This is a genomic window from Neobacillus drentensis (assembly GCF_036965645.1).
Lineage (GTDB): Bacteria > Bacillota > Bacilli > Bacillales > Cytobacillaceae > Neobacillus > Neobacillus drentensis_D.
Genome location: NZ_JBALPZ010000034.1, coordinates 42529 through 91724, shown reverse-complemented (window position 1 = coordinate 91724; position 49196 = coordinate 42529). Strand labels below are relative to the sequence as shown.

Genomic DNA, 49196 nt, shown 5'->3' with positions numbered 1-49196 from the left:
ATGAAAGACACTTCCCTTCACTTTTAACCAAATAATGTCCTTCATATCCATGGTGAAGGACATTCCCCCTACTCCCGACTTATTTTTGTCTTTCACAACCATCAAGCAGTCCACAAAAAAAACACAAGCAATACAAATCACTTGTGTAAAACCAAATCCCATATTTACTCTTTATCCTCCGCTGGAGCAGCACCAACCAAATCTCTGAATGATTTCCTCCATACCAAATACCCGTACTCCATTGTCGACAACGCAAGCCCCGTCCAGGCAGATAAATACGAACTCGGATAAAACTCATATGTACCCTGTTGAATAGGCTCGTCCACTCTCTCCCTCTCAGCCCGGTCAGCTGCAATCCTATCAACTGCAGGATTTCCCTCCGTACTCAAGGACGCAGCAACTGCCGCTTCAACATCCTCCTTAACTCCAGCATCAGCTTCCTGAAAAGCAGCCTCTTCTATATCAACCACCTCATCAGCAGGCAAAGTCTCCTCCAGAACCATTTTTTCAGCGGTTTCAGCCGGCTTGAAATCTCCCTGGTCTGCGCCTTCAATCTCCGGAAGAAGTGCCTTAACTTCACCTCCAGACATCGACTTAATAGCCTCCGTTATCACCTTTCCTATCTCTTCTTTAGATAAAACCTTTATGGAGATCCACCCGCGTGGGTCCACCTGAAAACCGTGCTCCTTAATGGTTTCCTCTGTCATATACTTTCCAATCACGTAGCCATTCCCACTTGAATGCAATTGGGTCGCCAAAACTTGGCCCTTTTGAACACTTTCAGGATAAACAAAGCTCACCTTTCCATTACCGTTCTGCTTTTCCTTCAACTTAAATGATTGAAAAATAGCCTTTTTTTCCTCAAAAGATAACACTCCAATGACTCCTTTCCAAAATACCTATGATTTTTTAACAAAAACAGGCAAAACTAGTAAAGAAACAGTCATCAAACCCCAAGCAAAATTTCCCAATACTTTATTTTATTATACCAGATTAATAACTGTGGAACCGTATTAATCATCATTTTTCTACAATAATATAGCCAAAAAACATGTCAGTCTTGTGAAAGTTTATGATTGGTAAAGAATGTTTATGATTGTTTTTGGTTGATTTTTATCTAAGAAATAAGTATGATAAATACATAAGTAAAGTATGAAAGCGTTTTTAGGAGGGCGGATACTATGTTAGAGCCTGAACGCCATCAAATTATTTTAGAAGCATTAAAAAAAACGAATACCGTTAAGCTGCAAGAACTAGTGGAACTCACAAATTCATCCGAGTCAACCATTCGCCGGGATCTTACTCAGCTAGAAGAAGGCAAATTTCTTAAGAGAGTGCATGGTGGGGCAGCCAGACTACAAGGAAAGCTGCAAGAACCCAGCATGTCAGAGAAATCATCCAAAAACCTTCAAGCTAAGCGTGAAATCGCTCGATATGCTAGAAGCTTAGTGGATGAAGGAGATTGTATTTATTTAGATGCAGGATCCACCATTTTTGAAATGATTCCTTTTCTTCCTAGTAATATTGTTGTAGTAACAAACGGATTAATGCACGCAAACGAGCTTCTCGACAGAAATATAAAAACATTTTTACTTGGAGGCTATATCAAGACGACCACCAAAGCCATGATTGGCCGCGGCGCACTTGAAAGTCTTGAACAGTATCGTTTTGATAAATGCTTTATGGGCGTAAATGGAATACACACCCAATTAGGTTATACAACTCCAGACCAAGAAGAGGCCATGATTAAACAGCAAGCTATTAATCTATCTCGTGAAGCTTATGTTTTAGCAGATGAGTCTAAATTCTCAGAAATTGCATTTGCCAAAATAGCTGACCTTCACGAAGCGACGATTCTAACAAATGAACTGGACCTAGATACAAAGGAACAGTATTCCAGTAAGACAAAAATAAAGGTGGTTACTTCATGATTTACACATTAACGCTAAATCCATCACTGGATTATTTTATAGAACTAGATCAGGTGACTTTAGGCGGATTAAACCGGACGAAAAAAGAAACCAAATTGCCTGGCGGTAAAGGGATTAACGTATCCCAAATCTTAAAAAGACTTGAAATGACGAACAAAGCCCTTGGATTTATTGGCGGTTTTACAGGCGATTATCTTGAAAACTACTTAAAGTCACTTGAAATTAACACTGATTTTGTCAAGGTTGATGGAGATACAAGAATCAATGTAAAAGTAAAGTCTGATTCAGAAACGGAATTCAATGCAGCAGGCCCAAACCTTACGAAGGAAAACTTCGAAGCATTGAAGCAAAAAATTTATGATCTAACAAACGAGGATACCCTTGTTTTAGCAGGAAGCATTCCTTCCACAATGCCAACAACAACATATGAACAACTAGCTGAGATTTGTAATGAAAAAGGCATTAGATTTGTCGTCGATGCCGAAGGAGACTTGCTAAAAAAGGTCATTCCTTTACAGCCATTCTTAATTAAACCTAACCATCATGAACTTGGTGACTTATTTAATACGAGCCTTACCACTTGTGAAGAAGTCATTCCTTATGCCAGAGAGCTGATCAAACAAGGTGCACAAAATGTGATTGTCTCACTTGCTGGGGAAGGTGCTGTCCTTATCAACAAGGAACAAGCCATCATCGCCACGGTTCCAAAAGGAGAAGTAAAAAGTTCAGTTGGTGCCGGGGATTCAATGGTAGCAGGTTTTCTAGCAACCTTTGAAAAAACAAAATCAATTGAAGAAGCCTTCCGCTTCAGCGTTGCCTCAGGAAGTGCAACTGCCTTTTCAATCGGCCTTTGTACACCTGAAAAAATTGAAAGTTTACTTCCGCAAGTAAAGCTCGAAACGAAATTATTCTAAAGGAGAATGTCTATGAAGATAACAGAGCTTTTAACCAAAAATACAATTCACCTAAACATAAAAGGCACACAAAAATTAGATGTTGTTGAAGAGCTGGTTACTGTATTAGATAATGCCGGTAAGCTAGCTGACAAAGCTGAATATAAAAAAGCAATTTTAGCAAGAGAAGAGCAAAGCACAACTGGTATCGGTGAGGGAATTGCCATTCCTCATGCAAAAACAAAAGCAGTTAAACAGGCTGCGATTGCTTTTGGCCGGTCAACTGGCGGCGTAAACTATGAATCTCTTGATGGCCAGCCTGCCCACCTTTTCTTTATGATTGCCGCAACTGAAGGCGCGAACAATACTCACTTAGAAGCACTGTCAAGATTATCTACGATTTTATTAAATGAGGATGTTCGCAAGCAGCTGCTTGCAGCAAACTCTGAAGATGAAGTATTAGATATCATCAACAAGCATGATCAAGAAGATGAAGAAGAAACACAGTCAATGACTGGGAAAAGTCAGTTTATTGTCGCAGTTACTGCGTGTCCTACTGGAATTGCCCACACATATATGGCAGCTGATTCTTTAAAAGCGAAAGCAAAGGAAATGGGTGTAGACATTAAAGTCGAAACCAATGGTTCCGGTGGAGCGAAAAATGTGCTGACAGCGGAAGAAATCGAAAACGCTGTGGCAGTTATTGTCGCTGCTGATAAAACAGTAGAAATGGCCCGTTTCAACGGCAAGCACGTGATTGAAACAGCGGTAGCGAACGGAATTCGCAAGCCGAAAGAATTAATTGAACAAGCTTTAAAGCAGGATTCACCGATTTATCATGGTAATGGTTCTGCTGCTGGCAATGATAGCAGTAAACAAGGCAGAGGTGTTGGTGCAACAATTTATAAGCACTTAATGAACGGTGTATCCAACATGCTTCCATTCGTTGTCGGCGGTGGTATCTTAATCGCCATCTGTTTCATGTTTGGCTTTAATGCATTCAAGCCAGATGATCCAACTTATAATCCGATCGCTGAAGCACTTATGACGATCGGCGGCGGCAATGCCTTTGCTCTAATGGTTCCTGTTCTTGCTGGTTTTATCGCCATGAGTATTGCGGACCGTCCTGGATTTGCAGCTGGTATGGTTGGCGGTATGCTTGCTAATGCCGGAGGCGCTGGTTTCCTTGGCGGACTTATCGCAGGTTTCCTTGCTGGTTATTTAGTAGTTGGTTTGAAGAAAGTATTAACTTTTATGCCAGCATCTCTCGAAGGTATTAAAACGATTTTATTATATCCATTATTAGGTATTGCTTTAACTGGTTTTATCATGTTATTTGTTGTCAATAAACCTGTCGGTGCTTTAAACCAAGGAATTTCTCACTGGTTGTCAAATCTTGGAACTGGAAATGCCGTTTTACTTGGAATTATCCTTGGTGCGATGATGTCCTTTGATATGGGAGGACCAATCAATAAGGCCGCATACGTATTCGGTACTGGATTGTTAGCAAATGGTGTATATGAGCCAATGGCTGCGATTATGGCCGCTGGTATGGTTCCGCCATTAGGAATTGCCATTGCAACAACTGTATTTAAAAAGAAATTCAGCCAGCAAGATCGTGAAGCTGGTAAAGTTAACTACATTATGGGACTATCTTTTATCACTGAGGGTGCGATTCCGTTTGCAGCAGCAGACCCGCTTCGCGTAATTCCTTCAGTAATGGCTGGTTCTGCTGTAGCAGGTGCATTATCAATGATGTTCCATATCGGCCTTCGCGCTCCTCACGGCGGAGTATTCGTAATGCCACTTGTTAGCGGCAACTGGTTATTGTATCTGTTATCAGTTGTAATTGGAGCAATTGTTTCAGCTGTCCTGCTTGGTATCTTGAAAAAGCCTGTAACAGAATAATCGATTCAAAGCACGATTTCCATTCGGGGAATCGTGCTTTTTTCATAACCATCAAATTATTGAACTTTTTCAAAACACAATTGACCTTATACTTTTAGCTGCTTTATAATAAAAGTGAGTAATCACTCATTTTTTCCCGAAGGGGGTTTATCAATGTCAGCATCTATCGTGTTGAGAGATGTTAGTAAAAGTTTTGGAAAAAAAGAAGTTTTGCATAATATCAATCTTTCGGTCGAGCCAGGTAAAATCTATGGTCTAATTGGGCCCTCTGGTTCTGGTAAAACAACGCTAGTAAAAATGATTGTCGGGATGGATCGGCCCACTAAAGGTGAAGTACAGGTATTAAATACAAAAGTCCCAAACCTAAGCCTATTGCAAAAAATTGGCTATATGGCTCAAGCCGATGCCCTCTACACTGACTTGACTGGTGAGGAAAATTTAGCTTTCTTTGCTTCTCTTTTTAAATTAAAAAATGGAGTGCAAAAAGAACGCATTGCCTACGCGGCCGATTTAGTCAATCTTACATCAGACTTGAAAAAGAAGGTTCAAGACTACTCAGGCGGTATGAAACGCAGGCTGTCTTTAGCTGTTGCCCTTATCCAAGACCCGCAAGTTCTTGTATTAGATGAACCAACAGTCGGAATCGACCCCGAACTGCGCCTATCAATTTGGGCTGAAATCAACCGTTTAAAGCAGGAAGGCAAAACCATATTAGTCACAACCCATGTAATGGACGAAGCGGAAAAATGTGATTATCTGGCCATGGTCCGGGATGGGGAAATTTTAACGAGCGGCTCGCCGCAGGAACTAAAAACACAATATGGCATAGCAACATTAGAAGAGGTATTTTTAAAGGCGGGGGGCGGAAAAAAATGAGGATTCTTGCTTTAGTTAAACGGATTATCCATCAAATGCTCCGTGATAAACGGGCGCTTGCCTTGATGATGGTGGCCCCCTTATTAATTCTTACCCTGCTCCATTACCTGCTGGGAAGCAATACAGTTGACCCGAAAATTGGTGTTATCGGAGCTGATGCCTCCCTTGTGAACCAATTAAAAAGCAAGGATATTATTGTAAAAAAATATAAGAATCATTCTAACTGGGATAAACTCATTAGTGAAGATGATTTAGATGCGATTCTTCAAGTACAAGATAATGATATCAATTTAAAGCTAGTAAATGACCAGCCTTCTGCAACTAAGGCCCTATTAATCAAGGTCCAACAGGCGGTCGCTGCAGAAAACGCAAAAAAACAATCGGCCAAAATGACACAGTTCATTCAAGAGATTCAGCGTAAGCTTCAAGGAGCACCATTAACGATCGAACAGGCTAAGGCTCCTAAAATCACAACGACCTACATTTATGGTGATAAAGATACCACTTTTTTTGATCAGTTAAGTCCTATCTTAGTCGGATTCTTTGTGTTCTTCTTTGTTTTTCTAATTTCGGGTATTGCTTTACTACGTGAACGGACAACAGGTACACTGGACCGTTTATTAGCCACACCCATTCATAGAAGGGATATTGTTTTTGGTTACCTAACAGGATACGGTCTATTTGCAGTCATCCAAACATTTATTGTTGTCGTTTATGCGGTCAAAGTGTTAGACATTATGCTTGTAGGTTCTTTTTGGAATGTGGTCATTATTAACCTGTGCCTGGCACTCGTTGCATTGTCCCTTGGAATCCTTTTATCGGCTTTTGCCAATTCCGAATTCCAAATGATGCAGTTTATTCCGATTGCCATTGTTCCACAGGTCTTTTTTGCAGGGATTTTCCCGTTCGAAGGTATGGCAGACTGGATGCAATGGATTGCTAAAATTATGCCCCTATATTATGGCGGTGATGCTTTAGTTGCTGTTATGTATAAAGGTTTAGGATTTAGCGATATTATCAAGGATCTCCTTGTCTTATTAGGATTCGCTCTTGTATTTATCATCCTAAATATAGTAGCTTTGAAGAAGTATCGAAAAATTTAAAGGAGTAAACCATGTTTGAACAAGAAGAAATGCTGATTCAGCAGCTGTTTGATGAGGAAAAATTAACCGAAAAGCAAAGGAAAATACTCCTTGCGGCGATTGAATCCTTTTCTGAAAAAGGGTATGCCTCCACTTCTACTAACGAAATTGCTAAAAAGGCCGGCGTAGCGGAAGGAACCATTTTCCGTCATTATAAAACCAAAAAGGATTTATTGATGGCAATCGTAACTCCCATAATGGCCAAGGTCGTCGGCCCCTATATCGTAAATGATTTTGATAAGGTCTTAAACCAGCAGTACGACCGTGTTGAGGATTTTCTCAGGGCAACGATTGAAAACCGCAGGGATGTCTTAAAGAAACTTCTTCCTGTTGTTAAAATTATGCTTCAGGAGATTCCCTTTCAACCTGAATTAAGAGAACAATTTATTGACTTGATTGCCAAGAACTTATTTGATCGTGTTTCACATATCATTGAAGGTTATCAGCAAAAAGGCCAAATTATTGAAATGCCGCCCGTTAGTGTTGCTCGCCTTGTAATTACAAGTGTAATGGGCTACTTATTTTCACGATATATTCTGTTCCCGGATGCCCCGTGGGATGATGAACTGGAAACAGAGCGTACAATACAATTCATCATGAATGGGTTAGGAAAGGGAAAATAAATTTTGATTGATTCCTCCCTAATTTTAAAGATATAGAATCTGATAGGAGCAGAACCAATGAATTATAAAATTGTGGAACGAGAAAGTTTTCAAGTGGTTGGAGTTAAGCGAGAGTTTTCCTGTGTAAATGGCGAAAATCTTCGGGAAATCCCTAAAATGTGGGATGACGTTCATGCCGATGGCACAAATAACTTGTTAATTGAACTGATTAATGGTGAAATCAACGGCGTTGTGGGTGTCTGTGTAGACAAACGTTCCCAGCAGCCCGGATTAATGGATTATTGGATTGCAGCTGAATATGAAGGTCCCCAGCCGGAAGGTTTAGAGATCCTTACTATTCCTGCCGCCAAGTGGGGTGTATTTGAAGTTCACGGGGCAATGCCAGACTCCATGCAAAATGCTTGGAAACAGATATACTCAGAATGGTTTCCGTCTAGCCATTTTGAGCATGCAGCCGGTCCTGAGTTAGAAGTATATTCGGACGGCGACCCATGGAACCCGGATTATTACTCTGAAATATGGATACCGCTAAAATAATACAAACTAGAAAAGCGATGCCGGTTGGGCATCGCTTTTCCTATTATAATTGTTCGTTACGTTCCAATCTGCGCTGCTGCTTATGAAGAAATAGAATGATAAGTAAATATCTTCCACTAAAAAATCTTTAAACTTAGGATGAACAACCACTGCCACAGCTTGAGCAGCTTGAACCAGAACAACTTGAATGCCCGCTGCCCCCATCACTGCAATCGCCCGATTGGTCAGAAGAGGCGGTTCCGCAAAAAACGGCGGTTGTGCAGCCGCTTGTAAAATGGCCGGGATTCGCAAAAGCATACATCTTGGCGTATTTCCAGTACTCATCAAAATAGTAGTAAGAAAAAAAGATCATCACCATCGATAGCGAGGTCATTTCTCCATATGTTTTAAGTCTTGTAAACTTGCCTTTTTTATCGACATAATACATCTTTTCCGCTTCATTTAATTGTTTTTTCATCATAGCTATTAAGTATTCAATTAATTCCTTGTTATCCTCATTCACTCTAAAGTATTTTTCCTTTAAAGTTTCATAAGGACTCTCTTTAAATTCCCTTAGAATTTGAATATCCATAGGGTGGTTGAAAAAACTCCCCCATGATTTCCAGCTATATTTGGTAATTTGAAACAACTGGGAAAAAGTCCAATCAAAAAATGCTCGTTCTTGTGGTGCAGGCTTGGGATTGGTGTTTGGTGTATGATGAAGCATCTGTCCTAGAAACCGTTCAGAAAAGGATTGATATTTTTGTGTAAAAAGAATCATTGTATGCCAGACTTCATCGACCTCTTGGCTGAACATGGGAGTTGTCTTTAAAATATTGGATAATAAGAAGTAGCGTTTTAACTCAAAGAGCCGCCATTCAAATTCGTCCTCCGATCGTTTAGGATTCTCCTGAAGGAAGCGCTGCTTCACTTGTTGGATATAGTCATCCTCGAAGGCATTATTTAATTTATCGAAAAGTGGTTCGATAGGGGCATGGTCAAGGATGCCCAGCCGTGGTGGGATATTTTCCTTTGATAAAGTTGGCCTACTGCTCTTTACGAGTTTGGTAACACCTGCGGTTAGCCCGATTAATATAAGGCCTGTAATGACGATTCCACCTATCACTTAATCATCCTCCCCAGTCATTTTTTCGATTAAGGCCATAATCTCACTTAAACTTTATGATTTTGCACTTTTATAACCTTTTGAATATTAGGGCTCAAACCATAACCAATCCAGACACCAAGCATATTTAGAATGAAATCATCAATATCCATACTGCCACGCTTGGATAGATACTGCATGGTTTCAATTAGAATAATACTAACTGCAGGTATCAAAACTAATTGCCGCCAAGAGAGGCGTCTAGAAATCATAAGAGCTGTTACACCATAAGGAATGAATAAGAGGATATTCGCAGTAAGATTGTAAAAAGCAATCAGAAAATTACCATCTCCACTAAGAAATCCACCTATTGTATTAAAAGGGACATAATTTATTTGACTATACACCTGATTTGCTGGACGGAAAAATAACAGCACCAGTAATCCTATGCTATATAACCCCATCAATATTTTTAAAAGAGATTTTGAGATTTTGATCGTACCTTTTCGCACATAATAAACCAAAAATATAACAAAGGTTGTTAGGCACATCCATGTAACACATAGAACAAGAGGATGCAGATAGGGTAGAAGCCTAAACCATATCGGTATTAATAAAATATAGATAAGTTGTGAAATTCCTAGTGAAATCCATAACGATTTATTCATTTCTAATGTCTGCCTGCTTTCGAATTATTTCTCTAATGGAATCCAACGGTTTTTTTATCCTTTTTTCTATCATATCCGACTTACCTCTATTATTGGACTAATATATATATCTTTTTGTTTCATCAAGGCGAAAAAAATATTATCCACTTAACTATATGTTGGGCCTCATTATTTTAATGAGGCAGATCTTAATTCATCTCAACCCAAATTTTGTCCTTCACGTCCCTGATGAAGGACACTTCTCATCTGGCCTAAACACGTTTTGTCCTTCATAAGCCAAATGAAGGACAATTCTCATCGAGCCTATGCACGTTTTGTCCTTCATTAGCCAATTGAAGGACACTTTTCATCAGGTCTAAGCATGTTGTGTCCTTCATAAACCAATTGAAGGACACTTTTCATCTGGCCAAAGCACGTTTTGTCCTTCATTAGCCAATTGAAGGACACTTCTCATCGGGCCTATGCACGTTTTGTCCTTCATTAGCCAATTGAAGGACACTTTTCATCAGGTCTAAGCATGTTGTGTCCTTCATAAACCAATTGAAGGACACTTTTCCTCTGCCCAAAGCACGTTTTGTCCTTCATTAGCCAATTGAAGGACACTTTTCCTCTGCCCAAAGCACGTTTTGTCCTTCATTAGCCAAAATGAAGGACATTCTTCATTCACTTTAACCTCGTATTGTCCTTCAATCTCCTAAGGCAGCAAAAAAAGCACAAGCAATCTATAATCTGATTACTTGTGCCTTTGAACTTTTTAAAAACCAACCGTCATCTTATCTGGATGGGAACCAGCACGACTATCCTGATTTAATCCATCAATTCTATCCATTTCCTCTGGAGTTAACTCAAAATCAAAGACATCGGAATTCTCGATAATACGATGCTCTTTAATCGATTTTGGAATCGTCACCACTTCATTTTGAAGATCCCAGCGCAAGATGATTTGTGCTACCGATTTATTATAATTTTGTGCAATATCAACAAGCACTGGCTCATTAAGAAGCTGCCCTTGTTTTAAAGGCGACCAGGCTTCCAGCTGAATGCCTTCCTTTTTACAAAAAGCGTGAAGCTCCTTTTGTGTTAAATGAGGATGATACTCAACTTGGTTCACCATTGGTTTAATTTCAGCAGAACTAATTAAATCTTCTAAATGGTGGACTTGGAAGTTGCTTACGCCGATAGCGCGAACTCGCCCTTCTTTATATAGTTTTTCAAACGCTCTCCACGTATCTTTATATTTATCTTTTCCCGGCCAATGAATTAAATAAAGGTCCAGATAATCGAGGCCAAGCTTGGTAAGACTGGTTTCAAAAGCCTCTAGTGTGGATTCGTATCCTTGTTCAGAATTCCAAAGCTTTGTCGTAATAAACAACTCCGCGCGGGGAATGCCTGACTCTTTAATTGCTTGACCTACACCCTCTTCATTGCCGTAAATCGCAGCCGTGTCGATGCTGATGTAACCGTTCCGTAGAGCGGCTTTAACAGATTCAACAACTTCTTCGCCTTCTTTTACCTTAAACACGCCTAATCCCATCCATGGCATTTTCACGTCGTTATGTAAGGTGGTCGTATCTTTTAAATTAGCTGGCATCAACTTTTCCTCCCTAACAATCATTTTCCTCTAGCAGCTTGTACCTTTTGAATATACTGTTGTGCATATTCCGTAATTTTTTCATATTCCCCTGTTTTAGCAGGTGCAACTAAATTTCCTCCTACACCCACTGCAACGCAGCCATTCTTAATCCATTTATCAACATTCTCCAAATCAACACCGCCAGTAGGCATAATGTTAATTTGTGGAAGCGGTGCTTTGACAGCCTTAACAAAATCCGGACCAAAAGCACTTCCAGGGAACAGTTTCACGATGTCTACTCCCGCCTCTAATGCACGCTTCATTTCAGTAAGCGTCATGCAGCCTGGCATATAAGGAATTTGATAAAGATTACAAAGTGTTGCTGTTGCTTCATCAAATGCTGGGCTTACTACAAACTGGGCTCCCGCTAAAATCGCAATTCTAGCTGTTGCCACATCAAGAACAGTACCTGCACCAATCACAACATCAGGGTTTTCTTGATAAAGCGTTGCCAATTCTTTAATCACTTCATCCGCGCCTTGGACTGTAAAGGTAACCTCAATCCCTTGAATGCCCCCTCTCACGCAGGCTTCAGAGATGTTGACTGCCTCTTCCTTAGAATCAGCACGAACAACCGCGACTACTCCGCAATCTACAATTTTTGATAAAATATCGATTTTTTTAAGCACTCTATTCACCTCTTCTAATCTATTTTTTTGTAAATGAATGTACTTTCATAGTATAAACCATCTTTAAAGGTTAACGAAAGTTTCTACCTTCATTTCCTTTAGAAAAAAGGCATAAAAAGAACCCAGCCCAAAAGCTAGGTTCAACGTTGTTTTTCTGATTACAATTGTATCTATTAATCAGATAATGGAAAAAAAAGGGAGAACAATTAAGATTAGGCAAAGTGAAAAAACGGCAGCTGCGCTGAATTTCTGTTTCTGCTTCCATAGCGTCACACCAAAACCAACGGTATAGGCGATAATAATAAACAAAACAATATAGGTTAATAAATTCATTTTATCCTCCCACCTTTACCGGTTTTCTTGTTTGCTTTCCATAATCCATAATCTCTACTTCTGGTTTTACGATAATATCTGCCGTTAAAAATGAATTTCCCCAATCAAATTTTTCATACTCCTTAATAGTTAAAAAATGGGAACGTGCGTAAATTGGTAACGGATAGGGTACTCCCTTTAATTTTGTTTGTGATTTTCTTAACAATTTTTCATTCATTTCTTTTAAGTCGCTAATAACTTGTTTTCTTAGTATAAGTCTATTTTTTTCTGATGCGAAGGAAACCATGGAGGGATTTGTCATAATTACTATTTTCAAAGGGATGGTGATGGTTATTTTGGCTTTTCTCCCTTTAAGGTTCATTTTCACCTTATTATCTTGCCTTTTCAAGATTCTAACAGCGACTTGCTTCTCGTTGTCTGAAAAAGGATTAGGGATATCAATTATGATATCTTTAATGTTGGTGGTATCATCCAGTATATTTACTGTACGAGTTTCCTGGCCAGTGAGTTTATCAGACATTACACCATTTTTAAAGACGGCTGATCCAATGAATTGCGTATCGTCTAGTTCACCGCTTGCATTCACCTGACCGGGCAAATATTCATCCTCACTTCTGATCTTAGGACTCTTATTCTTTTTAGCAGTCGTATACATGGCCAAATAAAGGTCTGTTCCTCTTTCGAGCGTTTTAAAATAACGGAATAAGGTTGAATCTGGAATCATGCCATTTTCGATACCATGATCGATCATATATTGATAATATTTATGCGGTCTTGTTTCCATTTTAGGTTTATTTTCTACAAAATAGTTACTTGCATTTTCTTTAGATACAGCTAAATAAGTATTCATACGAATTTCTTTATCTTTTTGAGTATCGGTAATCGTAGTAACGAAACTTTTTTCTTTTGCAAATTCCTCAGAAACAACAATAATTTTTAAAAATTCGTAAGTGATATTCCGAGAAACAATTGAATTGGCGGTTCCTTTGGCGGCAATAATGTCATTCACGTCAAATGTAATGATTTCACGAGGTTCTTCATTTGAACCCCCGCCTCCCTGCATACTGCCTACTTCTGGATTAGCAAGCAGCATGGTAACCTTGATTTTCCCTTTATGTTCGGACTTATCAAGACCTAATCCAATCACATAGGAGCGATCTTCAAGTTCTTCACGATCCCAACAACCTGTTAAAAGACTTATCATAACTAGAAATAACAGTCCTTTACATACTGCTCCTTTTTTTTGCATGTTTGAATTCTCCTCTTAATTTGGCAGTTATCCACAGCATAACCGAAATGGTTATAAACACTGGCCCGGCAGCACTCGAAGTGAACATTTTAATTTGACTGACCACTATCGTGGATTCGGGAATGCTTCCAATTAATAAGTAAATCACGGCTAAGGCTGGAATGATGTAGTCAAACTCTTTAATTTTAAAGAGAAGGCCGAACATCATCCCATTGATATATAAAAATGCCGTAAATCGAATAAATGCCGACATGAGCCAAATGATAAAAAAGAGTATTTCCACATTGGGAAGATAGCTTCCTAATGATATAAATCGGATTAGTGTATGGAAAGGATAACCAATTGTTCCTAATGAAGTATCAAACATACAGAGATAAGTCAGAACTATTAGTGTAATTTGAACAGTGATAAAGATAAAAGCCAGCCAAGTGCCCTTCCGAAAATCTCTTCCCGAACTAACAAAAGGAATGAATATAGTAAAGAGAAAAAAATCGATAAAAAGAGATAGTCCAAGGTAACTATCTTTTAATATTTTTAATGGGCCCGGTCCTAAAATGGGGAAAATTGCTCGAATGGTGCCACTCTGGGTGCTAAGTAACAAGGCAATGTATAAGGCAACAACCGTATAAAAAATAACCAGATAGGACACTGATCCAATATGTTGAATTCCTTTTTTGGCACCATATGCACAAATGGTCATTAACATCGCAAAAAGCACCAATATCGGTGTTGTGGGAAAATAATATGTCCAAATAATATTGGTATAGGATCTTGAATCAAACGATATTCCCATTGAACAAAGAAGGAAAATTAGCAGGCAAACGAAAAAACCAATGGATTTTCCAAATAATTTTCGAATGACCGAAAATAAATCCTTGCCTGGGTACAATGAAAGAGTTTTTAATAATAAATGTAATGGAATAACAAAAATAACTGCTGCAAGAATAGGAATCATCCATAAGGCATTTTGCACTGCCTTGTACAGAATAGTCGGGGTATCTTCGGTTCCCTTAGCCCCCACCATTAAAATAGCCATGGATACATATTCACGAATACCAAGTTTTCTAGGCTGCTGATCCATAAACTTTTATCCCTTTCTTTGTCTGATCATATCCTTTGGTTTTAAATATCCGGGACGAAGCCTTTCTTTAAACGGAACATGCCGGATAATTAAGTCTTTGGAAGAAACATTTCGCGGTGTCATCGGTGCGAAGTATGGAATACCAAAGGATTTTAGTGAAACTAGATAAAACAGTCCCACTATAAAAAATGACGTTGCCCCATAGATTCCCATTGCTCCTGCTGTAAAAATGAATAAAAAACGGCTGATGCGGATAGCAAAGTTTAGACTAGTATCACTGATGATGAATGAACTCAAGCCGCTTAAGGCAATGACAATAATAACAATCGGACTTATGACATTAGCCTGTACGGCTGCTTGCCCTAAAATTAACGCACCAACAATGCCGATGGTAGGCCCAATGGGAGAAGGTACACGCAGCCCCGCTTCTCTAATAAGTTCAAAGGCTATCTCCATCATTAATATTTCGATAATGGATGGAAAAGGAACACGCTCTCTCGTCCCTGCTATCGCCATTAATAAATCCGGCGGAATCATTCCAACATGATAATTGGTAATCGCAATATAAAAGGCAGAGGAAAAGGCAGCAACAAACATGGCCATAAACCGCAAAATACGTATGAAATTACCATAAGGCGTTCTTAAATAATGATCTTCCGGTGAATGAATCATTGCCCAAAAAGTGGCCGGGAGAACCAAACAGCTTGGGGAGTTCGACATCAATAAGATGATATGCCCCTCTTCAATGAAGGACGCTGCCCGGTCAGGACGTTCAGTATACAATATGGTTGGAAATAGAGATCTCGGACGCTCCTCAAGATATTGTTCCAAAATGCTCAAATCGAGGATCTTATCCGTGTCAAGTGCTTTTAATTTTTCCTTTATGTCTTTGAGCAGCTCCTCATTCGCTAAATCTTTATGATAAACTAGAAAGACATCATTCCTTGATCGTTTGGAAACAACCTGCGATTCCACAATTAGATTTTCATTTTTAATCTTTTTTCGGATTAAAGAGATATTATCGATGACTTTTTCATTAAAGGCCTCCTTAGCCCCTTTGACAATAACCTCATTATCCGACTTTTCTATTCCCCTGCCTCGTGTTTTGGTTGTTTCAAATAAATAGCACTGCTTATCTCCTTCAATAAAAAGAGCCGTAATACCTCCCGTAATAAACTCAGTAATTTCACCTACATTGGTCGCTGTCTTTAGAATGGGGTACGAGGTTATATCCTGTATCTCTCTAGAAGTCTGATCGCTATTAAGTAATTTCTCGAGGATGCCTTCCTGAATATTTTGGATATCCACCATTGTACTTAAATAGATCATAAAGGCACGCCGGTCCAATGCCCTGATCCTAAGCTCACGAATCTTTACATCGACGTTTTTAGGATAACTAAAAATTGTTTTAAACGTGTCCAAATTATGCTCATAATTCTTGCTAATATCGCTGTTCTTTATGTCAATTTCCCTTTGATTTGATTTTTCACTAAAATGTGGTTCAGCGCTGAAAGTTTTTAAGAGCGTCTTTAAGATCGTTTTCTTCATTCCGAACCACCTTCCATTTTTAACTAGTTTTCCAACTTTAAGTTTCTTTATGTATGAAAGGAAAGGTTTGGAATAATTGAATATAGTCTGATTTTTCTATAGGATAAGGAAAGTGAAAACTTTCTAGAAATGAGGAATGAAGGATGAATATACTCTGGGATTTTGATGGCACCCTTTTTGATACCTATCCTGCACTGGTGGAGGGTTTCGTAAGTTTAAGTCAAAGAAACTTGGATCGTGCCGAGGTATTAAGGTGGCTTAAGAAAGATTCAAAAACGGCCTTTAAACATTATGGAATCTCTGAAGAACTGCGGGGCGAATATCAGCGGTTATATAATATGCACTCTGTAAATAGCCTGCCTTTTGATGACGTTGAGAAGGTATTGGCCGCGGTCGATCAAAATATTATTGTGACGCATCGTGAAAAGGAATCAACCTTGATGCTGCTTGAGAAATTTGATTTATTAAAATATTTCCAAGAAGTGGTTTCTGTTGAAGAACAAGGGTTTACCCGGAAGCCGCATACTGCTTCCTATGAATATGTTTTAAAAACGCGTCACATCGATTTGGTTGTAGGAGACCGGGATTTAGATTTAATACCAGCACGAGGATTAAACATTAAGACGGTTGCTTTTCAGAATCCAAATATCGATGCTGATTTTCATATTGATCATTATGCTGATTTTAATTCTAAGGTCCTTCAACATCTATAGAGTTTATGGTTGATAATCAACTTCCAAATGTCTTTTATCTTGGCAATGAAGGACAGCATCTGGCTGTTCAACTTCTGAAGTGTCCTTCATCCTTGCTATGAAGGACAGTATCTGACTAACCAACTTCTGAAATGTCCTTCATTCTGGCTATGAAGGACAGTATCTGGCTGTTCAACTCCAAAGTGTCCTTCATCCTGCCTATGAAGGACAGTATCTGACTAACCAACTTCTGAAATGTCCTTCATCCTGCCTATGAAGGACAGTATCTGACTAACCAACTTCTGAAGTGTCCTTTATCCTGTCTATGAAGGACACTATCCAACTAACAAACTTCTGAAGTGTCCTTCAACTAGGCTATGAAGGACACTATCAGGCTGTTTAACCTTCAAAGTGTCTTTCATCCTGCCTATGAGGGACAGATTCCGATCGGTCATGTTAAGGAACGTCCTTTATCAACGTCCCTTCGGACCCCTTTTACATCCAGAATAAAACTCTCTCTAAAGGAAAAACTATCCTAAACTAATCATCGTTTGGGAGAAACATATGTCAGTGTTAGTAGAAATAATTATTAGAACCTTCACCGCTTTTATCATATTATGGATTTTTGTACATATTCTTGGGAAACGAACCATTTTTCAAAAAACCTATCATTTATTTATCGCAACCATTACTATGGGAACCATAGCCGGAAATTTAACTTTCAATTATAAAATCAAGTTCCTATACTTTATCCTTTCGTTCGTCATTATGGGTTCCGTCATCTTCACCTTAAATAAACTCTCTATTAAAAGCCAGCGTTTCCGTGAACGAATCGCCGGGAAACCTGTTACACTCATACAAGAGGGAAAAATCCTAGAAGAGTCACTTCAGAAGACTGGCTTTTCAATAGATATGCTAAAACAAGCATTACGGGGTAAGGATATCTTTAATATAGACGAAGTAGATTGGGCCCTATTAGAGGTTAATGGCACCTTGTCTGTTTTAAAAAAGGCAGAATATCAGACTATCACCCAGAAGGATTTAAATAGGAATCCGGCACCTTACAACGTTCCAGTAGAATTAATTATGGAGGGGAAGCTCTTATTAAATAACCTCTCAAATTCCACCTACAGTGAAGAATGGCTCAATGCAGAACTAAAGAAAAGAAAGACCCAGGTTTCCGACATCGCCTACGCCGTCGTAGGGACAAAAGGAAACCTGTATATTGATTTATATCGAGACCAGCAGCAGCCAGTAAAGTAGATGGCTGCTGCTGTTATTTTTTTATGATCACCTTCAAAATTGTTGTGAAAAGATGTATTTTATGATTCGATTAACATAACTAGGAGGGAAAGACATGAAAGGGAAAATGAGACTCATCGCAACCATGCTCATCTTTGGAAGCATTGGAATCTTTGTAAAAAATATCGAGATGCCTTCAACCGAAATTGCGTTCTTAAGAGGAGTAATCGGCAGCTTGTTTCTGCTTGCTGCCAGTTTTTTAGTCAAGCATAAGCCAGCATTCAAAGCGTTAAAAGAAAATGCTCTCCTGCTCTTATTATCAGGAGGAGCCATCGGCCTGAATTGGATATTCTTATTTGAATCTTATCGCTACACAACCATTTCAAATGCCACCATTAGCTATTATTTTGCGCCTATCTTTGTCATGATCCTAGCTCCATGGGTTCTGAAGGAAAAACTGACAAGCGTAAAAGTTGGCTGTATTATTGCCGCTATGATCGGTCTGTTTTTAATTGTGAATCCTGGCGGAGACGGGCAAAACCATACTCTTGGGATATTTTATGGTCTTCTTGCAGCGGCACTATATGCCAGCGTCATTCTAATGAACAAATTTATTAAAAACTTATCTGGATTTGAAATTACATTAATACAGTTATTGGTCGCAGCAATTGTCTTATTACCTTATATAGGCTGGCAGGGCAATCTTACTTTTACAGGGTTGAACTCTACTTCTGTTATCTTGATCCTCATCCTTGGAATCGTCCATACAGGTTTGGCCTATTTTTTATATTTCACCTCTATTCAAGAACTAAAAGGCTCCACCATCGCAGTACTTAGTTATATAGATCCCATTTCCGCTGTAATTATCGCGGCTATTTTCTTAGGTGAAAGTATGACGGTTATGCAAATCATAGGCGGTGTTCTAATCCTCAGTTCCACCTTTTTAAGTGAAAAACTGGAGCTAAAAATGAATAAAGAAAGTAAGACTCCCACTACTGCTCCGTAATGGGAGTCTTACTTTTGCTGATATATCCTATCTATAGATTCCTCCCTCTATAATTTCTGTTTGGTTAATACTCCGCTCCAAATTATCTATATGGGATGTTCAAAATTCTGTAAAAACATTTCGAACAAAATTTGAACTTATCACTATTGCCAAGTTTTTAATGTAAAAAAGGAATATAGTAGAACCATAAAGAGAAAACAATTTTTGAAGGGTGGAATCATTTATGTTTAACAAATTTTTAAGAGAGAATAAAATTGCAGCAGTGATCTTAACTGTTTTACGTTTATACCTTGGCTACTCTTGGATTAGCGCAGGAATTGGAAAATTAACGAGTGGCGGGTTTGATGCTTCTGGATTCCTAAAAGGAGCAATCGCTAACCCAGTAAAAGGGCCGGACGGAGCCATCGTGTTTGGCTGGTATGTTGACTTTTTAAAACACTTTGCTTTACCAAACGTGGATGTCTTTAACGTAATCGTTCCTTGGGGCGAAACTTTAATTGGTTTAGGCTTAATCCTTGGCTGCTTAACCACAACAGCAATGTTCTTTGGTCTTGTGATGAACTTCTCTTTCTTCTTAGCAGGAACTGTATCTCATAACCCTAGAGACATCTTCTTAGGCTTCATCATCTTAACTGCCGGCTATAACGCTGGTAGAATCGGTTTAGACCGCTGGGTCGTTCCTTTCGTTAGAAAAATGGGTAACAAAAATGCTGGTGCTGAAAAATCTAAAGCAATAGTGTAAATACAGCTCGATAAAAAAGACGATTCGGGGATCCCCGAATCGTTTTTTTATGCTATTTATTTATTAACTTGGTACCGTATGAGTTATCGATAGCACATAACCATTTCCCCCTGTGTTGGTACAAGACTATTATTAAAATACTTAGCGATAGCAATGAATGCTTTTTTGATTTCCTCCCCTTTAAAACATTTACATTTTAATATTATTTTAATAGACAATTAATATGCACATAACAATTAAGACATAGTTTGTTAACAATGGTGCTTTAAACTATAGTTAGTGGGGATAGCATGCGTGGCTATCATGGTATTTGGCGTAGGTGGAGCCGGTACTAGTGGGGACGGGAAGATTAGATAACGATTAAGTTATGTGGTGTTGTTCAATATCCCAGTATTTTATTTTTTGGCCAATTTTGTTCTTTCACAAAAACTCGATTAAATAGTTGGTATACTTCATCTCCTTCTAGAAACGATAAGAATGGAGGTGATAGAAACCTATGAAAAATGAAAACAATGGCGGGGGAAACCAAATGAAATATAGTATTTGGAATACTCGTACCGAAGAAAACATTCATATAACTAAACAGAAAATGACAGATGCTTTAGAGCATTCCCCTATGGAGTCAAAATCAATAGAAGAACAGCATGACTAAAAGCAGCCGTAAAAGGTTGCTTTTTAGTTTCCACCTAAATGCTTCAAGCCATTCTGAATCATCTTCGACTTCGCCTGACTCTCTTTACCACCGCCAAACTTAAATACCACAATCCCCGCCACAATCACCAATACCCCAAGCAAATGCTTAAATGTAAAAGGAACCTTATCTAACCCCATAAAACCCATGGAATCCCACCATAATGCAAACGCGAGCTGTGAGATTAAGGCGATAGAAACGCCAATTGTTGGTCCGAGCCTCTTAATTCCTTGAACGATACAGGTAACCACTCCTACTCCAATTACCCCGCTCATCCAATACCAAGGCTTCATTCCATACAGCTGAAACAACTTTCCCCCTTCAAAAATCAGCCCCATCGTCAACGATGCCAGGAATCCAAGTCCCAGCACCAGAGTGGTCGTCGCCCAAGAACCTGCGCGTTCATTGACCTTACTGTTAAATATATTTTGCAAACTAACTAACGAACCTGCTATTAACGCAAAAATGAATCCTACTATCATCCAATCATCTCCCAAACCTTTATTCGTAAATATTTCCGCCTGCAAGCTTCTTTAACCCCTCTATGTCCTTTACGAGAATAAAGCCTCTATTCCTCTCAATCAGACCTTCCTCGCAAAACTGAGTGATTACTCGATTTAGATGCCGATAACTTGTTCCAATTAAATTCGCAGCATCTTTTATACTGATAACCAGCTCAGATTCCTCAAACGATACAGATAACAGGTAACTGGCCAGCCGTACTTCCACCGGATACATAATATTAAAACTCATTGATTTATTTTTAAGGTGAAATTTTTTCGTAATAATCTCTAACAAAAAATTGAGTAGTGGGGCATGGTCGTGTCCAAATTGTTTCAACCAGCGATGATGAACACCAATCATCATCACCGATGAAACAGCCTCAACCGTATTGATAAAATCAATGCCCTGTACGTATTCAAGGTCTCCAATCACCTCAAGCGGCGGTTTAAAAGACAGGATAAGGGTTTTACCTTCAGGTGAATTCGTATAGATTTTGAGTTTTCCTTCAACAAGGATATATAAATATTGCGACGGGTCACCTTGAGAGCAAATCAGCTCTCCCTTATTAAAACTAAACAGCGATAGATGTGGAAGGAGCTGCTCTGTAAATATAGCATCGATTTGATGCATCTTGATATAAAATTCCAATCTCCCACGATCGTTAATTTCCTTCACGCTCTTTACCCCCATTTAAAATCGAAGTATTACCACACCAGCAATCATCAAGCCAATTCCGATGAATTGCGGCAGCCTCATCCGCTGTTTTGCCAGTCCAAACCAGCCATTACTATCAATAATAAAAGTTAACGTTAATTGGGAAATCAATATGGCCGAAATCGACAAGGTCACGCCAATCTTCTGGATCGATGTAACGTTGCCAAAAATGACAATCGCAGCAAACGCACCACCAGTTAAATATAAAGGATTGACCTGCTTGAATCCCTGCCATTTATTTTCCCGAACGAATAAAGAGATTAGCAGGGCCACCACAAATCCGGTAAACTGGGTAATCGTTGCTGCCTGCCAGGTTCCAATATCATCACTAATCCGTGTATTTGCCACACCTTGCAGTGTAATAAAGGCCCCTCCTAAAATGGCAAATAAGCATCCTTTCATTTTTTATCTCTCCCTAAACTAGATTTACTTACCTTTATTAAAAAGTATTTCTGCATGTTCAGGATAGGACATATGTCCTCAACTAAAAGAAAAAGAGATGGAACTCCATCTCTTTCATAGCTTGCATATTTATCCTAGTTTTTATTTTTTAATTGGGAGGCTGACAAAAACTTGGGTCCCTTCCCCTTCATTACTGGTAATCCGGATTTTACCCGAATGGGTCTGAACAATCCACTTTGCTATCGAAAGCCCTAAACCAGAACCTTCTAAATGACGATTTCTCGACTTGTCACCACGATAATATCGATCGAATATATGAGGAAGATCTTCCCTTGGGATTCCAATACCTGTGTCGGTAATTTCAATCATGACACGTGAATTCTTACAGCTGGCTTTAACGAAAATGGCCCCATTTTCTTTCGTGTATTTCAGTGCATTATCTAATAGAATGAGGAACAATTGTTTTAATTTCTCTCTATCACCGATAATGCTAATGGGCTCAATGTCAGCTGTTATCCGGATATTTTTTACAATGGCAAGTGTATTAAAATTCTTAACCACCTGATGCAGAATGTCATCTAACTGAATGGACTCTTGAATCAACTGCAGCTGATCCGAGTCTGACCGTGCTATGGTTAGTAAATCGGAGGACATCTTTGATAAGTAGTTAATTTCTTGAATTGCCTGATGTATGACCTCACTCTCCTGCTCAATACTATGGTCTGGATGGCGAAATAAGTGTTCCAAATTAAGTTTCATAACAGAAAGCGGAGTACGCAATTCATGTGAAGCATCTGAAACAAATTGCTGCTGCTTTTCCCAAGATTGCTTAATAGGAATTAAAGCTTTATTTGCAAGATAGATTCCCGCTAATACTGCGATAAAAACACTTAATAAAGATCCAAAACCAATGACCATCAGTAAATGAGATAACATTTCCTTTTCACGTCTGAGGTTATAGATCACCTGAATTTTTTGTACAGGTGAATAATTTTTATATGTTGATACAGATATGTTCATAAAGTGATAGGATTCAGTTCCAATTGTAATGGATTGAAGTCCTTCTTTATTTAACAACTTCGAAAAGCGTTCTGTATCTATTTTAGTCATCGAGTTTGTAGGGATAACTTTATTAAGTTTATGGTCTTTCTCCCATAACAAATAAATAAGCCGATGATTCTCCTCCTTCTCTTGGTTGAACTCCTCCCCAATTTTCTCCTTCTCATGGAGTAAATGATCTTTCTTTTCCAAAATATTATTATCCGCTTGATGGTACAAACTATAGTGCATATATAGATAAATCGAAGCCCCAAAGATATTTTGGAGGATAAAAAAGAAAAGTGCGTTCAGAACAACTAGCCTGAGTTTTGTTTTATTAAACAACGGATCGACTACTCCTTCAACATATATCCCACACCACGAATCGTCCGAATCAACTGATCATAACCAAAAGGAGCTAACTTTTTGCGTAAATAGTGGATATAAAGATCAACGATCGCATCTGTCGTTTCTGATTCAATCCCCCATACTCTTTGAAAAATTTGGTCCCTCGTGAGGATTTGTTCCTTATTTTGAATCAAATAAAAGAGTAATTCATATTCCTTAATTGTCAATTTCAACACTTCTTGCTGAATAAATCCTTCATGCTGATTTGTATCTAAGCGAATGGGGCCATATATCATTTTCCCCTCTAATCCCATCTTCCCGGTCCTGCGCAGGAGCGACCTGACTCTCGCCAAGAACTCTTCGGCAGCAAAAGGTTTCACGATATAATCGTCCGCCCCAAAATCGAGTCCTTTTACTCGGTCCTCAATTCGGTCCTTAGCCGTAAGAAATAAGGTAGGTGTTTGACATCCTCCGCTCCTTAACTTTCTTATTAAGGAGAACCCGTCCATTTTTGGGAGCATAATATCAAGTGTAATTAAATCGTATTCAAATGATGATGCCAAGAAATACCCTTCTTCTCCATCTTCTGCTTGGTCTACTTCATATTGTTCATCTTCTAAAATAGTTGAAATGATTCGTCTTAGAGGTAAATCATCTTCTACGACCAATACACGCATGATTCCCTGCAACTCCTTAAATAGGTTCCACAAAATTTAGTCCTTGCCAACTTTGGATTATTTGCTCCTGAGAGCCCTTTGAACTGGTTTTACCTGATTCCTAAGGACAGCACTTTTCGATGAAGATTGTTTTTGGTAATAACTATAAATATTCCCTACAAACAATCCGACAAACAAATAAGTTAAGCCGCCAAAAAGTCCATAAATAATGATTCCCGAAATCGCTGAAAGAACACCAAACACGACCTGTTTGCTATATTTAGCAGGTGAGGTAGGCGGGTCCGTAAGCATAAAAAAGCAAAAAAACAGTGCCGCATTAATAAATGGAGGTCGAAGTGCATCCGCTGCCCCCCCTATATCGAAACAGCCCATCAGAAACAGCAATACAAAAAAGGTTCCTAAAAAGGACAAGACTTGCGGAAATTTATTAACTCGCTCTGTTATAATGTAGCCGCCAATCAACAATAATGATATCATCCACCACGAAAGATCCCCAAAAGCTCCCCACCAGCTTTGTCCTGTATGAAAAATAAAAACCGAAAGGAATAACCCAAACGCAGCTGGATTAAAAATTGGTTTCTTCTTATACACGAAAATATGCTTAGACAAGATCGCGATAACAGCGGTTCCTGCTACCATGTACCAAGGAGTAGTTACACTAAAAACTAAAGATATAATTAACCCCGTAATAACAGTAGCATCCTTGCTGCTCCTTCGATTTTTCAATCTACAATAAAGCCTGTCTACAACCATACATACCAAAACGGCAACTAAACTATTTATTATACCCATTACGGTTTTTGCCCCTACTGACGCAATGATTAAATAGGCAGCCATGGCAATAGTGACATATCCTTTTGGTGTTTTTAGCCATTTATTTGCTTCCACTTAAATTCCTCCTGCTCTAACCATTTGTAATTCAGGTGTAACCAGTATACCTTTTAAATTCATCTCTTCTAAAAATCCTTTCGTCTGTTCCCCGCCAAGCAGGAAGGAAGCCGTAGAAAAGGCATCTGCCATCATGGCGAATGGCGCAATAACGCTGACACTTACCCACTCATTGGGTGATTGATGCGTTTTGGGGTTCATTAAATGATGTAAATCTGTTTCTACTGGATTTCTGCGCTCATAGCTTCCAGATGTGCAGATCGCCTCATCAGAAATCTCAACTGTTTCAATCAGCTGACCTTTTTGATATGGATGCTGTATCCCTATTTTCCACGGCTGCCCGTATTCGTCGAGCCCGCCTGCAAATAGGTCTCCTCCAGCGTTAACTACAAATCCCTCAAAGTCCTTCAGTTCGTGTGCAGCCAAGTCGATTGCAAACCCCTTAGCGACGGCTCCTAAATCAATGACTAAAGGCTTTTTTAAAGTTAAGGTTCGCGTTTGTTCATTTAAGAATATATCTTGATAGGTAACGGTATCAGCTGAATGACTCTCGAATATTTCCCCTGTTAGATAATGGCGATTAAATCCTTGCTGTTCCATTACTTTTCCCACTGTCGGATCAAAGACCCCATCCGTCAGTCCCGCCAATTCAATTGCAAAATGAAGAGGTTCAAAAAGTAAGGGACTTATTTGAACTGGAGTACCCACAGCCTGAGTAGCCTGACTTAATTCACTTGATGATGTAAAACGACTGCAGGCCTGTTCTACTTTTTGAAAAGCGTTAAACGCACGCTCTATCTTTGCTTCCGTCACATCCCTCGATTCCCTGGTAACAACCTGTATATCAACGAAGGTATCCATAAATAATTTCGTTTTTCTCATCTTACCCCACCTCGTTTTGAGCTTGGTTAAGCGCATCCTGTACAGCATCTTCAAATGCCTGCGTACTGTAGGTAGCTCCTGAAACATTCGTCACCTGAGCACTTTGCTTCTGCATGACTTCATTTGGCAGGCCTACTACGTCGCTTTCCGAGTAATGCATGGCAAAATCACTAATCTTAACTGCGATAATCTGATCGTTCTTTATGGTCACTTGTACATCAATGGAACCACGCCGATTCATTCCAGCACCCGTAAAGGTTCCATCTTTATAAAGGTTATTAGCTTGATTGCTGCTGCCTTTAGTCCCATTTACTGTTTGGCTAGTGGTTTGAACGTTTTTTGCTATATGTTGAATGGGCTGATTATTGACAGCCTGCGTATCAGTTGTATAAAATCCTGCGGTATACACTGCCGCAACTGCAGTAGAACAAAGGGCTATCCACTTTTTGTTCATTTTTTTCATTTCACTAATCCTCCTATTGCATCGTCAAAACTTCTACACAAGAACAGTTTAGCTTTGCAATCTTAGAATTTTCTTAGAAACATCAGTCCTCATCAAACTTATTAGAGTTCCTCCCATTGTTGCCTCTCCTAAAGGAACTCCTAGAGCGTAGTAAAAAATAAAAAGGCGAACAGTTCCTATCACTGTTCGCCTTCGCAGCATCTTATAGTCTGACCGGCTTTTTACTCCCTGTCACCACTTTATTTTTTTGTTCACCCAAATCAATGGATCCGTCCGGACTTTTGATTTGGCAGCGGATGATATCGCCATCCTTTAAATAGCGATTATTATTGGCTTGGCTTGCTAATAAAATCTCGAGTTTTTGATGAGTAGTTAAGGACGATTTTGCAAGCTGTTCATTGACTTCTGGAGTAAGATTTAAAGCAACTCCCCCTGTTGTCCCTGTAATAATTAAATCCCCTTTTGATAAATCCATCATTTCGGAGAGCTCGGTCAAGGTCTCGGCCGGTTTAAACAGCAGCTGACTTGAATTGGCAGATTGACGCAGCTCATCATTAACCCATAAGTTTAATTCTAAATTATGAATTTTTTCCACTTCAGTTTGGTCTAATAAATATAGAATTGGGCCAGCAGGGGCAAATGTCCGATAGCTTTTCCCCTTTAACCACTGACCTTCCGTAAACTGGACGTCACGGGCAGATACATCATCCACCATTACGATGCCGGCAATGTATTGATGAAGATTATCGTCCGTCACTTCCACAGGCCCCGTAATATCTTTACCAATAATTAAGCCAAGTTCAATTTCATAATCTAATAATTTCACATGATCAGGACGGATAATTTCACTTTTCGCACCACATAACGTACTATCCGCTTTACTGAAAAATAAGTTAAATGGTGGCCGTTTGGCTTCAAGTCCTGCCTCAGCACGATGGGAGGCATAGTTTGTACCTTGACAAATAAATCGTGCCGGTTTGGTGACTGGACTTAAGAGCTCCACATCAGCCAATGAAACAGCCGTTGCAGATCCTTCTTCCTTTATCCTTTTAGCTTCTTCCGTTCCTACTTCTAAAAATCCAGCTAAACTGCGATAAACATTTTGTAATACGAGAATGGTATCTCCTGAAACAACGCCCCACTGCTCACGATTATCCTTTTTAAAACGTACCACTTGCAAACCCATGTGTGTCATCCCTCTCTTTTTTTTAAATTAGTTCAAAAGAGAACAGTTTCAGACACTGTTCTCAATTTTTTCCTTATTAGTTAATTTTACAAGACTTTTGAAGTATTTGCATTTAACAGGGCTGAATTTTCAGATTTTTTCGGACGAACAGCCAGCCATACTAATCCACCGAAAACAAGCAGGATTAACCCACAAAGCTGGAACGCATGCTGGAATCCAACTGCTGGACTTGCTGAGTGTTCAATGAAATAACCCGTTACATATGGCCCTACAATACCGCCCAATGAAGTAATCGCCATAAACCAGCCTTGAATTTTCCCTTGATGTTTAGGTGAAACCAAATCTACTAAAATGGCGGGCCCCATTACCAATGTAATACATCCAAACGTTAATCCAAGTGATAATAATACAATGGCTAAAATATTCGAGCTGACCATCGCTCCAAAAAAGTAGCTGACGGCTCCAGCCAACATGACTGGTCCAAGGACAAAAATTCGTCCCTTCACCACATTCTTCGTCTTATGATAAAGGCGGTCAGAAATAGTTGAAAAAATAATTTGCGATAGGGTAATCATAATCCAAGGCAGTGCTACGACAATTTTTAAAGTACTTTCACTAAGGTGGCGGATATTTTCTAAATAATTCGGAAGCCAGTTCAGCCCAATGGTAAAGGACCAATAAGTGGCAAACCCACATAATGCGACAAAGATGAAGTTTTTTGAGAATAGAGCAGAGGTGAATTTTGAGTCGTTCAGTACGATTTGTGAGCTAACCTTTTCTATACCAAGTTCTGCGTCTGTAACCGTTTTCTCTTTTGCGATCCATAACCATACTAGAATCCAAAGAAAGCCTACAGCTCCAGTTGTAATAAACGCAGAACGCCAGCCATAACTCATGATGAGGTGCATTAGGACAGGTGCGGAAATGGCGACACCAAGCGGCCCGCCAACTGAAACCAGTGTTAAACCAATCCCTAATTTTTCTTTTGGAAGATACTTTGAAGCGGCTGTCATCGCTAAGGCATAGGAAGGTCCTTCCCCGGCTCCTAATATGATTCTAGTTACTAAAAGATAAGTAAAATTGCTGACAAAGATTGTAGAGAATTGAACAATCGACCAAACCGCTACCATGCCTGCAATCACTTTTTTCGCTCCAATTTTATCTGCAAGGCTGCCGCCTAAAACAGCTGAAAGTGAATACAGTAAGAAAAAGACACTTCCAACAACTCCCCACTGCTCTGGAGATAGTTTTAATTCTTTCATAATTGGAACGGATGCAAATCCAATAATGGCTTTATCCGCATTACTGATGACGGTTAATAAAAATAACAGAAAGATGATCACCCATGCTCTTTTTGATACTGAACTTTTCTTTTTCTCCATAAGGACCTCCTTAAAATTCACTCATTTATATTACTTATACTCAAGACCTTTCCTTCCTAAGAAAAGGTCTTGTTAGTTGACTACTTAAATGTAACTTCAACTTTTCCAATATGAGAAAATCCGGCTGTGAACCGATCCCCTTTTTCAGCTGCTATTGCTGCGGATAATGCACCGGATAAAATAACCTCACCTGCTTTTAACACCACATTGTACTCGGAGAGCTTATTTGCCAGCCAGGCCACACATTTAGCAGGATGGCCTAAAACATCTGAACCATATCCTGTATTAATCAATTGGCCATTTTTAAACAGGTTCATTTCAATCGACGGAAGATCGATATCCTTTAGTGAAAACCGCTCATCGCCGATGACAAACAATCCGCATGATGCATTATCCGCAATCGTATCGGCCAAGGTAATCTTCCAATCCTTAATCCTGCTGTCGACAATCTCTAAAGCTGGCGCTATATAATCTGTTGCATCCAGAACATCCTCAATGGTCACAGATGGCCCTTTCAAATCCTTCCGGAGAACAAAGGCAACCTCACCCTCCACCTTTGGCTGGAACAGATCATCTAATTGAATCACCCCATTATTGGTAACCTCCATGGAGTTCATTAGATGACCGTAATCAGGCTGATCAACGCCTAACAACTGCTGCATCGCTACAGAAGTTAATCCAATCTTTTTCCCGACAACCAGCTGCCCACTTTGAACCTTTTGAACAATTCCTAAAAGCTGTGCCTGATATGCCTCATCCACCGTTAAATCTGGATAGACTTCTGAAAGAGGTGTGATTGATTTCTTTGCTGCTTCAGCCTGCTGCAAAAGCTCATAAACATGTTGAGAACGAAGAATGACTTGATTACTACTCATAGAGAATACTCCTTTTTAAAAAAATAGAGCACTATTGGATTGATTCAAAAACATGTTAAGCTATGAATCATTAATAGTACTCTTTCAGGGTTGGTCCTATTATTTTATTACTAGTGTTTCATCCTGCTTAGCAGCTTCTTTACTATTTTTTAACAAGAAGTTTGTTAATACAGCATTGAACTCTTCAGGTTTCTCCCATTGCGGCCAGTGTCCTGCATCCTTAATGACGGTTAGTTCACTATTTGGAATCATATCCTGAATAGGTTTTGCTTCCTCAACAGTAGAGGTTGGGTCATGGTCTGTCCAAGCTAACAAAGTCGGTACATTGATTTTGCCGCACCATGATGGTTCCCAGCTGTATAACTTCCTAATTTCAATATCCTGCAAGCAGACAATATGATGAACGGCTTCTTGGTAAGACGGCTGGGTATAAATTTTGTAACGAGCTTCAATCAATTCTTCGGTGACTTGGCTCTTGTCATACATTAACCACTCTAGTCTAGTTTTAACATTTTCATAGTTGGCTTCAAGAACTGCTTTTAATGTAGAATCTTTTAGTTTTTGCATGACTTCAGGCTTGTTATTAACGTTGCCCGGTGTATTCAATACCATCGCTTTTACATACTCTGGATGCTCAGCTGCAAACCATGCTGCTACCCAGCCTCCTAATGATTCACCAGAAAGATATACTTTTGTTAATCCTAATGCTTGAATAACTCCTAATAAATGTTCGCTGTAATAATCAATTCCATATTGGCAATCTGGTTTGGCTGTATAGCCGTGTCCGACCATATCGATGCAAATTACACGGAAATGTTCACTCAAGCCTCGGATATTTCGAGCATATGCCTCAATATGGCCGCCGGTACCATGAAGCAGAATCAACGGTTCCCCTGCTCCTGCTTCAAGTACTCTTGTTTTAATATCGTTCGCAATTACGTAATAAAGTTTGTATTCCAAATCTGCTAAGTCTGTCCAAATCGTCATTTAAATCTCTCCTTTTTTTTAAACAATAAACCCCTTAAATGCTAACTTCGTATTCTGATGATGGTTTTATATCATTCTGTTCAACCGGCTGGTTAAACTGAACAATCGCCATCCCTGTTACCCATTCCGGAATAGGCTCATAACAAGCGACACTCGGATCAAAGTTTTGTAGTGCGCCAAGCAAAACAAGCCAATTGCGAATCTCCTGACCGCCGTTTCCTAAATTTTCCTCAATAAAATCGGCACTCCAGTTTCTTAATGATGCATAATCTTTTTCAGTAACTAATCGTAAAAACTCTCGGTCGATTTGTTCGTTAACAGGGCCTGATTTAATTCGTGTTACATTTGTTTCCCTTAACCTTAAATAGGTATCAAGCTGCTCTATTTCCTGACGGCCATTTTTTAAAACATTAACCAAGAATTGGTCTTCCGGCTTTTCGCTCTCAATTTTAGGAATCGGCACCCAGTGAGATAATCCGCCCGACGCGACAATCGCAACCTTAAGATCTGCATCCCAGGATTCTATCGCTTTGCGAATGACTTCACCAATTTGGAAACAGCGATCCATTGTTGGCAGCGGTGGAGCAGACGTATTAACTGCAATCGGAACAACCGGTATTTGAAGATCAGGATTTAAAAAGTAAATTCCCTGTGTATGACCGTGATCGACCTTCATTTTTAACGTGAACGCTAAATCAACATTTTCTTCTAAACCAGTGTGTAGGATATGCTTTGCCAGATCTTGCTGGACGGGGATATTGTATTTAGGCAGCTGCCAGTCTCCCCACCCTTCACATTCACCAATTCCAATCGTAAAGGAAGGCATATGGTCGTAGAAATAACTATTAAAATGATCATCAGACACTAATACCATCACATCGGCTCCTGCAGCTTCGAGATACTTCTTCATTTCAGCCGCTGTTTGAAGGAATCGCTGTCCTTTTTCTCCGCCACTCTCTTCATTTGTCATGATCATAGGACTATGTGACATGGCCACGCCTGCAATAATTTTAGCCATTCGATCATCTCCTTTTTAAGATTTTAAGATATTTGCAGCTTCCTAGCTTCAACCATTTGTTTTTTCCAGACTATCGATAATTTTCCTATGAAAGGTATATCATCCGTACATTTGAGTGTTGAGCCATCGTTCAGGACAATGACTTCTGTTTCGACAGAACCGCTCGAATTATTCAACAACACCTGATATCGGCCAGGCCCTGGAAGAGTATAATACGGATACAAGCTGAATCTCTCTCCATTCCATTCGCACCGAGTTTCATAAAATTGTCCAAGTAAAGCGGGCAGCTCTGCGACCTTTCCGTTTAACAGCCGTTCGCGAATACAAGAGCTGCTAATTTTCTCACCCCTAAGTTCTACCTTTGCTACCTTTGTGACGTCTATCAGGCCGCCGGAGTCGCTCGTTAGCCGATCCATATTTCCCGCCCCGCGGGCACCATATGAAAAATCAAATCCCGCCACTGCATGGACGACACCAAGGCCGTTTAAATACTGAGCAGCAAACTGTTCTGGCGATAACCCAGCAAAGTCTTTATCAAATTCAACAATATAAAACGTATCGACACCCATTTTTAGAAGCTTCGCCTCTTTTTCCGCAAGCGGCATTAAATAATGGACGTGAATTTTCCCATTGCTGATTATAGTCTTCGGGTGAGGAAAAAAGCTCATGACAGCTAATGGTACTTGCTTTTCGGCTGCCTTTTGAAAAGCGGTGTTGATGACTGCACAATGCCCATGATGGAGACCGTCGAAACAACCAAGTGCCATCACATTTGGCCTCGCCTTTTCCTGCCATTCTGCCAAATTACTCCGGTTTAAACGAATTGTCTCCATAACAGTCTCCTCTCACGGTTCTTAAATATTCACAGGCTCTAATTCTACTAATGAACGGTACTTTCCACTGTAAAAAATCAATGGCTCTGCATCTTCAAGGTGAATATCAGTGACCTTACCAATAAACAAGGTGTGGTCCCCTTCCACATGCTCTGCCGATACTTCACAGGCAACTTGGGCAACAGCACCAGGTAAAACAGGCTTTCCATCAAGGCGGTCAAAAACTACTTCCTTTTTCAATTGTCCGGCGAAAATCATGGAAAGTTCTTGCTGATTAGCAGCTAAGATATTAACAGTGAAAATCTTACTTTCTTTTATTTTGTTTAAAATTTTTGCTTTTTCTCCGATAGAAATAACCACAAGCTTTGGATCAAGCGATACGGACATGAACGCATTCGCTGTCATTCCGTGGACTTCACCTTCTACTTCAGTAGCTATAACGGTTACCCCTGTTGCAAACTTTCCCATCGCACTGCGAAACTGACGATCATCCATTAAAAAATCCCCCTATTTTTTTTTATTTTTGCTTTGTTAATCTTGAATGTTGATTTCCACTCCAAGCGGATTCGCTCCAATCAACATGCTAAATTACAACAATATTCTCAAAAAGCTAATTTTCAGCCCCCTTATCCCCGAACTCCACTTTCAAAACCGAACAAATCCTTACCATAAGCTGCAACAGCATCTTCATATAATGATGTCTTATGTGTAGCTACAGCAATGATATCTCTTAAGAATAATTCCATTGGGCCGCCTTTATAAAGGGCGCCTCCTCCTAGAGTTAACAGCGATCTTACCGCAATATCTGTGCAAAGCTTAATCGCTTTTGTACGAATGGCAAAAAATTCAGAAGGCGGTGTTTTACAGCCATCTTTTTCATAGTTTTCAAGCAGGTCAATATATTTTTCCAATAACGCCTCTGCCATGTGAAAATCTGTTGTCATTTCTGCTAATACCCGCTGACTTCTAGGTGACTCACTTTCTCTTACTCCATCCATTAAGCGTACTCGTTTTTCAGTCAGCACTTTGAATTCCTGAAGCATCCGTTCTGCCCCGCCTAGTGCCATATAGCCGAACCCTATATAGAAGGAAGGAAAAAATGGGACATGATAGAATGGATAGTCCACATCATATTCTTCAAAAGGTGGTCTTCGAGTAAGTTCTGCCTGGTCCAAACGTAAAATCCGGTCCATTGGGACGTATACATTATCAGCAATAATTTGGTTACTTCCCGATCCTCTAAGGCCAAATGTATCCCAATTGCGGATTACCTCCACCTCGGAAGTTTTTAACATCGGCAGGCAGTAAACTGGTTTCGCACTTTCAGGGAACTGAATCATTACTCCAACGCCAACCCAGTCACTGTAGTTGATGCCACTTACAAAACTCCATTTACCACTGATGCGATAACCATCTCCATCACGTTCTGCTTTACCTAAGGCAGCAAAGATATCGGCAATTAATCCGCCATGATTGACAATCTCGTCTGCACCCTTTTCAGGTAGAAAGGCTGGAAGCATGTTGTGGAGTGGATATAAATATGTCAGCCATGCCGCTGAAATATTATAATTGGCCACCTTGCGAACTACTCTGGCAAACGTTTTCACATCTGCTTGTGGACCGCCATATTTTTTTGGAAGCATCATCCGTGAAATTTGTGTTTCTTTAATCAGGTTCACCACATTTTGTGAAATCGTAGCATTTTTCTCAGCCTCTAAGGCTTCCTGCTCTGCTAATTTTCCAATTCGTTCCGCACCGGCTATTAATTCTTCGACGGTCACATCTTCCCCTTTTAATACGAAACTAGCCATTTCTTTTACACCTCTCCGTTTTTTTAAAATAAAAGTGATTGTGGACTACTATCCGTTAAAAATTAAATTTGACATCGCTTACATTTATACTTCAACTTAGGTTTCTAATATATTAACCTTGTTAATATTGTATAAAATTGAAAATCTCCATTCTAGAGCAACAATTGCTCATCATTTTCATTTTATTAGACAAAAGTTGTTCATCCTAAATAAATTGAAAAAGCCATCCGGTCTAAGCCGGATGGCTCTTAATCTAAACTGATTTCTCCTATTGCAATTAACGATTTTATAATTAAAAGTAGTTGATGCATTTCGTTGGGATCACGTAAATCTTTTTCTAGTATGCTTTCTATCCGACTAACCCTATGCCTGAGCCCGCTCATTGATAATGATAGATCATTCATCGTTTGTTCAAGCTTTCCTCCGTTTAATAAAAAACTATATAAGGTTTTCAAAAGTTCTAGCATTCTTGGATCCTCTAAGTTGTACAATATACCAAGTTCTTGCTCAGCAATCATTTTAATCCCGCTAATATTTCTTGAGTTTATCAGCACTCCGACAATTCCTAAGGATTGAAAGGGAACAATCTTCTTCTTTACCGCTAATCGTAAGGCAATCGCAGCTTCTTCATAACATTTAGATGCCTGGTGTATATCGTCACCTAAACGGCTGATACCCATCTTAAAATGACCTTGAGGATAATTTCCAATCATATAGGTAAGATATTCTTGCATCACATCATAGATCGATTTTTTATCGATTGTTTCATTTGAAATCAATAACACCAAGTTGCCGTCCCGTTGTCCTACCAAAAGAGTATGCTGTTTGTCCTTAAAATAACGGAAGGTAGTTTCAAAGACTTGTTCCTGCAAGAGGAATTCATCTTCAATCGAACCCTGTATTTTCTTATATTCCATTATCGATATATAAAAGTTTTGCTCAAGGTCTAAGCCTGTATATTTCCCTCGCTTGGTGATCTCACTTCTTGGCAGCCTCCCCTCTAAGATTTGTTCTAAAAAGCTGCCCTTCATTCTTTCAAACGTTTCAAACTTTGTTTTTTCATTTAGTAGAACGAGAGAGGCTGCATTAGCAAAACGATCTAAGAACAAATAATCCTCTTCATGGTGATGCTCTATTTGACCATAAACAAAGCTGCAATAACCGATTACTTCTTTTTGTAATAGGATTGGGGTGATGAGACGCTCCTGAATTTCAGTTTTGATCATCTTTTTTCTAAAAGGGAAAAGTCGATTCTTGTCTAGCCTCCTGTCATGGGAATAACACTCCATATCTGCTTTGACCAGTAAAAATTGTTCCTCCGTCAGTCCTGAATAAGTAATTGGACGAAGTGCTGTATCCTCCACAATAATGGGAATCTGGACCATTTTATATACCATATCGGCTAACGTCTGCAAGTCAGTTCCATTGATGATTTCTTCGGTCAGCTTGTTTTGAAAATTAGCCAAACGCATGACAACATTTTTTTGGTCCAGGAGCTGGTCATACGTATACTCTAGTTCCTTCACAATCGGTGTTTCATTAAAGAATTCCAGCTCATGTTCGTCTTGAAGTTCTGTTTCCCATTCTCTTTTTGGCTTCAACTCCCAGCAGCATTTCGAGTCCCCTTTTCCAACACAGGTAATTTCTCGAGCTAGAAGAGGTTCCCCGAAGATGGTCGTCATAAAACCGCTCGCAAAACCGATTAAGGTATGACATACAGGAGCATTCGATATACCGAAACGTTTTAAATGTTCCTCGGCTTCATAAGAATCTATCCAAGTTCCGAACGAATGAAAATGTTTGATCCTTTGCTTCTCATCCACATCAAATTTACATTCATGCTTAATCCCTCTTATATGGCCATTTTGTATATGAAGGATCGGTCCATTCTTGATGAGATATTCGAGCGAGGTTTCGGTTTGTAACGCTTCTTTAGCATTTTTTACACCCATTTCCCAGCCATAATGAAATAAGAACCCCTTAATTCTCTTAATCCCAATATTTTTGGCAAGCTGCTGCCTGAGGATACCGAAAACAGACGCAGATGTGATAATCTTCCGGTCACCGGCAACCTCTTCAATTCTATAACTCTCTTCCGAAACGATAATAGTCACGCTAACACATCCTCTATGAGATCCGTTTTTAAGTAAGCGCTTTTATTATTATTCTAGACTAAAGATTGCGAGAGTTCAAAATTTTTTAGTGGTATGTTGGTATGGACCGACCACCCAGATACCTTTTTTACATTTAATACACACAAAAACGATGCCTAATCCAGCAAGCATCGTTTAAGTAAGCCGTCTATTATTGTTTCACTTTTAACCCTATCAAAGAAGCAAATCCGATTGCCTGTTCTCGTGAAACTTCACACCCAGCCAGACTTTCGATTGACACATTCAGCCTTTCAAACCGACACGTACTGATGTCAATCCCTTTCAACAATGTTTGTTCAAAATGCGCATCATTTAAGTCACATTCCGTTAACTTCACTTTGGTAAGCTTGCTATCATAAAAATTCGCACTCTGTAACATACTTTGCTGAAAGACCACCTGTTTTAAACTTGCATCGACAAACTCACTGAAATTCACCATACAGTTTTCAAATGTTACATTTCCTAAATTGGCATCTGAGAAGTCCACGCCCATCAATTTGCAGTCTCTAAATGAAACACGATGGATGATTCCTTCACTAAATCTGGCATTAGACAGGTCACAGTTTTCAAAAACAACATCCGTCATATCAATCCTATGGAGTTTAGCATTGAGAAACGTTACATTTTTAAAAACAACTTCTGAAAGAATCAGTTTATTAATTTCAACCTCATCTGCCCGAGATCCCGTAACCATACAGTTAATTAACTGCGGTTCTTCTTCATTATAAAGATCATGGAATTTAGCTTTACTTAAGTTGGCTGAGATTTTGGGAGATTCGATTTTAAGTCCTTTTCCCATCAGAAAACACCCTTTATTTAGATATTTATAGGTAACTCTACCATATGGGAGCATCAGATGATAGGTCTTTTAATTATGAAAAAATTATGCCAAAGAGATGAAATGTAATAACTTACACCATTATCAAAAAAAATGAACAGCTATTAATTTTCAAATTAACTATAATGGAGTTTAAAGAAAGACCATTTATTAAGAAGGTGTGATTATAGATGGGTAAAAGAAAATGGTCAAATAAGGAAATAGAAGAGTTCAGAAAAAGGAATGGCAAATTTGTGTATTATAATAAGGAAGATGCTAATCTCTTTGTACCAAAAGCTTTAGGTTTTGGGTGGACCTTGAACTGGGCAAATCCTCTATCATGGCTGGTTATTCTCCTCATATTTGGAATAATCATTTTTCGTCATATATTTAAATAAGCAAAAAAGAGATTGGATTCCCAATCTCTTTGCATGATTAACTCTCCGACAAAGATCGAATTCTTCTCAATGAAGGGAACAAATACATCCATAGACCGGCAACAATAATTGTTCCAACCCCTCCAATAAAAGCAGCTGGAACCGTACCGATCAGACCGGCCATTGTTCCAGACTCAAACTCCCCAAGCTGATTGGATGTCCCGATAAACAGCGAATTAACCGCATTTACACGGCCGCGCATCTCATCTGGAGTTTGCAGCTGGACAAGTGAAGATCTTATGACCACACTGATCACATCGGAACCGCCAATTAGAAGTAACGCGAACAACGAAACGATTAAATTGCCAGAGAGAGCAAAAAGCATCGTAGCCAATCCAAAAACGGCAAGTGCTCCAAACAATTTCAGTCCGATATTGTTTTTAAGCGGATAATAGGCAAGGACCAGCGATACCAATAACGCACCTACAGCTGGCGCAGTCCGCATTAATCCCAATCCCCATGGACCCGTATGTAAAATATCCTGGGCATAGATCGGTAAAAGAGCAGTAGCCCCACCAAGCAGGACGGCAAACAGGTCAAGCGAGATTGTCCCTAGGATGACCGGGTGACGATAAATAAATTCTAAGCCTGAGAAAATTGACCGTAATGAAACTGGCTCCGATTTCCGAACGAATTCATGCTCAGCACGAATCATATAAGTAAGAATGGCACCAACAAATAATGCAACTGCTGCGGTACTATAGACATAGGAAGCACCTAATGAAAAAAGCAAACCGCCAATCATTGGACCCAAGATTTGAGACGTCTGTCCTGCTGTAGTGGCTAGAGAAATCGCCTGCTGCAGAATCTTTTTTGATACCAACTGCGGTAATAACGCTGAAGAAGTTGGACCTTCAAACGCACGGCAAGCTCCCAGAATGGCCGCTGCCACCAGTATCTCTCCACGCCCAAGCCAGTGGCCAATACTTCCATATAGAAGCAGTCCAGCTATAATCCCTTCAATAACTTGGCAAATAAAAACAATTCTCCGCCGGTCAAAGTTGTCTGCTACATGACCTACTACAAATGTTAGCAGCACCATCGGAATAAACTGAGCAAGGCCCACTAATCCTAAACTAAAAGCATCATGCGTCAAATCATACATTTGCCAGCCGATGGCGACGGACAGCATTTGAAATGAGGTTGATGCTAGAATTCTCGAAACCCAATAGTTCCGAAAAGATGGCAGTCTAAAAAGTGAATCACCCGATTGAAGCAACAAATTCACGTCCCTTTTCAATAATTACTATAAATTTAGCCCCTATTATACTCCTTTTCATCCCTGTCTTCATTCCTTTAGTACTTTATTAATTTCTATCCACCGTTCACTCTGCAGATCTTGCCAGTACTATCATAGAAATTAAATTTTATATAGAAAAAATTCTACATATTTCCGCGGAAATTTCGTTTATTCCCTCATTATTCCGTTTTTAGTTACTTTATTCGATATTTAATTAAGCTATAATAAAGAATGGAATAGTAGATTTATGTCGATACAATTATATGAAACTACGACAATATTTTGTTTTTTTATAGAAATATTTTTAGAAAGGATTTTTCATTTTGAAGCTAAAACGGATAGGAAGTGTATTATTTACTGTAACTCTTGTATTGATCTTCATCCTATTCTATTTTGATTCTAAACCCTCAACAGAATCACCAAAAAAGCAGTCCGTTTCCATGCCGACTGAGCTCAATCCGACTGTCAAGGAACGGACCGAACAATTAATTCAGCAGGCGGCAAAAAAGGGGATTGTGGTAGTGATTACGGATAGTTTCCGAAGTGCAGAAGACCAGGATAAACTTTATGAACAAGGCCGGACAACGGATGGAAATATAGTCACTAATGCCAAAGGAGGAGAATCTTATCACAATTATGGGCTTGCGATTGATTTTGCTTTAGAGACCCCATCAGGTGATGTGGTTTGGGATAGGGAATATGATCGAAATGGTAATGGAAAAGCCGACTGGGCTGAGGTTGTTAAGATGGCAAAAGCTTTGGGTTTTGAATGGGGCGGCGATTGGAAAGGATTTAAAGATTACCCCCATTTAGAAATGAATTTTGGCCTGAGCATTGCTGATTTGCAGAATGGCGAGAGACCTGCCGGCACCACTTTAACAGCAGATCTCGAAACAGACAATTAGCCTATTTATTAGCACCGCATCTGTGGTGCTTTTTTTCTGTAACTATTTATATTGTACTTTTTAAAAACTCAGCAAAAGCTAATACTTCTTCTGTTTCTACTTTTGTAAGTAAATGCGTAGAGGATGTTGGTGGAGTAATTTTATCTGGTTTTATTTCGACCAGCTTGTTCAAAGCGATTTCTTCTTTAACAACCGTAAGCGGTAAGAAGGAAACGCCAAGTCCAGCCTCAATGAACCGCTTGGTTACTTCCACTTGATTCACTTTCATTGTTTTTACAGTTGGATAATGGCTCTTAATCTCGGGCAATAGATCGTCCCAATAATCAGGATGGTTATGGGTAATCAGCCTATATTTTTGAAGGACGGTTTGTTCCTCTAAAAAAGGCTCATTGGGTCCAACCAGTCTGACAGATTCGGTGTGTACCGTCTCTGTTTTAATATTTGTTTGTACAGGCAGTATTCTGCTTAATCCTACGTCAGCACTTCCAACACTGATTTCCTTGCCTATCTCAAATGAACTCAGGACATTTATAATCACTTCGATATTCGGATGCTCATCTATAAATTGCCGTAATAACGCAGGTAAAAAGGACGAAGCAATTTGTGGTGCAGCAGCAATAATTAACTTTCGGTTATACCCTTGTTTCCACGATTCAAAGTCCATCATTCCTTGTTCATAATTGGCGATTAACTCCCTCGCAAGGAATAGGAACTTGTGACCTGCTGGGGTAAGTGTGACTCTATTCCCTATTCTTTCAAATAAAAGGATGTTCAAGCTTTCTTCTAATCTTTTAATATGTTTGGTGACAGCAGGCTGTGTTAGAAAGAGCTCTTCAGATGCTTCCCGGAAATTTTCATATTTTGCAGAAATAATAAAGGTTCTTACCCATTTAATATCCATTTAGGTCCCTCTATTCAATAACAGTTTGTTATTAAATTCTTTATTTTTCGTTAATATCCATTATTTAACTCCTCCATTATAATCGAATCAACAGGAAGATACAGTTTTTTTAAAATTTCTTACAAAAAGGAGCGGTTGCAAGATGGAAAAAATAAGGGACACATGGAATGCCAACTTATACGATTCAAAACATTCATTTGTATCGCTGTATGGGGAGAGTTTAATTGAATTATTAGCGCCTCAAAAAGGGGAAAAAATCCTTGACCTTGGCTGTGGGACGGGAGATTTAGCAAAGCAATTATCTGATTATGGTTCGGAAATTACAGGTGTCGATCGTTCTGAAAAAATGATTGAAAAAGCAAAAAAGAAATACCCTACCATTCATTTCATTGTCCAAGATGCAACAAATTTAACATTTCACCATGAATTTGATGCAGTATTTTCAAATGCTGCACTCCATTGGATCAAACAGCCAAAGCAAGCATTAACTTGTATTTATAACTGTTTAAGACAAGGTGGAAGATTTGTGGCTGAATTTGGAGGCAAAGATAATGTTAAGGCTATATCGGATGAATTAATTCATCAATTGGAGGCAGAAGGTATAACTTTCAATTCGGAACTATTCCCTTGGTTTTTCCCGAGTATTGCTGAATACTCGTCCTTAATGGAACAAGCAGGATTTAGAGTGACTTTTGCACAACACTTTGACAGGCCAACTCCATTAGACGGGGATAGTGCCATAAAAAACTGGATTGATATGTTTGGCAGCAGCCTGTTAACAGATGTTCCTGAAACCAAAAAAGCAGGCATAATAGCAAAGGTGGAAAGCAATTTAAAAGAGGTTTTATATAGGGACGGCAGATGGATTGGTGATTATAAACGGATTCGTGTCATTGGATTTAAAGAATAATTAGAATTAATTACACGGGTACCATTCACCGCAAAAATAAGCCAATACATACAAGTTATCAATAAATAACCTGTATGTATTGGCTTATTGTCTTTAAACAGCCATTATTGGAATTCCTTCATGAGATGAGGTAATAATTGTGAAATAACTTTCAAAGGGTGGCTTGATTTTTGTGTAAGACAGAGCATAATTCCACCTTCGAAAGCAGCTGTCATCATGAGAGCAATTGAATCAGCGCTTTCTTTTGAAAGACCATCCTCTACTAACTTTTTGGAATAGATTCCTTGCATCTTTATGTATAGGTACGAACAGGCATTTCGGACCGGGTCACTTAATGTTGCCAATTCGCTCACGATACTGGTAAAGGTATATCCAGAAATCGAACCTTCACGATTATAGTTCTCAATTAATTTTTCAATCATAGCCAATGTTGCTTCTTGCGTGGTTTGATATCGTTTGAAAATATCTTCAATGTCTGTCGTAATTGACTCACTCATTGACTTCAGACAGGCGATAAGTAATTCTTCTTTTCCATTCGGAAAATGATGATAGAGCGAACCCTTTGAAATTTTACATGTTTTTAAAATTTCAGTCAGTCCTACACCTATATATCCCTTCTGCTGGAAAAGAGTGGTCGCGGTGTCGATTATCATCGATTTTGTATCCATTCCGTTGCAAACCTCCTCAGTACTTCTGTTTATTACACTATCAAAAATTTTTTCTATTTCAAGTTTTTGTTGCTAATCTTTTTACAATACAAATGAGAAAAATAGACTATACAGCCGTCCCATTTATCTTAGATTAACAACTTAGCCTCGTTTGTTCAAACTGGACAAGTTGATGTGGGCTCTAGTGCCTTTACAATTGGCTTGTTTAGTCGCTTAATGGAAAAAGCCTATTTAGAGATAATTATAATCTAAATAGGCTTTCTAATGAGTTTATGATTATTTGAGCAGTTAAATCTTAAAGGTGTTCTCCACCTGCTATGGAATGAAATCCCCGTACACCAAGTCCGCCATCACTGTTAATAATAACACCTGTAATCGCCATTGAATCCTTGTTGGAAGCTAGCATGACATAGGCACTTGTATGATCTCTAGGAGCAGGAACTACATGCAAAGGAGACGTAGATTTCATTAGTTCTTCGATATTATCTACACTTGATTGCGTTTGTTTTTCCTGTCCTAATGCTTCTGGTCCTCTTAAATCTGTAAGTGTACCACCGGGTGCTACTCCATTCACGCGGATTTTAGGTGATAGTTCATAGGCTAATTCACGGATCAAACCTACTACAGCATGTTTGGATGCCGTGTAAAGCGGTCCTCCGCCTGCAGGATAGAATCCTGCATTAGAAACTGTAAAAACAATATTCCCTCTTGTTTTTAGTAATTCAGGCAGAACCGCTTTAGCACCGTAGAGAGGTCCCTTCACATTTACACCAAAAATCTGATCAAACGATTTATCAAGATTTTCCTTAGGTAAATCCGGTAATGACACAAAGTAATCGAAGATTCCGGCATTGCCGATAAACGTATCTATTTTTCCAAATGCCCGGACCGTTTCTGCTACCGCTCTTTCATTATCCTCGAACTGTGTAACATCCCCTTGGACTACGATTACCTTTTCACCAAACTGTTCCTGCAAATCCTTTACTTTTTCATCTGAACGCTCCAATACACCGACATGGGCACCTTCATCAAGAAACCTCTCAACCAATGCCCTGCCGATGCCTGAACCCCCTCCGGTAATTAATGCTACCTTTCCCTCTAACCAGCCCATACATCAATAGCCCCTTTACAACAATGATTATCTATATTTAGAACACTCTATTTCTCGTCCTGCACATTAAAAACAACCATTCTAATATCCGTCATTTCTTCAACGGCAAACTTTGGACCTTCTCTGCCAGCTCCGCTCTTATCGATCCCGCCGTATGGCATGATATCTGCGCGATAAGAGGAAGTATCATTAATAATGACGCCGCCAGTTTGAATCTTTTTGGCAGCCTTCCACGCCAAGTTCACATTATTTGTAAAGACGCCTGCTTGCAAACCATATTCCGAATCGTTCACAAGATCAATGGCTTGATCAAATGTTTGGTATGGAATAATAGAAGCAACAGGTCCGAATACCTCTTCGCAGACCACTTTCATGCTAGAGTTTACATTTTTTAGTAGAGTTGGCTGCACCATCACTCCATCTCGACTACCTCCTGTAAGCACTTCTGCACCTTCGCTTACAGCCTCTTGAATCCATTGTTCAACCCTTTTAGCCTCTTCTAACGTAATTAACGGGCCTACATCGGTATTCGGATCTAAAGGATTTCCTACGACTAATTGATTCGTAGCTTCCACCATTTTTTGTGTAAAAGAATCGATGACACTGTCATGCACGTAAATCCTTTGTACCGACACACAAAATTGACCTGCTGAACCAAATGCTTTTTTCGCTAATAAATCCGCCGCCAAATCTAGGTTGGCATCCGAATGAACGATATTTCCTGAATTGTTTCCTAATTCTAAAGTAACGCGGTTAAATCCGCTGTTTTGCTTAATTCGTAAGCCAACATATGGACTGCCTGTAAAGGTAATCATTTTTTTGTCAGGATGTGTAACCAAATAATCACCTACGGTACGGCCTGAGCCAATCACTAAATTAATATACCCTTTAGGCAAGCCAGCTTCTTGGAGCAAATTGCATAAATAGATCGCGCTCAGTGGTGTAGTGGATGCTGGTTTGAGCACAACAGCACAACCTGCAGCGATAGCAGGTGCTACTTTATGAACGACTAAATTCATCGGGAAGTTAAAAGGGGTAATCGCTGCAATGACGCCTACAGGGACACGAATATAAACACCCATTCGATTTTCGGAACCTGGAACAGCATCCAGAGATACCGTTTCACCATGAATTCTTTTCGCCTCTTCGGCAGCAGTCGTAACAACTTGTACAGAACGATTGACCTCAGCAGTCGCATCCTTTAAAGGTTTTCCCCCTTCTTTCGCGATTAATTGAGCGATCTCTTCTGCATGTTTTGAAATTAGTTCTGCCGTACGTTTCAGTATTTCAAATCTTTCATGGGACGCTAGTGGTCGATTAGCCATTGCTTCATTTGCCGCTTTAATCGCTGCATCCACATCTTGCTGCTTAGCTACGGCAGCCTCACCAATCACCTCTTGGGTAAACTTGTTATATACTTTCATCTTTTCATTGGTCTCCAGCCATTCACCGTTAATATAAAGACCAGTTCCATTTTGAGTTGTCGAAACACCACTCATTGTGTCTTACCCTCCTTTAAGATTAAGAATATTAATTAAACATCTTTGCCTCTAAAAAGTCTCCTACATCGGTTCCTACATTTAGCTTCTTTGCTTCCTCATATACAGCCCGTGCCGCCATGATATCTTGAATTGCCGTACCAACCGATTTGAAAAGGGTAATTTGCTCGTCATACGTCCGAACCTTTTGACCTGCTGCCAGTTCTTTCAGTTCTACTACTTTAGAAGGATCGTATTGTCCGCTTTTATTGGCTTCTAGCACATCGCCGGATTCCGATTCCAGATGTTTCGTATCAATCACTATGGAATCAGCTATTTCGAAAGTGTCGGTATCGATTTCCCTCATGATAGGCATGGTGGATCCAATCGAGTTTACATGCATACCCTTCCTGATCCATTTACCTTCAAATGCAACGCCGTTACCTTTAGTAGATGTGTTTGTACATACATTAACAATGTCTACACCTTCAACCGCTAATGCCGGTGATTCTACCGCTTCCACTTTAATACCAAGCTTTTCGCTCATTTCCACTGCAAAAAGTTCCCTGCGGTGAGGTGTTGGACTATACACTTTAACGTACTCAATATCTCTTACTGCACAAACGGCCTCCAAATTCGTACGAGCCTCCAGACCAGAGCCGATTACACCCACTGATTTTGCATTTTCTCCAGCTAAATATTTCGTTGCTAATCCAGTTGTAGCTCCTGTTCTAACTGCCGTTAAATAAGAGGAGTCCATCATAGCTTCCAAATTATTTTCGTTTTGATCAATGATACCAATCAAATACCGTACTACTGGGCCACTTTTGAAAAAAGCTTTAAAACCCATATAACCGCTATCGTTCATTACCGCAGGCATCAATCGAAAAAAACCTTGGTTATTCGTAGACATATTCATTCGCGGCGGCATATTCACATTGCCATTCTGTTCTTCGACAAGCCCTTTCTCAATTTGCTCAATCATGTTTTTCATGTTTATTGCCTGCTCAACATCTTTTAAACTTAAAATCAACGTCATATAATCACCCCTGCATCATGGTTTTTTCTTTATTAGTCTTGATAACGGCCAATGAAGAATTGACTATCGTCATCGTTCGATACTTCAATTCCTGATTTGATTAGAGCTTGACGAATAGCAGTCATATGAGTAGAGTTAACCTTCATGGTTGGCTGGCGTAATGGTCCACCATTAAAGCCAGTCAGCCATGATGCATACTTCCAAAGCATACGATTGACTAAACCTGCGCCATCTGAAGAAGCCATAAACTTTCCAATGGTAGATCTAGCAGGCTGTAATTTCCAATATTGTTCATATACTTCTTCAAATCTCCCTTCTTTCATTAATTTAAATAGTTTTGGTAATACATCTCCGTACATTTCATAGTTACTAGTACCCATCCATTGAATTGGAACTAGGTTACCTAATGCAAATGCATCTTTTTCTAAAGGTGTTGTAACAATTACATCATCATTAAACAGCTGATAGCATTCAGTGAAGCCGGCAATTAAAGGCATTCCGCCCTCTGCCTTAATTGCGACAATATTAGGAACATCATCAAGAAGCTGTCTGATAATTTTTGGATCAATAGCCGCAGGATGCAAGCGTTCAAACCCCCATAGCGGTACGGGAAAAAGAACAATACCTAAATTCGTAGATTCAGCAAACGCTTTTGTATATTCATAGATTTCCTGACTGTCTTTTGGATAAAAATTTGCTGGGTATGAAAGGAGCACAAGTCCAGCACCGGCTTCTTCGGCCTCTTGAACCGCTTTAATATTCTCTTCCAGCGTATTAAAACTTGCATGGTGAATGATCGTTAATTTCCCATTTGCCTCATCTGCTGCCCATTTTGTAAATTGGATATATTCTTCTAGAGTAGTAGCTGTTTCTGCCACAAGTAGTGTTCCCGTAAATCCTAACTCAATGGTTCTTCTTACATCATGTCTAATTCCTTTTTCGTTTAATCGGGTTAAGTCTTGAGAAAAGGATGGGATGACAACGTTTGCCATTCCGTGTAAGTTTTCCTTTGCCCATTCTCTAGCTTCCAGTCTTGTATACTGTGCCATTTAATTAATCTCTCCTTTATATTTAAAAATGTAACGATTTATAGTTAATGTTAATAGGTTAGGATAATAATTTGAAATATCAAAAAATTATTCTCGTAATAAGGATTTATTATTACCAGAAAAGAGTAAAAAAAAATCCGTTTGGCCCTGCTAAAAAAGGTTCCTCCCAAATTCAACACAGCCCCAATGTTCAGGTACTATACCCTACATGGCTGCAGCCTTTGATTTATAGGGGCTTTCTAACGGCATATATAATTTAACACTCGCTTTTTTCTCACAAAAATAACAGGATTGAATTGCATAAGAGGGTAATATTTTGACGTGAGGAACAGGAAACAAATTTAATCCTTTGGTTACATGCTGGCTGCAAACCTTAATCATGACACGCCCCCTTTCCGCTTAAATCTATTAACAAAGTAATAGAACTAAATCCCTAAAGTACCGGAACATCTGGACAAGCAGCAGCCTGTCCATGTTCCGATCTTCGCTCACAACTTCAAATATTTGCTTACAAAGAATAAACTTAAACTACCGTTTCGATTTCGTTGTTTACCTGAACCCTAACTGGTGCTGTTTCTTGAAGAAACAGCGAGAAAAATAAAGCAAGGAACGCTGCACTAGAACTAATCACAAGGGGAGCTGTAAGACCCCAAGCATCAGCGGCAATACCACTTAATACCGGGTTAAGAACACCACCAAAGATTTCCCCAATCCCAATCGTTAAGCCTACAGTCACTCCAGCATATTGGCGGGGAACCGATTCAGTAGGGATCACTGACATCACTAAAGCTCCTACACCCATACCTGAGGAAAATAGAAAAACCAGTGCAACGATTAACCCAACATTATCCAAATACAAGACGGCAAGTGGAGTAAATATGGATAAAATTCCGAAAATGAGTGTTGTCGGCTTCCGGCCAATCCGATCTGAAATGGCAGGAACTACGATGCCGAAGATGGCGAACCCTGCTCCAAACGCTGCCATAATGATGCTCATGGTACCCGAAGACAAGTGCTTATAATTAACAAGAAAGGTTGGACCAAATATGTTGAACGCCATAACATAAATCATAAAGAAACTGAAAATGACGATGGATAACCAAATGTTCCGGTGTTTCATAACGTCCCTAAAACCAACTTTTTCTCTTGAAGCAGCAGGGGAAATGACTATGTCAGCACCTTTATCCGGATTTTTCACATACTTCATAATGAAAATAGCCAAGACAATGCCTGGGATGATCGTCAAATAAAACGCAGTCCGCCAATCAAATGCATTAGCCAAACCCACAATGATAAGGGGTGCCAGAAAGCTTCCAAAAACAGCATTACCGGTATTCATCGTAAATCCCATGTTGAAGCCTCGACGCTTCTCTGACGATTCTATTGCCAATATGGATTGTGTAATAGGTGTAATCGGGCCTTCAAGTACACCCATAAGCAAACGCAGCACAAGCACCATAGCAAAAGATGCAGCAAATCCCTGCAATAGCGACACGAGAGAAAAAGCAAATATGAAAATAGCCAGAATTATTTTAGGGCTTTTAACTCTGTCGGACAAATAACCTCCCAATGGTCCAGAAATGGCCCATGTGATGGCTAGAGCCGAACCAATTAAGCCAATTTGGGTATTGGTTAGAGCAAAATCCTTCTGGATGAATGGAACAAGATAATTAATCGCTAATCGATCGAAGAATACAAATCCAATTGAAAAGAAAAATATCGTTACTAATTGATTCTCATAACTCCAAAATTTTCGTTTTTCCAAATTAAACACCCTTTCCCCTTAACAATAATGGACCCAGAAGTCTACACATGATTGAAAAAATCTTTTCAAGGAGGTTCTATCTATTTCTATTAAAGAACTTCCAAACCACTATATTATCCTTCGAATCATTCTTTCGTTGACGGAGCAAAGGTGTTTATAAACATGGCTCTATTAATATGGCTGTTGAATTCCGCTCCAGGCGCTCAG

The 49196-nt window shown here is 39.4% G+C and carries 51 protein-coding genes and 1 pseudogene; 15 read left to right on the top strand and 37 right to left on the bottom strand.

The features are described 5' to 3' along the window. Positions 1 to 164: 164 nt before the first annotated feature. The gene (locus tag V7266_RS06840) at positions 165 to 875 is read right to left on the bottom strand and encodes a hypothetical protein (protein ID WP_335466934.1); all 711 of its coding nucleotides are present in this window, start codon (positions 873 to 875) and stop codon (positions 165 to 167) included. Between the two features lie 306 nt (positions 876 to 1181). Between V7266_RS06840 and V7266_RS06835 the strand changes: the two genes are divergently transcribed. The 7 genes from V7266_RS06835 (at position 1182) to V7266_RS06805 (ending at position 7910) form a co-directional block, all read left to right on the top strand. Further along, positions 1182 to 1931 (top strand): DeoR/GlpR family DNA-binding transcription regulator, encoded by a 750-nt coding sequence (locus tag V7266_RS06835; RefSeq protein WP_335466932.1) that lies wholly within the window; start codon positions 1182 to 1184, stop codon positions 1929 to 1931. Continuing rightward, positions 1928 to 2845 carry a 1-phosphofructokinase gene (gene pfkB, locus V7266_RS06830; RefSeq protein ID WP_335466930.1) on the top strand — a complete coding sequence of 306 codons (918 nt, stop codon included), beginning with the start codon at positions 1928 to 1930 and terminating at the stop codon, positions 2843 to 2845. Before V7266_RS06835 ends, pfkB begins: the two co-directional genes overlap by 4 nt. 12 nt (positions 2846 to 2857) lie before the next feature. Then, entirely contained in the window at positions 2858 to 4732 is a 1875-nt protein-coding gene (locus V7266_RS06825; RefSeq protein ID WP_335466929.1) for a PTS fructose transporter subunit IIABC, read from the top strand. A 153-nt stretch (positions 4733 to 4885) separates the two neighbouring features. Continuing rightward, the gene (locus tag V7266_RS06820; protein WP_335466927.1) at positions 4886 to 5608 is read left to right on the top strand and encodes an ABC transporter ATP-binding protein; all 723 of its coding nucleotides are present in this window, start codon (positions 4886 to 4888) and stop codon (positions 5606 to 5608) included. After that, positions 5605 to 6711: an ABC transporter permease gene (locus V7266_RS06815; protein WP_335466926.1), complete on the top strand. Its 1107-nt coding sequence runs from the start codon at positions 5605 to 5607 to the stop codon at positions 6709 to 6711. The genes V7266_RS06820 and V7266_RS06815 overlap by 4 nt, the downstream gene beginning before the upstream one ends. Before the next feature lie 11 nt (positions 6712 to 6722). Continuing rightward, positions 6723 to 7373 carry a TetR/AcrR family transcriptional regulator gene (locus V7266_RS06810; protein WP_335466925.1) on the top strand — a complete coding sequence of 217 codons (651 nt, stop codon included), beginning with the start codon at positions 6723 to 6725 and terminating at the stop codon, positions 7371 to 7373. A 57-nt stretch (positions 7374 to 7430) separates the two neighbouring features. After that, entirely contained in the window at positions 7431 to 7910 is a 480-nt protein-coding gene (locus V7266_RS06805; protein ID WP_335466923.1) for a GyrI-like domain-containing protein, read from the top strand. 133 nt (positions 7911 to 8043) lie between these two features. Here V7266_RS06805 and V7266_RS06800 read toward each other — a convergent pair whose 3' ends face one another. The 8 genes from V7266_RS06800 to V7266_RS06765 form a co-directional block, all read right to left on the bottom strand. Next, positions 8044 to 9015: a hypothetical protein gene (locus tag V7266_RS06800; protein ID WP_335466922.1), complete on the bottom strand. Its 972-nt coding sequence runs from the start codon at positions 9013 to 9015 to the stop codon at positions 8044 to 8046. A gap of 47 nt (positions 9016 to 9062) precedes the next feature. Then, positions 9063 to 9662 carry a VanZ family protein gene (locus V7266_RS06795; protein ID WP_335466920.1) on the bottom strand — a complete coding sequence of 200 codons (600 nt, stop codon included), beginning with the start codon at positions 9660 to 9662 and terminating at the stop codon, positions 9063 to 9065. Positions 9663 to 10416: 754 nt separating this feature from the next. After that, a complete protein-coding gene (locus V7266_RS06790; RefSeq protein ID WP_335466965.1) occupies positions 10417 to 11253 on the bottom strand; it encodes an aldo/keto reductase in 837 nt (278 codons plus the stop codon). Positions 11254 to 11273: 20 nt separating this feature from the next. Next, entirely contained in the window at positions 11274 to 11924 is a 651-nt protein-coding gene (locus V7266_RS06785; RefSeq protein ID WP_335466918.1) for a bifunctional 4-hydroxy-2-oxoglutarate aldolase/2-dehydro-3-deoxy-phosphogluconate aldolase, read from the bottom strand. Between the two features lie 177 nt (positions 11925 to 12101). Further along, complete coding sequence (locus V7266_RS06780) at positions 12102 to 12257, bottom strand: hypothetical protein (protein ID WP_335466916.1); 156 nt, start codon at positions 12255 to 12257, stop codon at positions 12102 to 12104. Position 12258: 1 nt separating this feature from the next. Continuing rightward, positions 12259 to 13506, bottom strand: coding sequence for a Ger(x)C family spore germination protein (locus V7266_RS06775; RefSeq protein ID WP_335466915.1), 1248 nt, complete (start codon positions 13504 to 13506; stop codon positions 12259 to 12261). Next, positions 13481 to 14587 (bottom strand): GerAB/ArcD/ProY family transporter, encoded by a 1107-nt coding sequence (locus V7266_RS06770; RefSeq protein ID WP_335466914.1) that lies wholly within the window; start codon positions 14585 to 14587, stop codon positions 13481 to 13483. The genes V7266_RS06775 and V7266_RS06770 overlap by 26 nt, the downstream gene beginning before the upstream one ends. 6 nt (positions 14588 to 14593) lie before the next feature. Further along, the gene (locus V7266_RS06765) at positions 14594 to 16135 is read right to left on the bottom strand and encodes a spore germination protein (RefSeq protein WP_335466913.1); all 1542 of its coding nucleotides are present in this window, start codon (positions 16133 to 16135) and stop codon (positions 14594 to 14596) included. 143 nt (positions 16136 to 16278) lie between these two features. On the opposite strand from V7266_RS06765, the gene V7266_RS06760 reads away from it, so the two are divergent. The 4 genes from V7266_RS06760 (at position 16279) to V7266_RS06745 (ending at position 19817) form a co-directional block, all read left to right on the top strand. Next, complete coding sequence (locus V7266_RS06760) at positions 16279 to 16848, top strand: HAD hydrolase-like protein (RefSeq protein WP_335466911.1); 570 nt, start codon at positions 16279 to 16281, stop codon at positions 16846 to 16848. A 543-nt stretch (positions 16849 to 17391) separates the two neighbouring features. Further along, positions 17392 to 18090: a DUF421 domain-containing protein gene (locus V7266_RS06755; protein WP_335466909.1), complete on the top strand. Its 699-nt coding sequence runs from the start codon at positions 17392 to 17394 to the stop codon at positions 18088 to 18090. 94 nt (positions 18091 to 18184) lie between these two features. Further along, entirely contained in the window at positions 18185 to 19075 is an 891-nt protein-coding gene (locus V7266_RS06750; protein WP_335466907.1) for a DMT family transporter, read from the top strand. A 223-nt stretch (positions 19076 to 19298) separates the two neighbouring features. Then, positions 19299 to 19817 (top strand): DoxX family protein, encoded by a 519-nt coding sequence (locus V7266_RS06745; RefSeq protein ID WP_335466905.1) that lies wholly within the window; start codon positions 19299 to 19301, stop codon positions 19815 to 19817. 95 nt (positions 19818 to 19912) lie between these two features. On the opposite strand, the pseudogene V7266_RS30730 reads toward V7266_RS06745, so the two are convergent. Beyond that, positions 19913 to 19993 (bottom strand): annotated as a pseudogene (locus V7266_RS30730) (DUF4440 domain-containing protein); the annotation flags it as partial. A 320-nt stretch (positions 19994 to 20313) separates the two neighbouring features. On the opposite strand from V7266_RS30730, the gene V7266_RS06735 reads away from it, so the two are divergent. Then, entirely contained in the window at positions 20314 to 20469 is a 156-nt protein-coding gene (locus V7266_RS06735) for a hypothetical protein (RefSeq protein ID WP_335466903.1), read from the top strand. Positions 20470 to 20492: 23 nt separating this feature from the next. Here the strand turns inward: V7266_RS06735 and V7266_RS06730 are convergent, their stop codons facing one another. The 18 genes from V7266_RS06730 to V7266_RS06645 all read right to left on the bottom strand — a co-directional run bounded on the left by V7266_RS06730 (position 20493) and on the right by V7266_RS06645 (position 37468). Then, positions 20493 to 20990 (bottom strand): DMT family transporter, encoded by a 498-nt coding sequence (locus tag V7266_RS06730; protein ID WP_335466901.1) that lies wholly within the window; start codon positions 20988 to 20990, stop codon positions 20493 to 20495. A 19-nt stretch (positions 20991 to 21009) separates the two neighbouring features. Further along, positions 21010 to 21687 carry a Crp/Fnr family transcriptional regulator gene (locus V7266_RS06725; protein WP_335466900.1) on the bottom strand — a complete coding sequence of 226 codons (678 nt, stop codon included), beginning with the start codon at positions 21685 to 21687 and terminating at the stop codon, positions 21010 to 21012. Between the two features lie 15 nt (positions 21688 to 21702). After that, positions 21703 to 22128, bottom strand: a complete 426-nt coding sequence (locus tag V7266_RS06720) for a DMT family transporter (RefSeq protein ID WP_335466898.1) — start codon at positions 22126 to 22128, stop codon at positions 21703 to 21705. A gap of 141 nt (positions 22129 to 22269) precedes the next feature. Next, the gene (locus V7266_RS06715) at positions 22270 to 23511 is read right to left on the bottom strand and encodes a sensor histidine kinase (protein ID WP_335466896.1); all 1242 of its coding nucleotides are present in this window, start codon (positions 23509 to 23511) and stop codon (positions 22270 to 22272) included. A gap of 8 nt (positions 23512 to 23519) precedes the next feature. Further along, on the bottom strand, positions 23520 to 24191 hold the full coding sequence (locus V7266_RS06710) for a response regulator transcription factor (protein ID WP_335466894.1): 672 nt from the start codon (positions 24189 to 24191) through the stop codon (positions 23520 to 23522). Positions 24192 to 24248: 57 nt separating this feature from the next. Further along, positions 24249 to 25079, bottom strand: a complete 831-nt coding sequence (locus tag V7266_RS06705) for an RnfABCDGE type electron transport complex subunit D (RefSeq protein ID WP_335466892.1) — start codon at positions 25077 to 25079, stop codon at positions 24249 to 24251. Next, a complete protein-coding gene (locus V7266_RS06700) occupies positions 25080 to 25961 on the bottom strand; it encodes an FAD:protein FMN transferase (protein ID WP_335466890.1) in 882 nt (293 codons plus the stop codon). A gap of 1 nt (position 25962) precedes the next feature. Further along, positions 25963 to 26424, bottom strand: a complete 462-nt coding sequence (locus V7266_RS06695; protein WP_335466888.1) for an FMN-binding protein — start codon at positions 26422 to 26424, stop codon at positions 25963 to 25965. A gap of 202 nt (positions 26425 to 26626) precedes the next feature. Continuing rightward, on the bottom strand, positions 26627 to 27610 hold the full coding sequence (locus V7266_RS06690; protein ID WP_335466886.1) for a fumarylacetoacetate hydrolase family protein: 984 nt from the start codon (positions 27608 to 27610) through the stop codon (positions 26627 to 26629). A gap of 86 nt (positions 27611 to 27696) precedes the next feature. Beyond that, on the bottom strand, positions 27697 to 28992 hold the full coding sequence (locus V7266_RS06685; protein ID WP_335466884.1) for an MFS transporter: 1296 nt from the start codon (positions 28990 to 28992) through the stop codon (positions 27697 to 27699). An 80-nt stretch (positions 28993 to 29072) separates the two neighbouring features. Continuing rightward, positions 29073 to 29867 (bottom strand): 2-keto-4-pentenoate hydratase, encoded by a 795-nt coding sequence (locus V7266_RS06680; protein WP_335466882.1) that lies wholly within the window; start codon positions 29865 to 29867, stop codon positions 29073 to 29075. 99 nt (positions 29868 to 29966) lie between these two features. After that, positions 29967 to 30854, bottom strand: a complete 888-nt coding sequence (locus V7266_RS06675) for an alpha/beta fold hydrolase (protein ID WP_335466880.1) — start codon at positions 30852 to 30854, stop codon at positions 29967 to 29969. A 34-nt stretch (positions 30855 to 30888) separates the two neighbouring features. Continuing rightward, complete coding sequence (locus V7266_RS06670; protein WP_335466878.1) at positions 30889 to 31872, bottom strand: hypothetical protein; 984 nt, start codon at positions 31870 to 31872, stop codon at positions 30889 to 30891. Between the two features lie 23 nt (positions 31873 to 31895). Next, positions 31896 to 32705, bottom strand: coding sequence for an FAD synthetase family protein (locus V7266_RS06665; protein WP_335466876.1), 810 nt, complete (start codon positions 32703 to 32705; stop codon positions 31896 to 31898). Between the two features lie 21 nt (positions 32706 to 32726). Beyond that, complete coding sequence (locus tag V7266_RS06660; RefSeq protein WP_335466875.1) at positions 32727 to 33200, bottom strand: flavin reductase family protein; 474 nt, start codon at positions 33198 to 33200, stop codon at positions 32727 to 32729. 131 nt (positions 33201 to 33331) lie between these two features. Continuing rightward, positions 33332 to 34516, bottom strand: a complete 1185-nt coding sequence (locus V7266_RS06655; protein WP_335466873.1) for an acyl-CoA dehydrogenase family protein — start codon at positions 34514 to 34516, stop codon at positions 33332 to 33334. Between the two features lie 248 nt (positions 34517 to 34764). Further along, positions 34765 to 36630, bottom strand: a complete 1866-nt coding sequence (locus V7266_RS06650; RefSeq protein ID WP_335466871.1) for a V4R domain-containing protein — start codon at positions 36628 to 36630, stop codon at positions 34765 to 34767. Between the two features lie 190 nt (positions 36631 to 36820). Next, entirely contained in the window at positions 36821 to 37468 is a 648-nt protein-coding gene (locus V7266_RS06645) for a pentapeptide repeat-containing protein (protein WP_335466869.1), read from the bottom strand. 209 nt (positions 37469 to 37677) lie between these two features. On the opposite strand from V7266_RS06645, the gene V7266_RS06640 reads away from it, so the two are divergent. Then, entirely contained in the window at positions 37678 to 37884 is a 207-nt protein-coding gene (locus V7266_RS06640) for a DUF5808 domain-containing protein (protein ID WP_335466867.1), read from the top strand. Positions 37885 to 37921: 37 nt separating this feature from the next. On the opposite strand, the gene V7266_RS06635 is transcribed toward V7266_RS06640, so the two are convergent. After that, entirely contained in the window at positions 37922 to 39145 is a 1224-nt protein-coding gene (locus V7266_RS06635) for an MFS transporter (RefSeq protein WP_335466865.1), read from the bottom strand. Between the two features lie 341 nt (positions 39146 to 39486). On the opposite strand from V7266_RS06635, the gene V7266_RS06630 reads away from it, so the two are divergent. Continuing rightward, on the top strand, positions 39487 to 40068 hold the full coding sequence (locus V7266_RS06630; RefSeq protein ID WP_335466863.1) for a M15 family metallopeptidase: 582 nt from the start codon (positions 39487 to 39489) through the stop codon (positions 40066 to 40068). A gap of 46 nt (positions 40069 to 40114) precedes the next feature. On the opposite strand, the gene V7266_RS06625 is transcribed toward V7266_RS06630, so the two are convergent. Next, the gene (locus V7266_RS06625) at positions 40115 to 40969 is read right to left on the bottom strand and encodes a LysR family transcriptional regulator (RefSeq protein WP_335466862.1); all 855 of its coding nucleotides are present in this window, start codon (positions 40967 to 40969) and stop codon (positions 40115 to 40117) included. A gap of 142 nt (positions 40970 to 41111) precedes the next feature. Between V7266_RS06625 and V7266_RS06620 the strand changes: the two genes are divergently transcribed. After that, positions 41112 to 41879 carry a class I SAM-dependent methyltransferase gene (locus V7266_RS06620; RefSeq protein WP_335466860.1) on the top strand — a complete coding sequence of 256 codons (768 nt, stop codon included), beginning with the start codon at positions 41112 to 41114 and terminating at the stop codon, positions 41877 to 41879. A gap of 104 nt (positions 41880 to 41983) precedes the next feature. On the opposite strand, the gene V7266_RS06615 is transcribed toward V7266_RS06620, so the two are convergent. From V7266_RS06615 to V7266_RS06585, 7 genes are all read right to left on the bottom strand, one after another. Continuing rightward, positions 41984 to 42547, bottom strand: a complete 564-nt coding sequence (locus V7266_RS06615; protein ID WP_335466858.1) for a TetR/AcrR family transcriptional regulator — start codon at positions 42545 to 42547, stop codon at positions 41984 to 41986. A gap of 295 nt (positions 42548 to 42842) precedes the next feature. Then, a complete protein-coding gene (gene hcaB, locus V7266_RS06610; protein WP_335466857.1) occupies positions 42843 to 43658 on the bottom strand; it encodes a 3-(cis-5,6-dihydroxycyclohexa-1,3-dien-1-yl)propanoate dehydrogenase in 816 nt (271 codons plus the stop codon). Between the two features lie 47 nt (positions 43659 to 43705). Continuing rightward, positions 43706 to 45157, bottom strand: coding sequence for an aldehyde dehydrogenase family protein (locus V7266_RS06605; RefSeq protein WP_335466855.1), 1452 nt, complete (start codon positions 45155 to 45157; stop codon positions 43706 to 43708). 31 nt (positions 45158 to 45188) lie between these two features. Continuing rightward, complete coding sequence (locus V7266_RS06600) at positions 45189 to 46175, bottom strand: ornithine cyclodeaminase family protein (protein ID WP_335466853.1); 987 nt, start codon at positions 46173 to 46175, stop codon at positions 45189 to 45191. Between the two features lie 32 nt (positions 46176 to 46207). Further along, positions 46208 to 47224 (bottom strand): dihydrodipicolinate synthase family protein, encoded by a 1017-nt coding sequence (locus V7266_RS06595; protein ID WP_335466851.1) that lies wholly within the window; start codon positions 47222 to 47224, stop codon positions 46208 to 46210. A gap of 204 nt (positions 47225 to 47428) precedes the next feature. After that, positions 47429 to 47605, bottom strand: coding sequence for a hypothetical protein (locus V7266_RS06590; protein ID WP_335466849.1), 177 nt, complete (start codon positions 47603 to 47605; stop codon positions 47429 to 47431). Positions 47606 to 47747: 142 nt separating this feature from the next. Continuing rightward, positions 47748 to 48989, bottom strand: coding sequence for an MFS transporter (locus V7266_RS06585; RefSeq protein ID WP_335466848.1), 1242 nt, complete (start codon positions 48987 to 48989; stop codon positions 47748 to 47750). Between the last annotated feature and the right edge of the window lie 207 nt (positions 48990 to 49196).

What these genes read in the sequence shown, in the direction of transcription:
- V7266_RS06835 (WP_335466932.1), top strand. Translation starts at nt 1,182, where the DNA reads ATGTTAGAGCCTGAACGCCATCAAATTATTTTAGAAGCATTAAAAAAA.
- pfkB (WP_335466930.1), top strand. Translation starts at nt 1,928, where the DNA reads ATGATTTACACATTAACGCTAAATCCATCACTGGATTATTTTATAGAA.
- V7266_RS06825 (WP_335466929.1), top strand. Translation starts at nt 2,858, where the DNA reads ATGAAGATAACAGAGCTTTTAACCAAAAATACAATTCACCTAAACATA.
- V7266_RS06820 (WP_335466927.1), top strand. Translation starts at nt 4,886, where the DNA reads ATGTCAGCATCTATCGTGTTGAGAGATGTTAGTAAAAGTTTTGGAAAA.
- V7266_RS06815 (WP_335466926.1), top strand. Translation starts at nt 5,605, where the DNA reads ATGAGGATTCTTGCTTTAGTTAAACGGATTATCCATCAAATGCTCCGT.
- V7266_RS06810 (WP_335466925.1), top strand. Translation starts at nt 6,723, where the DNA reads ATGTTTGAACAAGAAGAAATGCTGATTCAGCAGCTGTTTGATGAGGAA.
- V7266_RS06805 (WP_335466923.1), top strand. Translation starts at nt 7,431, where the DNA reads ATGAATTATAAAATTGTGGAACGAGAAAGTTTTCAAGTGGTTGGAGTT.
- V7266_RS06795 (WP_335466920.1), bottom strand. Translation starts at nt 9,662, where the DNA reads ATGAATAAATCGTTATGGATTTCACTAGGAATTTCACAACTTATCTAT.
- V7266_RS06790 (WP_335466965.1), bottom strand. Translation starts at nt 11,253, where the DNA reads ATGCCAGCTAATTTAAAAGATACGACCACCTTACATAACGACGTGAAA.
- V7266_RS06780 (WP_335466916.1), bottom strand. Translation starts at nt 12,257, where the DNA reads ATGAATTTATTAACCTATATTGTTTTGTTTATTATTATCGCCTATACC.
- V7266_RS06775 (WP_335466915.1), bottom strand. Translation starts at nt 13,506, where the DNA reads ATGCAAAAAAAAGGAGCAGTATGTAAAGGACTGTTATTTCTAGTTATG.
- V7266_RS06770 (WP_335466914.1), bottom strand. Translation starts at nt 14,587, where the DNA reads ATGGATCAGCAGCCTAGAAAACTTGGTATTCGTGAATATGTATCCATG.
- V7266_RS06765 (WP_335466913.1), bottom strand. Translation starts at nt 16,135, where the DNA reads ATGAAGAAAACGATCTTAAAGACGCTCTTAAAAACTTTCAGCGCTGAA.
- V7266_RS06760 (WP_335466911.1), top strand. Translation starts at nt 16,279, where the DNA reads ATGAATATACTCTGGGATTTTGATGGCACCCTTTTTGATACCTATCCT.
- V7266_RS06755 (WP_335466909.1), top strand. Translation starts at nt 17,392, where the DNA reads ATGTCAGTGTTAGTAGAAATAATTATTAGAACCTTCACCGCTTTTATC.
- V7266_RS06750 (WP_335466907.1), top strand. Translation starts at nt 18,185, where the DNA reads ATGAAAGGGAAAATGAGACTCATCGCAACCATGCTCATCTTTGGAAGC.
- V7266_RS06745 (WP_335466905.1), top strand. Translation starts at nt 19,299, where the DNA reads ATGTTTAACAAATTTTTAAGAGAGAATAAAATTGCAGCAGTGATCTTA.
- V7266_RS06735 (WP_335466903.1), top strand. Translation starts at nt 20,314, where the DNA reads ATGAAAAATGAAAACAATGGCGGGGGAAACCAAATGAAATATAGTATT.
- V7266_RS06730 (WP_335466901.1), bottom strand. Translation starts at nt 20,990, where the DNA reads ATGATAGTAGGATTCATTTTTGCGTTAATAGCAGGTTCGTTAGTTAGT.
- V7266_RS06720 (WP_335466898.1), bottom strand. Translation starts at nt 22,128, where the DNA reads ATGAAAGGATGCTTATTTGCCATTTTAGGAGGGGCCTTTATTACACTG.
- V7266_RS06710 (WP_335466894.1), bottom strand. Translation starts at nt 24,191, where the DNA reads ATGCGTGTATTGGTCGTAGAAGATGATTTACCTCTAAGACGAATCATT.
- V7266_RS06700 (WP_335466890.1), bottom strand. Translation starts at nt 25,961, where the DNA reads ATGAGAAAAACGAAATTATTTATGGATACCTTCGTTGATATACAGGTT.
- V7266_RS06695 (WP_335466888.1), bottom strand. Translation starts at nt 26,424, where the DNA reads ATGAAAAAAATGAACAAAAAGTGGATAGCCCTTTGTTCTACTGCAGTT.
- V7266_RS06690 (WP_335466886.1), bottom strand. Translation starts at nt 27,610, where the DNA reads ATGGGTTTGCAAGTGGTACGTTTTAAAAAGGATAATCGTGAGCAGTGG.
- V7266_RS06685 (WP_335466884.1), bottom strand. Translation starts at nt 28,992, where the DNA reads ATGGAGAAAAAGAAAAGTTCAGTATCAAAAAGAGCATGGGTGATCATC.
- V7266_RS06680 (WP_335466882.1), bottom strand. Translation starts at nt 29,867, where the DNA reads ATGAGTAGTAATCAAGTCATTCTTCGTTCTCAACATGTTTATGAGCTT.
- V7266_RS06675 (WP_335466880.1), bottom strand. Translation starts at nt 30,854, where the DNA reads ATGACGATTTGGACAGACTTAGCAGATTTGGAATACAAACTTTATTAC.
- V7266_RS06670 (WP_335466878.1), bottom strand. Translation starts at nt 31,872, where the DNA reads ATGGCTAAAATTATTGCAGGCGTGGCCATGTCACATAGTCCTATGATC.
- V7266_RS06665 (WP_335466876.1), bottom strand. Translation starts at nt 32,705, where the DNA reads ATGGAGACAATTCGTTTAAACCGGAGTAATTTGGCAGAATGGCAGGAA.
- V7266_RS06660 (WP_335466875.1), bottom strand. Translation starts at nt 33,200, where the DNA reads ATGGATGATCGTCAGTTTCGCAGTGCGATGGGAAAGTTTGCAACAGGG.
- V7266_RS06655 (WP_335466873.1), bottom strand. Translation starts at nt 34,516, where the DNA reads ATGGCTAGTTTCGTATTAAAAGGGGAAGATGTGACCGTCGAAGAATTA.
- V7266_RS06645 (WP_335466869.1), bottom strand. Translation starts at nt 37,468, where the DNA reads ATGGGAAAAGGACTTAAAATCGAATCTCCCAAAATCTCAGCCAACTTA.
- V7266_RS06640 (WP_335466867.1), top strand. Translation starts at nt 37,678, where the DNA reads ATGGGTAAAAGAAAATGGTCAAATAAGGAAATAGAAGAGTTCAGAAAA.
- V7266_RS06625 (WP_335466862.1), bottom strand. Translation starts at nt 40,969, where the DNA reads ATGGATATTAAATGGGTAAGAACCTTTATTATTTCTGCAAAATATGAA.
- V7266_RS06620 (WP_335466860.1), top strand. Translation starts at nt 41,112, where the DNA reads ATGGAAAAAATAAGGGACACATGGAATGCCAACTTATACGATTCAAAA.
- V7266_RS06615 (WP_335466858.1), bottom strand. Translation starts at nt 42,547, where the DNA reads ATGGATACAAAATCGATGATAATCGACACCGCGACCACTCTTTTCCAG.
- hcaB (WP_335466857.1), bottom strand. Translation starts at nt 43,658, where the DNA reads ATGGGCTGGTTAGAGGGAAAGGTAGCATTAATTACCGGAGGGGGTTCA.
- V7266_RS06605 (WP_335466855.1), bottom strand. Translation starts at nt 45,157, where the DNA reads ATGAGTGGTGTTTCGACAACTCAAAATGGAACTGGTCTTTATATTAAC.
- V7266_RS06600 (WP_335466853.1), bottom strand. Translation starts at nt 46,175, where the DNA reads ATGACGTTGATTTTAAGTTTAAAAGATGTTGAGCAGGCAATAAACATG.
- V7266_RS06595 (WP_335466851.1), bottom strand. Translation starts at nt 47,224, where the DNA reads ATGGCACAGTATACAAGACTGGAAGCTAGAGAATGGGCAAAGGAAAAC.
- V7266_RS06590 (WP_335466849.1), bottom strand. Translation starts at nt 47,605, where the DNA reads ATGATTAAGGTTTGCAGCCAGCATGTAACCAAAGGATTAAATTTGTTT.